The sequence below is a fragment of the Streptomyces sp. NPDC020898 genome (assembly GCF_044333925.1).
GTDB lineage: Bacteria > Actinomycetota > Actinomycetes > Streptomycetales > Streptomycetaceae > Streptomyces.
In genome coordinates, this window is the sequence record NZ_JBIRRV010000017.1 from 115,343 (window position 1) to 155,935 (window position 40,593).

A 40,593-nucleotide genomic window follows, 5' to 3' on the forward strand; every position below is an offset into this window, starting at 1 on the left:
GGCGCGCTCACCGACGGGGAGCTGGATCAGGCTGCGCTTCTCGCGTGGTACGTCACCGAAGGTCTTCTCGGCGTACACGCCGCGCAGTTCCCCCGACAGGTCGTAGGACCAGGAGTGGTACGGGCAGGTGATCCGCTTCGCCACGCCGCAGCCCGGCTCGACGAGCTCGGCGCCGCGGTGCCGGCAGGCGTTGATCATCGCGTGGACCGCACCCTGGCGGTCCCGGGTGATCAGGATGGGGATGCCGAGCACGTCCAGTGCCTTGTAGGTCCCGGGCTTGGGCAGCTCGGACGACATGGCGAGCGGCAGCGGGACGCTCCGGTGGACGGCGTCCATCTCGCGCAGCCAGCGGTCGACGTCGAGGTAGTTGTCGACGGGTTCCGTCCACTGCTCCTCGGCCTCATGCGTCGTGTTGTTCCGGTAGTGCTCGATGACTCGCTCGGCAAGGTCGGCCGCATCCTGCCGCATCGCCTTGCCCGCGGCATCGCTGGAGCGGTCCTGGCCGATCCATGAGTGGTATTCCGGGGCGGGGGGCGGCAAGGGGCGCTCGGCGCCTGCCGCTCGGGTCTCCGGTGAGATCTGGACCACGATGTCCTCAATCCTCCCAGCCGCGAGCTGGTGAAGGGTTCCTGTGCTACAGCTCCACTGCGACGCCACAACAACAGGAGTTAGTGTTGTGTGTCAATAGAAAGTGCTGAAGTTGGCTGTGCCGCATTCCGCAGGTCACCTTCGCTTTCTGCTGCGAGGGTAACCCCGGCTTGGCTCGATCTTTCTGGGGATCGGCTCCAGCTGAGGGACGGGTGCGGGTGACGAGTAGGCGGAAGGAAACCCAGTGGCCGACGAGATGGCCGAGCCGGCTCAGGTGTCCGGGGAAGTGGCGATGACCCAGCCCTTCGAGGTCGGTGTCGTGGTGCGCGACCTGGAGGTGTTGGAGCGCTTCTACCGCGAGGTGCTCGGCTGTGTCCCGGTGCACCGCTCGCACATTCCGCACGAGATCGGCGGCCCGGCCGGACTGGGCGGGTCCCTGTCGGTCGTCTGGCTCCAGGTGCCGTCCGGGGGCCGGATCAAGCTGATACGGCTTCTGGCGGACGCGGCTGCGGACGCGACTGCGCGGCCGCCGGTCGTACCGCTGGCCGCACGCCGCGGCTTGTCCTACGTCACCTTCCACTTCGACGACATCGTGCCGGTCGTCGCCGCACTGCCGGCCGCCGGCGCCCGGCCGCTGTCGTCCCCGGTCGTCGTGGTGGCGCGGGACCGGCGGATCAGCTTCTGGTCGGATCCGGAGGGCAATGTCCTCGAACTGGTGGACCGGCGAGGCGGTGACCAGGAGACCTGTTGAACCCGGCCCATAGTAATTAGAGAACCTCTTCAGTAAGGTGCGCCCTGCTGGTTACTGTAGACCGGCAATAGAAAGTCCGATCGGTTGGAAACCTCGCAACGGGGCGAAGGGGCGGACGATGGTTCAAAAAGCACCGCGGAAGTCGGCCGCGAAGACCACACACCAAGCATCCGCGCAGGTCATCAGGGACCTGCACGAACGCATGGTGCGCATCAGGCTCTTCGAGACCGAGGCGGGCAAACTCATGGAGGCGGGCAAACTGCCCGGCTTCCTGCACCTCTATGTCGGCCAGGAAGCCGTGGCCGCCGGAGTGATGACGGCCCTGCGCGACGACGACCAGATCACCTCCACCCACCGCGGCCACGGGCACGCCGTCGCCAAGGGCGTCGGCTTCCGCGCGATGTACTCCGAGCTGTACGGCCGGGTCACCGGCGCCTGCCTCGGCCGCGGCGGCAGCATGCACATCAACGACCTCACGCGCGGCATGCTCGGCGCCAACGGCATCGTCGGGGCCGGCGTCCCGATCGCCGTGGGCGCCGCCTTCGCCGCCCGCTACAAGGGCGAGGACAGCGTCGCCGTGACCTTCTTCGGCGACGGCGCCACCAACATCGGCGCCTGGCACGAGGGCGCCAACATGGCCGCGATCCTGGGCCTGCCCGTGGTCTTCGTCTGCGAGAACAACGGCTACGCGGAGTTCACCCCGCAGTCCGCGCACATGCTGATCACGGATGTCGCCGACCGGGCCGCCGCCTACGGCATGCCCAGCGTGATCGTCGACGGCATGGACGCGGTCGCCGTCCACCTGGCCGCCACCGAAGCCGTCGAACGGGCCCGGCGCGGCGAGGGTCCGATGATGATCGAGGCCAAGACCTACCGCTTCTTCGACCACCAGGGCGTCAAGGGCCTGCGGCACCCCTACCGTTCGGACGAGGAGGTCGCCGAGTGGAGAACCCGCGACCCCATCGACCTGATCGAGGCCCGCGCGGTCGCCGACGGCACCGTGACCCGCGCTGAGCTGGACGACGTATGGCAGCGCACGCGCGACGAGATCGCCGAGGCCATCGCGTACGCCGAGGCGAGCCCCCTGCCCGACCCCGCCGACCTGCTGCTCAACGTCTACTCGGGATGACCGCCATGACCACGACCACCGAAGCACCGGCCGTCACTCCGGCCACCGCCGCCCGCAAACTCAGCTACGTCAAGGCCTTCAACGAGGGTCTCGCCCAGGCCATGCGCGAGGACGAGAACGTCTTCGTCGCAGGCGAGGACGTCGCCGGATACGGCGGCGTGTTCCGCATGTTCGACAACCTGCTCGACGAGTTCGGGCCCCGCCGCATGATCGACACCCCGATCTCCGAGGCGGCCCTGGTCGGCCTCGGCGTGGGAGCCGCCGCCCGGGGCCTGCGCCCTGTCGTCGACCTGATGTTCATGGACTTCATCGGGGTCTGCCTGGACCAGATCGTCAACCAGGCGGCGAAGATGAAGTACATGTTCGGCGGCGGACTGTCCGTGCCGCTCACCATCACCACGGCCTCCGGCGCGGGCCTCGGCGCCGCCGCGCAGCACAGTCAGAGCCTGGAGGCCTGGCTGGCCCATGTGCCCGGACTCAAGGTGGTGATGCCGAGCGACGCGTACACCGCCAAGGGCCTGACCGTCTCGGCCATCCGGGACAACAACCCGGTCGTCGTCATGCTCAACAAGGTCCTGCTCGGCTCCACCAGTGAGGTGCCCGAGGAGATCTACGGCATCCCGCTGGGCCAGGCGCACACCGCACGGCACGGCTCCGACGTCACCGTGATCGCCCTCGGCCGCATGGTGGGGGAGGCCCTCGCGGCGGCCGACGAACTCGCCGCCGAGGGTGTGGAGATCGAGGTGATCGACCCCCGCACCGTGCAACCCCTGGACACCGAGACGATGTTCGCCTCCGTCCGCCGCACCAACCGGGTGGTCGTGGTGCACGAGGCCGTCACCTTCGGCGGGCTCGGAGCGGAGATCGCCGCCCAGATCCAGGACGTCGTCTTCGACTACCTGGACGCGCCGGTCCTGCGCATCGGCGCCCCCTTCTCACCGGTCCCCTTCTCCCCGGTCCTGGAGAAGGCGTACGTGCCCGATCGCGCCCGTATCGCCCAGGGCTGCCGACGTCTCCTCGAAAGGTCGTGACCGACGTGGCGGTCGAGGTTCTGCTGCCGAAGATCGGCCTGACCATGCAGGAAGGCACGATCGACGAATGGCTGGTGCCCACCGGCGCGGCCGTCGCCGAGGGTGACGCCCTGCTGAGGCTGGCCACCGACAAGGTCGACGTGGACGTCGAGGCGGAGGCCGGGGGCCTGTTCCACCCGGCGGTCCCGGCGGGGGTCACCATGCCGGCCGGGGCCCTCATCGGCTGGCTGCTGGCCGAGGGCGAGCAGGTGCCGGAGGCGGCGGGGGCACCGACGCCCGCAGGGGCGGGTGCGGCTGCCGGTGCCGGTGCCGGTGCCGGTACGGCCACCGGGCCCGCCTTGGACGGCGGCCCTGCGGGTCTGGGCGCGCTGCCCGCTGCCGGCGGGGCGGGTTCGACTTCCGTGCCTGGCGTGGGCGGCGGTGGTGGCGCTGCGGGAGCGGCTGCCGTGTCGGGCCCGGGTGGCGGTGGCGGGGGTACGGCTGCTGTGCCTGGCCTGGGTAACGGCGGTGCGGGTGCGTCTGCCGTGTCTGGCCAGGACGCCGGCCCTACGGGTCTGGGCGTGCTGCCCACCGGCGGCGGTGGTGGGGGTGTGGCCGCCGCTTCTGCTCCCGGCGCCGCTGTGGGTGCGTGCGTCGCGCCGGCCCTCACCGGCACCGGCGCTGCTGCCGCGGCGCCCTACGCCAACGGCACCGGGGGTCGGCTGCTGTCCTCGCCGAACGCCAGGCGCGTCGCCGTGGCCGGCGACGTCGACCTCACCGCCGTACGCGGCACCGGGCCGGGTGGCCGGATCGTCTCGGAGGACGTGGAGGAGTTCCTCGCTGCCGTGCCCGACGACCTCCCCGGCGACTTCGTCGTGCCGCCCCCGCAGGGCGGCACCTCGCCGCTGGTCCGCAAGCTGGCGAAGGAACGGGGCATCGACCTCTCCGGCGTCAACGGCACCGGGCCGGGTGGGCGCATCCGACGCTCCGACCTCGATACCGTCACCGTCACTCCGGCGCCTGTCCGTCGCCACAACGCGGCGGCTCCTCAGCCCGGCGACGTCCTCCCGCTCACCGGGATGCGCGGCACCATCGCCCGCAGGATGCACGCCAGCCTCCAGGAGATGGCCCAGCTGACGCACGGCTACGAGGTGCGACTGGACGCCGTGGTGTCGCTGCGGGACCGGCTCAAGGAGGAGTGGGCCGACAGTGAAGAACTTCCCGTGCCGAGCCTCAACGACTTCCTGCTGAAGGCCGCCGCTCTGGCCCTGCGCGAGCACCCCCTGCTCAACGCGACGGTGCGCGAGGACGGCGTCCATCTGCTCGACGGCATCCACCTGGGCTTCGCGGTGGCCGTTCCGGGCGGCCTCATGGTCCCCGTAATAGAGGACGCGGTGGCGCTGCCGCTGCCCGAGATCGCCCGCCGGTCGAAGGCCCTGGCCCAGGCCGCGCGGGAGGGGCGGATCTCACCGGCCCAGCTGGAAGGCGCCACCTTCACCGTCACCTCGCTCGGCGGCTACGGCGTCGACTTCTTCACCCCGGTGGTCAACCCCGGCAATGTGGCGATCCTCGGGGTGGGCCGGCTCAGGGACGGCGTCGAGTGGGTGGACGACCGGCCGCTGCGGACACGGGTTCTGACGCTGAGCCTCACCTTCGACCACCGTGCCGTCGACGGGGCGCCCGCCGCCGAATACCTGCGCACCGTCGGTGAGTTGCTGAGCAAGCCCCTCCGCCTGCTGGTGTGAACCAGGCTCTACAAGTGCAAGTCCTACGAGGCCGGTGTGGCCGGGTCGGCGATCCGCTGGGCGAGATCGCCGACCTCGCGGACGAACGAGCGGTGCCCCAGCGACCGGTAGACGTCGTCGCCCCGGACCTGCGAGATCGCCGCGGTCTCCAGCAGCGCCAGCAGACCCAGCCCGACCACCGCGGCCTCCGCGTCGGAGGCGGACCCGCGGGCCTTGCGGATCAGCCGCACCAGTTCCTCCAGCAACTCGGTACGGCTCTCCTGCCGCAGTGCCTCCGCGTCCTGGCTCATGCCGGCCGACGACACGAAGAACACGGTGGCGGCGGACCGGTGCTCGCCCATCCACGACAGCAGCGTGGTGACGGACGCTCCGATGTCCGACCCGGGCTCGTGGCCCTCCGTGACCGCCTGCAACTGCTCGCGCAACGCGGCGGCGAACGCCCGCATGGCCTCCGCCAGGACCTGGTCCTTGGAGGAGAAGTGGTAGTACACCGCTGCCGAGGTCATCTCGGCACGCGCGGCGATGTCGGCCACCGTCACCTCGTCCGGCGACTGCGTGGCGAACAACTCCGTGGCCGCCTCGATCACCCACTGCTTGCGCGAGGGGCGGTGAGCGGCACGGGTTCCAGATGTCGTCATACTGTCAAGTATGCCGGGATCCCGGTGCTCCGGATGCCAGTGTGCAGCAGGAATTGTGCAGATCAACGGCCGGAGTTACTGGATACACTGGTCAGTACGCAGGGCCCACGGACACCGGGTTCACGCCAGTCGGCAGGGAGCATGATGGCCACCACGAAGAACGGCAAGCAGCCCGCCCACCGCCCCTCGCGGCGGCTGCACATCATCACCGCCGCCGTACGGGTGTTCGGCCGCAGAGGTTTCGCGGAGACCAGCATCCAGGACATCGCCGACGAGGCCCAGGTGGTCCCCACGGCCGTCTACTACCACTTCGACGGCAAGGAGGAGCTGCTCGAACTCGCCATGCGCCGGGTCTTCGACCAGCTCAACGCGGTCGTCGAGGCGGCCCGGCCCGAGTCCGAGCCGGGTGACGCGGAGGGACTGGTCCGCGTCATCGACGCCGTGTGGGAGTGGGTCGAGCAGAACCCGGACGAGGCCCGGCTCTACCAGGTCCAGGTGGCCTCCGCCAACGGCAACGTCAAGGTGCTGCGGGACGAGTTCGAGCAGCGGCACATCCAGCGTGGCTACGACTATCTGCCCGAGGGCACCACGCGCAGCCCCCGGGCGGCGAAGGCCCGGCACGCGGCGCAGGCCCTCGCGGTCCGCACCCTGATCAGTACGACCATGCTCGTCACCGCGCTGCGCGCCGAGGGAGGACCGCTGTCCCAGCTGCCCTCCCGGTCCGTCCTGGAGGCGGTCAGGGAACTGGCGCTGCGCATCGTCGCCACCGAGCAGGAGCCGACGCAGTCCACGCAGCCGAAGAAGCCGGCCACCTCACGGACCTGAGGACCTGAGGCGGTTCACCAAGGCAGTGGCCTGCGGTCGGCGAACAGCCCGCCCGTCGTCCCGTCGCCCTCGGGCAGGGTCGCCAGCCAGACCGGAGTGTCCGCCCCCTCCTCAGGGCCGCGCGGAGCGGACGGGCCGCCCATGCCGCTGCGGGTCCAGCCGGGATCGGCGGAGTTGACCAGGACGCCTGTGCCGGCCAGTTCGGCCGCGAGCATCCGGGTCAGGGCGTTGAGCGCCGTCTTGGAGATGCGGTAGGCGGGATGCCGGCCGGAGTCCATCAGCGCCAGCGAACCGTACGAGCTGGTGAGGTTCACGACCCGGCCGTAACCGGCGTCCACCATGCCCGGAACGACGGCCTCCACCACGCGCCAGGCGCCTATGAGGTTCGTGTCCAGGGTCGCGCGAAGGATGTCCTCATCGACGTACGGGGGTCGCAGCTCCCCGTCCAGGGACACTCCCGCGTTGTTCACCAGGACGTCGATCCCCCCGGTCAGCTCCCGGGCCTCCCGGACCGCGTCGCCGACGCTCGCCGCGGAGGTCACGTCCAGGGCGAGCGGCAGTGCCGCCGGGCCGATGACGCGGCACGCCTCCTCGGCGGCCTCCAGTTTTCGCGCCCCGACCAGGACCCGCAGTCCCCGGTCCGCGAGCTGCCGGCCGATCTCCAGGCCGATTCCGCGTGCCCCGCCGGTCACCAGTGCGGTTCTGTCACCGTGCCCCATGGACTGCCCACCGCCTCTCATACCGTCAGGACCGAGCACGCGCTGATCCCGGGCGCCCCGTACACATGGGTGAAGCCGACCCGGGGAGCGCCCGGAACCTGCAGACCCGGCGCCCGGCCCTGCAACTGCCGTACGACCTCGTGGAACTGACGCAGCCCGGAGGCGCCGACCGGCTCCCCGCCGGCCAGACAGCCGCCGTCGGTGTTGACCGGGATCCGGCCCGTGGGGTCGGTGGCCCCGGCGGCCAGCAGCTCCTCCTGCTCGCCGTGACCGCACAGTCCGGTCTCCGCCAGGTGGATCAGCTCAGAGCCGCTGTCGGTGTCCTGCAGCTGGGCCACCTGTACGTCGGCGGGCCGCACCCCCGCCGTGCGGAAGGCCGCCTCGGCCGCGTCGACGCTCGGGCTGTGATGCGGTCCCGGCGGCAGCCAGGGCGAGAACACCTCGAACGAACCGAACCGCCGGGTCCGGAAGGCCAACGACGCCAGTTTCACCGGCCGTTCGCACAGGTCGAAGGCACGGTCGCCGAGCGCGAGGACCAGGGCCGCCGCGCCCTGTCCGGGCGAACAGAACATGTACTGGGTGAGCGGGGGACTGACCTCGGCGGAGTCGAGGATCTCCTGCTCCGTGAGCGGCTTGCGCCGCCAGGCCAGCGGGTGGTGCGAACCGTTGCGGAAGGCCCGCGCGGCGACCATCGCCAGCGCCCGCTCCGAGATCCCGTGCTCGTACAGGTACCGCTGGGTCTTCAGCGCGAAGAACTGGGTCGTGAGCATCATGCCGGTCTCGGCGTACCAGTCGCCCAGGCCGTACCGGGCCGCGGAGACGTGGAACGCGCCCCGCTCGTGCTTGTCGAACCCCACCGCCAGTCCCACGGAGGCCTCGCCCGCGCGCAGCGCGTTGGCCACTGCGAGCACCGTCGAGGCGCCGGTCGCGCAGCCGTTCTGCACATTGACGAACGGCACACCGGTCAGGCCCAGCCGGCCCACCAGTGTGTCGGGCTTGCCGGACACGTCGGAGCCGCCGGCCGCGTAGCCGATGTCCTCCCAGGCGACGCCGGCGTCGGCCAGCGCCTCACGGATCGCCAGCTCGGCCATGTCCATGCCGGTGACGCTCTCGTCGCGGCCGAAGGCACTCCTTCCGCAGCCGACCACGTACACCTCGTCGGGCCGGCTCATCGCTCCCCGTCCCGTTCCGGGCGGAACGCGAAGGTCACCACGTCGGTCCCGTCCTCGTCCTGGTACGCGGGCACGGTGGTCAGCCGGACCGGCAGTCCGATCCGGATCTCCGTGCGGGCGACCGCCAGCAGCGACTCGACCAGCACCTCACCGAGGTCCACATAGCCCACGTGGTACGGCCGGTGGCCGTCGGCGGGTGACCGGTACGGCGGTTTCGGCGGGAACGCCTGGAGCGTCCACGACCACACGCGCCCGCTCACCGGCAGTACCTGTGGGGACATCGCCCCGTCCGAACACCTGGGGCACGAGTTCTGCCGGGGAAAGACGACGGTGCCGCACGTGGAGCAGCGGGCGCCCGACAGACGCGGTGGATCCCCGTCGTCGAACTCCAGAGTCTCCCGGTTCTCGAACAGCGACTCGTCGATCAGCCTGGTGGTCATGGTCCCTCCCATCTTCCAAGTCACCAGCCCAGCAGGCCGGCCAGCCGTTCCCGATGGTGTGCGGCGCCGCCCAGCAGCACTGCGTCGGACTGGGCGCGCCGGAAGTACAGATGCGCGTCGTGCTCCCAGGTGAAGCCCATCCCGCCGTGGAGCTGTACGCACTCGGCGGCGACGGAGACGAACGCCTCCCCGCACCACACCTGTGCCACCGTCGCCGCCTCGGCCAGCGCCTGCGGCGAGCCGTCCGTCCGGACCGCGCGCATCACGGCCGAGCGCGCAGCCTCGACCTGGAGCAGCATGTCGGCGCAGGTGTGCTTGATCGCCTGGAAGCCGCCGATCGCCCTGCCGAACTGGGTACGGTCGCGCACATGGGCCACCGTCATGTCCAACGCGGCCTGTGCGCCGCCCAGTTGCTCGGCGGCCAGCGCCACCAGGGCCACGTCCAGGGCGCGGGAGACGATGTCCGCCCCCTCGCCGCCGGCGGTCAGTGCCCGGACCCGGGCACCGGAGAAGGTGACCACCGCCTGTCCCCGGCTGAGGTCCAGGGTGGGCACCCGGCGGACCGTGATCCCCGGCTCGCGCGGGTCGGCCAGGAAGAGGTCGACGCCGTCGGTCCCGGCCGCGGCCACCACCAGCGCGTGGGCGTCGGCGCCGTCGAGGACGAACGGCGCGGTGCCGTCCAGCAACGGGACGCTGCCCTGCCAGGAGACGGCCACCGGCACGGCGCCCGCCCGCCACACCCCGTCGGGCGCGGACACCGCCAGGGCGTGCACGGTGCCCTCGGCCAGTTTGGCCAGCGCCTTGTCGGCCGTACCGCAGGCGGCCAGCACCTGCCCGGCCAGCACGGTGGAGGACAGCAGCGGTACCGGTGCCAGTGTCCGGCCCAACTCCTCGCAGACCACGGCGATCTCGGCGAGGCCGCCGATCCCTCCCGCCGCCTCGGGCAGGCCCAGGCCGGCGAGACCGACCTGCCGGCCGAGGGCGTCCCACAGGCCGGCGTCGATGCCGGGTGCCTCCTCGGACAGCCGGCGGACAGCGGCGGTGCCGCCGGCGTCCGCGCACACCGACCGAACGGTCTCGCGCAGGTCCTCCAGCTCGGTGTCCGACAGAGCCGTGCCGTCGGTGACGGTGCTTGTCATCGTGCGCTCCCGCTCTCGTCAGACCGCTCCTCGTCGTACCGCTCCCGCAGGGCACTGTGGGCGGCCGCCATCCGGGCCACCGGCACGCGGTGCGCGGAACAGGAGACGTAGTCGAGGCCGAGGCCGTCGCAGAACGCGATCGACTCCGGATCCCCGCCGTGCTCACCGCACACGCCCAGCTTGATGCCGGGCCGCACCTCCCGTGCCCGCTCGACCGCCAGGGCGATCAGCGCGCCCACCCCGTGCGGATCGAGCCGCGCGAACGGGCTGGCGGTCAGGAACCCGCGCTCCTGGTAGTTGGCGAGCACCTGGCGCTCGACGTCGTCCCGGGAGAACCCGTAGGTGAGCTGCGTGAGGTCGTTGGTGCCGAAGGAGAAGAACTCGGCGTGCTCGGCCAGTTCGCCGGCCATCAGTGCGGCCCGCGGGGTCTCGATCATCGTGCCGAGCCGGTACGGGACCTCCACTCCGGTTCGGGCGGCGACCGCGTCGGCGGCACCGCGTACGTACGCGGCCGCGGCGGCCAGTTCCTCGGGCAGGCTGACCAGCGGGATCATCACCTCCAGCGTCGGCCGGACGCCAGTGGCGGCGACCTCGGTCCAGGCGGTGAACAGGGCCTCGGCCTGCGCCGGGTAGAGCCGCTCGTGCAGCAGCGCCAGCCGTACCCCGCGCAGCCCGAGCATCGGGTTAGCCTCGCGCAGCGCGTCGGCCCGCTGCTCCTCGGCCGCGTCCAGGGCCTGCCCGGGGGCGGGCAGGAACTCGTGCAGCGGAGCGTCCAGCAGGCGCACGGTCACCGGGCGGTTCCCCACGGCGGTCAGCAGCGCGCGGAAGTCCTCGTGCTGGGCGCGCTCCAGCGCCGACAGCGCCTCGTCGCGGGCGGCCGGGTCGGCGGCCAGGAGCATCCGGCGGATCAGCGGCAGACGGTCGCCGAGGAACTGGTGCTCCGTACGGCACAGTCCGACACCCTCCGCGCCCAGGGCGAGGGCCGTCTCCACCTCGACGGCCGTGTCGGCGTTGACGCGTACGCCCAGCCGGCGCGCGTCGTCCGCCCACTCCAGCAGGGTGGACAGCTCGGGCGGCGGTCCGGCGACGCTGACGCTCAGCGTGCCCGCGTAGACGGCGCCGGTACGGCCGTCCAGCGAGACCGGGTCGCCCTCGCGGACCACCCGGTCCCCGAAGCGGACCGTCCCGGCGGCCACATCCACGCGCAGTCCCTCGGCGCCGCACACCGCGGGCTTGCCGGCGCCCCGGGCCACCACGGCGGCGTGCGAGGCGATGCCGCCGCTGCCGGTCAGTACGGCGACGGAGGCCAGCATTCCGGGGACGTCCGCCGGGTTCGTCTCGGCGGCCACGAGGACGACCCGCGTACCGTCCGCGGCCAGTTCGAGGGCACGTTCACTGGACAGCACGACTGCTCCGGTCGCCGCCCCCGGCGACGCGGGCAGCCCCTTCACCAGGAGCTCCTCCCCGCCGGTCAACCGCAGTTGGGGGTGCAGGAGTTCCTGCACCTGCGCGGGCGTGATCCGCCGGACAGCCTCCTCGCGGCTGATCGCCCCGTCCCGGGCCAGGTCCGCGGCCAGACACACCGACGCCCGAAGCGGCGGGCGGAGCTGTGCCGAGGCGGCGAGCAGGGAGATCTCGTCGTCGCGCACCTCGAAGTCGACCGACACCGGGGCGCGCAGATGCCGCTCCAGGGTGAGCAGGGAGTGCTCGAGGAGGGCGGTGCCGCCCGCGAGCCGGTCCAGCGGTTCACCACCGGTGTGCGGCGGCGGGGCGCTGCGGCGCACCCCCCGGAAGAAGGAGCCCTGGGGGGCGAGGCGCCCGGTCTCCGGATCGCGGCTGACGGCCGTGCCGTAGCCCGAGTGGTCCGCCGGGCCGATGCGCAGGGCCTGCACATGCAGGGCGACGGCCAGGTCAGCGGGGAGCCGCTGGGACCGGCGGGACCTTCGCGCCCGCGGCGAGTCCCACCGGGCCAGGAGGGCACTGGCGGCCAGGGCGAGCTGCTGCGCCGGGTCGTCGGGGAACGGCCGGGAGCCGTGCTCCGCGACCAAGGACAGCAGCACGTCCACGCGTTCCCGAGGTCCGGGCGTGTCCAGGAGGGCGTCGTCGAGCACCGCGCCGGGCACGTCGAGGGCGTACTCGGCGATCATGCGCACGGTGGCGGCCCACACGTCGTACAGCGCGTCCGCGCGCCCGATGACGGCGCACAGGTCGTCGGCACGGGCCGGGGTGAAGCCGAGGCAGGCCAGGTCGGGCGGCAGTCCGGCGATCTCGGTGGGCGCACTCGCCGACAGCCGCAGCAGGAGCGGCCGGGCCGGATCGCTGATGCGGCGCCCCGAGAGTTGTTCGACCAGTTCTACGGCGGCTTCGGCGCTGTCGGACTCGCACAGCGACGCGGCGGAGCCGGCGGGCACGGTGAGCCCCGGCACGACAGGCAGCCCGAGGGCCACCAGCCGGTCCATCGCCGCGCCATGAGCACCCAGCTCGTCGGCGTCGAGGCCCCGGATCCGGCCCTGCCCGTAGGGCACCAGGATCCGGCCAGGGGCTGCGGAGGCCGTCTCGGACTGTGCGAGCGGGCCCGCCTCGCGGTCGGTGACGCTCAACCCCGGCTCCTGTTGACCAGTTCCTCTTCGCGGGCCTCGTCATCGGCCCGGCTGATGCCCAGGACGAGCAGCAGTTCCTGATGCAGCCGCATCCACACGGTGTGGTACGAGTCGCACAGCGGGGAGGCCAGCCAGGTCGGCGCACCCTCGTCGAAGCGGTCGAGGGCTGCCTCCAGGGCCGTCAGGTACTGTCCGCTGCCCGCGAGCACCGGGTCCAGCCGGCGCAGCACGGGCTGGATGGCCTCGTGCACGTCCTCCAGCGACTCGCGCACCCCGGCGTCGTAGACGTCGTCGGAGTGGTCGTTGACAGAGCCGTCGGGGCGGCACTGCCAGGCCGTGCACACATCGCGGATCTTCCGGTTGACCGGCAGGAACGCCTCGTACGCCGCGGTGATCCGCTCCTCCTGCTCGGAACCGGCGGGCACCCGCAGGAACCGCGCGGCTGCGGCCTTGGCACGCTCCGTCGGCAGCACCACCGGCCCCTTCACCATCGCCAGCCCGGCGTCGACCAGCGGACGGTGCTCGGACTCCGGCCGGCCGCGCCACATGCCCCGCAGAACGAGGTCGACGACGGCCTCGGTGAGGGGCTCGTCGGGTGCGTCCGGAAGGTCCACGGCAGCAGATTGCATCGCCACACCTTTTGCTCGGTTCTGTGTTGCCCGGAGGTTACGCCCAGACGGGCAGGTTAGTGAAGAGGGACTCAAGAAACACTTTTTGGAGCGAGGAACGACGCCATGCGGTCCTGGGCCTCCCGGCCGTCCGCCAGAGCGGCGATCGACCGCGCCTCCTCGGCGAGGTGGCGGCGCAGATCGTCACCGTCGCCGGCGCGCAGCAGACTCTTCGCGGCGCGCAGGGCGTCAGTGGCGCCGGCGGCCAGACCGGCGGCCGTCCGGTGTGCCGTTTCGTCCAGCTCCTCGTCATCGACGCACCGGGAGACCAGGCCCCAGCCTTCGGCGTCGTCCCCGGTCAGGAGCCGATTGGTCAGGATCAGGTCGGCCGCCCGACGGGGGCCCACCAGTCGCGGCAGGAACCAGGACGCGCCGCAGTCCGGCGTGAGCCCGATCGCCGTGTACGCCAGTCGGAAGCGGGAGGACCGGGCCGCCAGGACGACGTCCCCCACGAGTGCGAGCCCGATCCCGCCGCCCGCGGCCGCGCCGCGCACCGCGGTCACCAACGGCACCGGCAGGTCGTACAGGGCCTGTATCGCGGAGTGCGCGGCGCTCGCCACGGCGTGCACATAGGCGCCGGTCTCCGCGCCACGGCCGGTGAATGCGCGCAGGTCACCGCCTACGCAGAAGCTGCCGCCCGCCGCCCGCAGCAGCACCGCCCCGCCCGGGTCCGCGGCCACCTCGGAGGCTCGGTCCCGCAGGGCCTCGGCCGTGCTCAGATCCAGCGCGTTGCCCCGCCCGGGGTCGTCCAGCCTCAGCTCGACGACTCCGTCGGGGTGGCGGACGATCCGGACCGGGGCGGTGCTCACAGGCAGGCCCATGGGTGTTTCTCCTGTCGACTTCCCGTCGCCGGGCGCTTCCCGGTGCTTCTCGGTACTTCCCGGCAAGATACTAAAGACGCTATACAGTTTCTAGAACGCGTCGGGAGCCGATACCCGTACGCCCCTCGGCGGGAGGCCCCGTGCCCATCCAGTTCGATGTCGATCCGGCTGTCGCCCAACTCACCGCAACGACGGCCGAGTTCGTGCGCGAGGTGGTCATTCCGGCCGAGCGCGAGTGCGGCGGGTCCGTGCACGACGCCCCGGAGGACCTCCGTCAGACCCTGCAGAAAGCTGCCCGCGAGGCGGGTGTGTTCGCTCCGCACGTACCGACGCGGTGGGGCGGACACGGGCTCGACCTGCGCGGACAGGCGGTGGTGTTCGAAGCGGCGGGCTACTCGCTGCTCGGACCGCTGGCCCTGAACTGCGCGGCCCCGGACGAGGGCAACATGCATCTGCTGGAGAAGGTGGCCACCGAAGAGCAGAAGCAGAGGTACCTGCGTCCGCTCGCCGCGGGCGACACACGCTCCTGCTTCGCCATGACCGAGCCCGCCCCGGGAGCGGGCGCCGACCCCCGTTCCCTGCGGACCACCGCGACCCAGGTACCCGGCGGCTGGCGCATCGACGGCCACAAGTGGTTCATCAGCGGGGCCCGCGGCGCCGGCTTCGCCATCGTCATGGCCCGCACCTCCGGCAGCCCCGGTGACCCGGGCGGCGCCACCATGTTCCTGGTCGACGCTGACACCCCCGGCATGCGCATCGTCCGGGACATCGAGACCCTGGACGAAGGGCTCTTCGCCGGGCACAGCGAGATCGTCTTCGACGAGTGCGTGGTGGGGGACGACCAGGTGCTCGGCGCGGTCGGCCAGGGCTTCGAGGGCGCGCAGGTCCGGCTCGGTCCCGCCCGGATGACCCACTGCATGCGCTGGCTGGGAGCGGCCCGCCGGGCCCAGGTGGTCGCGCTGGAGCGGGCGGGGAGCCGGATGGCGTTCGGCTCGACGCTGGGTGACCTCGGCATGGTCCAGCAGATGCTGGCCGACTCCGAGATCGACATCGAGGCGAGCCGCGCCCTGATCCTGCGTACCGCCTGGGAGCTGGACACCGGCTCCGCCGCCGCCTCGCAGCTCACGTCCGTGTCCAAGACCTTCGTGGCGGAGGCGGTCAACCGGGTGGTCGACCGGGCGGTGCAGATCTGCGGAGCCCTCGGCATCTCGACCGCCGACGCACCGCTGGCCCGTCTGTACCGGGAGGTACGGCCGTTCCGGATCTACGACGGCCCCTCGGAGACCCACCGTTTCGCCATCGCGCGCCGCGCGATACGGCCCTACCGGCAGCCGCCCACGGGTGCCGTCGACGGCTCATGACGGCGGACCCGGCGACGGCCGGCTGATCGCGGGCGCGGAGTCAGTCGGTGGGCCGGGAGTGCACGCTGACGGCGTAGCCGCCGCCTGGAGCGTAGGGATCGCCGCCCCAGGTGGCGTAGCGCCGGCGCAGGACCAGCCCGGCCCGGGTGCACCAGTGATCGAACTCCGTCAGAGTCACCGGCGGTTCCGGCAGCGGCAGGTGCGCCGCGTCCAGTCCCATGCCCGTGACCAGCAGCCCGCCGGGGCGCAGTACGGCGGCCAGTTGCCGTACGACGGCTGCTTCGGTGCCGGAGGCCAGCAGGGGGATGACGTTTCCGGCGGCAAGGACCAGGTCGAAGTCCGGTTCCAGGCCGAGGGTGTCCAGGGACGCCAGGTCGCCGTGGAGCCATTCCAGCGCGGGGGCGGCACGGCGGGCGACCGCGAGCATGGAGAGGTCGACGTCCACGCCGGTGCAGTGGTGGCCCAGCTCGGCGAGCCGGATCGCGATCCGGCCGGTGCCGCAGCCGGCGTCGAGGATCCGGGCGCCAGGCTGCAGCAGTGCGGCGCAGAAGGCGGCCTCCCCGTGGACGTCATGGCCCGATTCGGCGAGCCGCGCGAAACGCTGGGCGTACTCCTCTCCGGCTTGGCCGCCGGTCAGTTCCGCCCAGCGGTCGGGTTGCCTGTTCATGTTCTGCGGTGCCTTCCGGTCGGCCTGAGCAGCGAGGGCGAGGACGCGCCCTCGTGCTTGATCGTAGGCAAGGACTGGGAGACCCGGAGACTCGGACACGGAGATCAGGTCACTGTGAACCCGTCGAACGTGGCGATGCCCCGCGCGCCGTTCCAGCCGTTGGCCGCGGTCATGAAGACACCGACGTCCTGTGCGGCCGCCGCGCCTCCGGGCGTGGCCGTGCCCACCGTCGTCCAGGTGACGCCGTCCGTGCTGGCCTCCCCGATGTACGAGGCGCCGGACCTGGTCAGCCGCAGCCGCACCGGCGCGGTGAAGGAACCCGACAGCGCGATCGAGTCGAAACGGCCGTCACCGTCGGCGTCCCAGCTCAGCGCGCAGCCGTTGGACGGCGTGATCGCCAGGTTCACATAGCCCCCGCTGCCCTGAGTGCCCAGGTCGTTGCGGACGACGAGGCCAGCCCGCGCCCAGCCCCCGGTCGCGTCCTGGGACCTGACCACGACCTCGGCCACGGTTCCGTCGCCGTACCCGCCCGCCCGGTACACCGCCCCGAACTCGTTGGTGGCGCCCCACAGGTCGGCCCCGGCGCCCTCGACGGCGATCTCGTCGCCGGCCTGGCCGAACACAGCATCGTTGTAGGAGACCGTGCGGTACGGGTCACCGACCCCGGCCGCGGCCAGCAGCCGTACCGGCGCGACCGCCTTCCCGCCGCCCGTGTACGCCGCCGCGGCGACTACCTGGCCGACCAGTTCCGTCGGCTCACCCGCGAGGGAGATCTCGAAGCGGGCGGCGAACGTCCCGCCGGACGCCACCGACTCGGTCCGCACGGGATCGAGCGGCTTCACCGCCATGCCGTCGGGGGCGGTGGCGGAGAGGGTCACGTCGCGCGTCGCCGCGAACCCGTTCCTGTTGGTGAAGGCGACGGTCACCGTCGCGGGCGTACCCTCGGCCACCGCTCCCCGGTCGGTCCCCGCGCTGAGGGTCGCCTGATGGGGAGTCGCGGCGAGCAGGTCGCGCACGCGGCGGGCCAGGGCGTACGGGGAGCCGTGGGGCTCGGTCGGGTGCTTGTCGTGCGCGTGCGCCCAGCGGTCCTCCAGCGCGAACCAGTCGATCGTCGCCGGGTCCTTGCCGGCGGTCAGCGCGTCGAAGTACGTCTTCCAGCGGGTGAGGTACAGGCCGCCGACCAGCCCGGACCACTCACGGTTCGCGTAGTCGTGCAGGCCCTCCTCGCTGCTGGCGCGTCCGCCCCAGGTGGTGAGGAGGGAGCGCGCGTCGTACTCCAGGCGGTCCTTCTCGGTCCGGTCGGCGCCCCAGGAGCGGGCGTCGGCGAGCCACCGCCCCAGCAGGTGCGGGCCGGAGGCGGCCAGCAGGTCGTCGAGGAGGTCCATCCAGTGCAGCCAGGTCCCGGTCAACCTGCCGAACAGGGCCCTCTCCCCGGCCTCGTACGCGGCCTTGATCTGCGGCAGCAGGACACGGCTGCGGTTGGACAGGACCTGCCGGGCCACATCGACGACGTCGTAGCGATACGCCGAGCTGTTCCTCAACTCCACACGTACAGACAGGAGTTCGGTGAGGGCGGTGTCGAAGGCCGTGGTGTCGTAGCGGTCCTTCTCCGGGCCCCAGGCGGCGGCCTTGTTCGCCGTCAGGCTGGGCCGGGCGCCGAACAGGCCGTCGGGTGCCTCGCTCCAGGAGTCCGCGCGGGACATGTTGTACGCGGTGTCGCGGATCGTCTGCCAGGCCGCGGCGGCGTGCCGGTCGGGGCCGCCGTAGCGGGCGAGGGCGTACGCGGCGAACCAGTCGTCCAGGTCGATCGTGCCGGGTGTCCAGGCCAGGTCGGTGAGAAGGGCGAGAGCGGGTGCGTTGTTGTCGGCGGCCTCCGGCATCGCCGCGATCCCGGCCAACGAACTGCCCTCCCTGTCACGCCACTTGGGGTACTGCTCCACCCAGTCCGGGGCGTTGGCACCCATCGGGGTGTGGCCGCCGAAGTTCCAGATGCTGCCGAAGGCGTACGGCGTGCCGCCCCAGTCGCTCTCCCGGTCGGTGACGGTGGTGTAGCGGTCCGACAGACCGTCCACGATCAGCATCCGGCTCTTGTCGACGCCGTCGAGCAGCGCCGTGGACGGGTTGGTCTGCCAGCCGAGGATCGCCCAGACGGCTCCCGGATGGGCCTTCTGCAGCGCCCCCTCGACGGCCTGCGCGGCCTCGCCCACCGGCACGTCACCGGGGTTGCCGCCCTCGTGCAGCAGGTCCATCTTGTACATCGTGCTGTCGCCGAACCGCTCCGTCTGGGCCCGGTAGAAGGTGGCGGCCACGTCGTCGAAAGCCGTGGTGCGCGGGTCGAGCCAGTCGGGGCGTTTGAAGGCGCCCCAGCTGCCCTGCGCCACCACCGCCGCGTCGCCGCCGTGCTTGGCGGGGAAGTCGTCCGGGACGCTGCCGTAGTAGCCCGGCAGGACCGGCGTCATGCCCAGGTCCCGTATCCGGTCGACGATCTTCTCGGCGAGCGCGGCACGTCGCTCGATGAGCTGCCGGGAGACCGGTCCGCCGAAGGCCGACATGTTCTGCAGCAGCCACCAGGGCTGGTGGGCGGGGGCCGGGATCCAGGCGCGCATCTCGGCGTCGGAGTAGCCGAAGTGGCGGAAGGTGTCGTAGTACACCGCGTCGCCGCCGATGTAGACGAGGACCCGGTTGACTCCGTGCACGGCCAGCACGTCCAGCTCCTGCTGCCACGCGTCCCAGTGGCGGTAGGCGTTGGTGTAGCCCTCGTTGGTGTCGTTGAACGCGAAGCGGTGCGGCACATCGGCCGTTCCCGTGATCTCCTCGGCGGGTGCGGGGAGGGTGCGCGGCAGGTTCAGCTGCTCGCCGGTCCAGGAGACAGAGGCGTGTGCCGTCCGCCGCAGATAGGTGTGGAGGCCCGCGAGCAGCACGGCGGGGCTGGTGCCCTCCACCGTGATGTGCCCGGCCCGGCCGGTGACCCGGAAGCGGTCGGTCTCGTCGTCGGCTGCCCGCAGGGTGATCTGCCGGTGGTGGCCGGGAAGCAGGCGCTTCAGCGCGGCGGCGGCGGGAGCGACGTCGAACGGGGTGCCGTCGGCCGCGTACGCGCCGTGCGGGCGGGTCAGCAGCGCGGCGCCGCCCAGGGCGACCGTGCCCGTGAGGAGCCATCTGCGGGTGACGCCTGTGACGTCTGTGACGCCGAGGTCGCCTCGGTTGTCGAGCATGAACGTCCTTCCGGCAAGCTTCAGTTGATCGTCATGGCGAAGAGGCGCAGGGCGGGGACGCCCGACGGGAGACCGTCGCGGACAGGCTGACGGGGTTGTCGTCACTCCTCCACGCTGAAGTGGTCGAACACGGCCTGGACCGTCGTGCCGGGGTAGTTGAGGTTCACGGCGCTCGCCACCACACCGGCGTCCATGGCGCCGCTCGCGGACGGGACGTTCACGCTCGCGATCTCGCTCCAGGAAAGGCCGTTGTTGACGCTGGAGTACGCGGTGTACGTGGTGCCGTCGCGGACCAGGCGCAGCCAGGCGGGGTGGGTGGAGCCGCCGCCACCGGCCCAGGTGTCGAGGTGTCCGTCGCCGTCGCTGTCGGTCATGAACTCCAGGCCGAACGACTTCGACATGGTGAGCACGGCATAGCCGCCCTTCTCCGGGGCGGTGAGATCGTTGGCGACGGCGATCCCGTACTTGGCGCTGGGGTTGTCGCTGCCGGTGAGGCTGACTGTCTTGACCTGCACCACGCTCGACTCGGTGGCGGATCCGGGCAGGAGGATGCCGCCCTTCTCGTCGGTGCCGCCGGAGAAGTCGCGGCCGCCCGCCCAGATCACCAACTGGCTGCCGTACTGGCCGAATTCGGCGTCGTCGGTGGTGGCGAACGTCCGGTACGGGTCCCGCACCTCATTCGGCTCGTAGGGCACGGTGAACGTCTTCGCGGACCGCGCGCAGTCGCTGCTGTGCCCGTCGACGTCGAAGACCACGTGCGCGGTGAACGACACGTTCCCGGCGACGTCGGCCGGCATCGCCGTCTCCCAGCGCCGGGTCGTCCTCGCACCGCGCCGCAGGTCGCCGAGCGGGACGGTCTTCGCCGCCGTGGTGGCGCCGGGGTCGATCAGATGGAGCACGGCGTTGCGGAGGGGGAAGGGGCAGTCGTTGATGAGCACCGCGGTGGCGGTGACCGTGTCACCACCGGCCGGCTCGGCGGGTTCCGTGGTGACGGTGAGCGTGGGCCCCAGAGCGTCGAACTGCGTACCGTTGCGGATTCCCATGCTGGTCACCGGGCCCAATCGACGGTGAAGACGTTGGCGATGTCGCTCGGCAGGGAGGGCGGGACGGTGATGTTGATCTTTCCGTCACCGCGGGTCCACCGCAGAGTGCCGCTCGTGCCGAGCAGCCGGATCCGGGACGTCGCGCTGACGGGGATGTCGCCGGGCACCGAGAGGGTGCCGCTGGGTGCGCCCAGCACGATGATGTTGAACTTGCCCGGGGAGACGGTGTAGCGGATGCCGAGCGAACCGCCCTCCTCCTCCGCGCGCACCCAGGGCGTCGACCCGTAGATCGCCGGGCCGTTGACCTTCAGCCAGGCACCGATGTCCTTCAGTCGCTCCTGCATGATCTCGGGGATCGTGCCGTCCGCCCTGGGACCGATGTTGAGCAGCAGGTTGCCGTTCTTGCTGACCACGTCGGCGAGCAGCTGGATCAGGAACTCGGAGGTCTTGTAGTCCTCGTCCGGCTCGTGCTTGTTGTAGCCCCAGGAGTAGCCCATGGTCATGCAGCACTCCCACTTCTGCGGATCCATCGTGGGGTTGGTGCGCTGCTCGTACGTCGCGAAGTCGAAGTGGGTGTCGAACCGGTCGTTGATCACCACACCCTTGGGGTGCCTACGGTTCTTGGCCTGGTTGTAGTAGTGGGCCAGGGGTTCCTCGCTGCGCCACGGCGGGTTGCCGGTGGGCCGGAACCACTGCCCGTCGGCCCACAGCAGCTCCGGGTCGTAGCGGTCGACGATCTCGTGGAGCTGCTTGAGCTCGTAGTCGCCGACGTAGTCCTGGACCGGCTTGTAGCCGGTCATCGGGATTTCCTCGTCGGTGTAGAAGTTGCGCATCGGGCGGCCGATCGCCGGGTTGAAGTACTCGCCGAGCGAGTAGTACAGCCCGGGCCGCACGGTGCCGCGCTTGCGAGCCGCGGTCATCAGCTCGCCGACCAGGTCACGTTTCGGGCCGTACGCCACGGAGTGACGGTCCGTCACCTTGCTGGGGTAGAGGGCGAATCCGTCGTGGTGCTTGCTGGTCAGCGCGAAGTACTCGGCGCCCGCCTGCTCGAACAGCTTCACCCAGGCGTCGGGATCGTACTTCTCGGCGGTGAACTGCGGGATCAGGTCGTCGTAGGTGACGTTCTCGCCGTAGGTGTCGCGGTGGTACTTCCACTCGGCGGTGTCCTTGGTGCTCTGGTACCAGAGGTACCACTCGGAGGCGCTTCTCGGCGTCGCGCCGGCGATCACCGAGTAGACGCCCCAGTGGACGAAGATGCCGAATTTGGCGTCCTTGTACCAGCGCGGCACCGGGTGGGTGTCGAGTGAGGCCTTCGTGGGCTGGTAGTCGGGGATGCCCGAGGCGGCGGGCGTCGCACCTCGGGTGAGGGCCTGGGCGGTGCCGGGCGGGGCGAGCAGCACCGCGCCGCCGAGGGCGGCAGCGGTGGTGATGAGGTGTCTGCGGTTGACTGCCATCAACGGGCCTCTCACTCGTCGGTGGAGAAGGAGTCGAACAGTGCGGTCGTGATCTGGCCGGGGTGGTTGAGGTTGACCGCGCTCGCGACCAGCCCGGCGTCGCCGGTGCCGCTCGCGGACGGCACGGTGGCGGTGGCCACCTGCTGCCAGGCGGCGCCGTCGGAACTGGCGTACGCGGTGTAGGCGGTGCCGTCGCGGACGAGCTTCAGCCAGGCGGGGTGGTACGAACTGCCGCCCCCGGCCCAGGTGTCGAGCCTTCCGTCACCGTCGCTGTCGGTCAGGAACTCCAGGCCGAACTGCGCGGACATGGTGAGCACCGCGTAGCCGCCCGCCGCCGGCGCGGTGAGGTCGTTGGCGACGGCGACCCCCGCCTTGGCGGACGGGCCGCTGCCGGTCTGACCGACAACCCGGGCGGTCACGGTGCCGGACGGCGGCGCCGCGTCGGCGAGGTAGACCGCCGCCTTCTCGTCCTTCCAGCCCGACAGGTCCTGGCCGCCCGCCCAAATCGCGAACTGGCCGCCGTTCTGCGCGAATTGAGCTTCTTCGGTCGTGGTGGCGGTCGTCAGATACGGCGCCCGGACCTCGGACGGAGCGGGGGTCACCGTGGCGTCCACGCTGTCGGAGTCGCGCCGTGCCCGGCCGTCCTGGCGGAAGGAGGTGCGTACGCCGATCTCGTGGGTGCCCCAGACCGCGTCGGCCGCCGGGGTCACCGTCCAGGTGACGGTGGCGCTGGCGCCCGGGGCGAGGGAACGTATCCGCGCGCTGCCGGCCGGCTCGGCGGACCAGCCGTCGGGGAGATCGAGGCGAGTGCCGACCTGAGTGACCGCTCTGGTACCGGAGTTGGTGACGGTCGACGTGATCTCCGTGCCGTCGCCGCCGGCTTGCAGGACCGGCCGGTACGGGGTGAGCCGGACGCGGGCCGACGGGCAGTCGCGGGCCGCCCCGAGGGTGGTGAGGTCGACGGCGTCGGCGAACGCCTTCATCCCGGTGTCGTTGGGGTGCAGATGGTCACCGGAGTCGAACGCGGCGGCGTAGCGGGTGGGGTCGCCCGGGTCCCGTACCGCCTTGTCGAAGTCTGCGTAGTCGTCGAAGACGCCGCCCTCGCGTACGAACGTGTTGACCTTCTGCCGGTCGGCCTCCTTGGCCTCGGTCCACCAGTCGCCCCAGCCGCGATACGGCACGACCGTCGCGCCGATCACGCGCAGCCCGCGGGCGTGGGCGCGGCGCACGATCTCCTTCATGCCGTCGATCAGCTGGTCGCCGGTGGCGCCGCCCCAACTGAGGTCGTTGACGCCCTCGAACAGGACCACCGTCCGGGCGCCCGGCTGCGACAGCACATCGCGTTCCAGCCGGTCCAGTGCCGACGGGTTGCCGTCCACGCCGGCCGTGATCCGGTTGCCGCTGATGCCCTCGTTCAGCACTCCTGCGGCGGACGTACAGGCCGACAGACGCTCCGCCAGATAGTCGGGCCAGCGCCGGTTGGCGTTCGACGTGGAGGACGCCCCGTCGGTGATGGAGTCGCCGAGCGCCACCACGGAGCCCGCCGCGTTGCCGCCCCGGACGTCGACACCGGTCAGGAACGGAAAGGTGGAGTCGGTCCTGGTGAAGGCGTCCCCGGCGGCGTCCGAGGCGTGGTCGCCGCCGCCGTCAGGCGTCCAGTAGACGGTCTGCAGCCCCATCCAGTGCTGGCTGATGTGGGTGAGCCGGCCGGGGAAGTACAGGCTGACGACCAGGTCGCTGCGCGCGGGCACGGAGATCCTGACGGCATCGCTCACCGCCTGCTCCCCGGCGGCGATCGTCACCTCGTCCTTGCCGCCGAACCGGACCTCGTACGGCTTCACGACGGCGGAACCACCGCCCCGGCGCCCCACGGTCGCGTGTCCGATGGTCACCGGCTCGGTGGTGAAGTCGTTGGTCAGGCGGATGCGTACGCTCGACCCGCCTGCGCTCACCCGCACCGGTATCCGAACCGTCACCTCCGAGGTGCCCGGGTCGTACGAGGCGTGCTGCGCGGTCGCCCAGGTCCCGGTCCACCCCGGCCGCATGGTCTCCGCGGCGACCGGCGCCGCCGGAAGCAGGGCTGCGAGGGTGGCCGCCAACGCCGTGGCCAGGACCGCGAGTCTTCGGTGCCCACGCAGGTGTTCGAGCCGTCTGGACACGGTTCCTCCTCAGGAACAGCCGCGGCCGAGGCCGAGCGACGTCAGGTCGATGGAGTCGGCGAACGCCTTCATCCCGGCGTCGTTGGGATGGAGGTGGTCACCGGAGTCGTACGCCACGCCCAGCCGCCGCGGGTCCGCCGGATCCCGGACCGCCCGGTCGAAGTCGGCGTAGGCGTCGAAGACCCCGCCGGAGTCCCGGACGAACGCGTTGACCTGCTGCCGCCGCGCCTCCGTCTCCTCGGTCCAGCCGCCCCAGGTGAAGTCCTTGTACGGGGTGATCGTGGCGCCGACGACCCGCATCCCGCGCCGGTGCGCCCGGTCGGCGATCTCCGTCATCCCGGCGACGATCTGCTCGGCGCTCGCCCCGCCGAGATCGTTGATCCCCTCGAAGAGGATCAGGGTCCGCGCCCCGGGCTGGGAGAGCACGTCCCGGTCGAGCCGGTCCAGGGCCGAGGGATTCGTCTCCGTCCCGGCGGTGATCCGGTTGCTGGTGATGCCCGCGTTGAGCACTCCGGCGCCCGGCAGGCAGGCGTTCAGCCGGGCGGACAGCAGGTCGGGCCAGCGCTGGTTGGTGTCGGCGGTCGAGAAGGACCCGTCGGTGATCGAGTCGCCGAGCGCCACCACCGCCCCGGTCCTCGGCGCGGTCACGTCGACGCCACTGAGGAACGGCCAGCTCGTGGTGGTCCAGGTGTAGGCGTCGCCGGAGGTGTCGGAGACGTGGTCGCCCGCTCCGTAGTCCGTCCAGTACACGGTCTGCTGTGCCCACCAGTGATCGGTGATGTGCGTGACCTGACCGGGCAGATGGAGACTGACGACCAGGTCGGCCAGGGCCGGCACGGCGAGCCGGACCGGATCGCTGACCGCCTCGCCACCCGCCGGAATCGTGACCGCCCGCTTCCCGCCGAACCGCACGTCGTACGGGCGGGCCACGGCGGAACCCCCGTCGCGCAAACCCACGGTCGCGTGCCCGATCGTCACCGGGTCGGTGGCGTAGGCGTTGGTCAGCCGGATGCGCACGGATGAGCCGCCGACGCTGGTGCGCACCGGCATCCGTACCGTCACCTCGGACATCCCCGAGACCTCGTAGTGCTCACTGGCCGCCGTCGCCCACGTCGCCGTCCAGGCGCGCCGATCGCCTCGCTGACCGGCCTCGGCGGGTGCCACCGTCCCGGCCACGAGGGCCGCGACGGCCAGGAGCAGGGCCGCGAGCGTCGGACGGAAGCGGGCGGGTCGTCTCACCGGCGGCATCAGGAACCGTCCCCACAGGCCAGCTTGGCGTCGGCCCAGTCGGCGTGGTCCGTGGACACATCGCCGTCCCCGTCGACCAGCAGGTCCAGCCAGCGGGCGCCGGACACGTCCACGTCGACCGTGGCGCCGCCGTCGGAGCCGTACAGCACCGGGCTGTCGAAGAGGGAGCGGCCGTCGGCGATCACCTCGAACGAGACGCTGCCGTTGTCACCGACCTCGTCGTCCACACCGGCGGTCGCGGTGAACCGGGTGCAGCCGCCGCCGAGATAGACCCTGATCCGGCTGTCGGCGTGCACGCCGAGGCCCTTGGCGTAGGCGGCGCCGCCGATGCTCAGGGGGCGTCCGTCGCCGGCCGCCGACTCCCCGTTGGAGGTGTCCTTCTCCACCGGCCCCCAGCCGTTGACCGCCTTGACCAGGGTCAGGTCGCTCACATACGAGTCGGCGGACAGCCCTGGCGGCGGCACCTGAACGGCCCGTACACCGGTGACGGTGCCCGGACGGCCGGCTTGGGTTAGCGTGGCGGTCGCGGACAGGACAGCGTAGTGGACCGGGTCACCTGGCGGGGTGACGGTGTAGTCGGCTGTCACCGTCTCGCCGGGCCGGACCCGGGCGAAACGCGTGGTGTCGCCGGTGGTCGCGGTCCAGCCGTCCGGGACCTTCAGCGCCAGCTCGACGTTCCGGGCGAGCGGCGCGTCCTTCGGCACGCTGAGGGTGACGGGGACCCCGGCGGCGGTGCCGGTGCCCAGGAACGGCTCGGCATCGATGGTGACCTGGGCGCCCGCGGCCGGCATGGCGTAGGTCCTGGGGTCGTACGAGGGCGCGGCCACCGTCCCGACCCTGATCCCGCCCGCCGAGGCGCCGAGGTCGACGAACTTGGCGGAACCCGGGCCCGCGCCGGCCTCGGTGGACCACACGGCCAGGGCGATGGTGTTGCCGCCCTGCTCGCGCAGGATGCCCTTGGGGATGACGAAGCGTGTCTGCGGTCCGGTGTCCGGCAGATAGCGGCCGATCAGCCAGCCGTTGACGAAGATCTGGGCGCGGTAGCCGGTGCTGCCGCCCTCGGCCTGTGCGAGATCGACGGCGATCGCGTTGTCCTGGCCCTGCGGCAGGTCGAGCCGCGCGGAGGTGCGGTACCAGCGCACGCCGGGCACGGTCTTCCCGGCCTGCCCGGCAAGGGTCGTGCTCTTCCAGCTGCCGTCGGAGTAGCCCGGCAGCGACCAGCCGGCCCGCTCCCCGTACAGCCCGCCGTTGTTGTACGGGCCTCGGGCCGTGTCGACCGGGTCCTCGCCGCCCCGGGAGCCCTGGATCTTCCAGGTGAGGGTGGAGGCCCCGCCGATCACCTCGGCGCCGAGCAGACCGCGCGGCTCCTTGGAGTAGTCGTGGCCCCATTCCTCGTTGTGGCCCGCGTTCTCCACGAGCACGGACAGGACGTTGTCGCCTGCCGCCCTGAGCGTCCCGGCCGGTATGCCGAAGGTGTGCGCGCCGTCTCCGGAGCTGCCGAGGTAACTGCCGTTGAGCCAGACCGCGTACTGGCCGGTCGGACCGGTGTTGGCGTCGAGCGCGAGCGCGGTAGCGGCGCCGGTGGTGCGGAACCGGCCCCGATACCAGACGTTGCCGTGGTGGAAGCCGTACTCGTCCATCGCCAGGACCGGCAACGACCCTGCCAGATCAGGGTTGTTGGCGGTGAGGTGGTCGGCGGTGGTCCAGGCGGAGTCGTCGAAGCCCGGGGTGGCCTCCGGTGCCTCCTCCTTGTACTTCCAGGTCGTCAGCGCGGGCAGCTCGACCGGGCGCGGCGCCTCGGTCTCGGCGACCTTGCGGCCGTTCCAGGTCACCTTCCTGGCGTCCGCGATCACCTCGATCTTCGCGGCCTCGGTGGAGTCCCCGGTCAACTTCAGTGTGCCGCCTGCCAGTTCGGCGGTCCGGACCAGCGACGGGCCGCGCACGAGGACCGGGCCCGACGCGGTGTCCTGCCGCCACCAGTGGGCGGTCTCAGCGGTGTCGGCGATCAGTAGTTCCATGCCGTTCACCAGCACCCGCGCCAGGCCCTTGTGCGTGTAGTTCAGGCGCAGGTCGCCGCGTTCGGCGTCCCAGGTGGTGGTGACCTCGCCGTCGAGGACGGTGACCTCGGGCCGCTCGGCATACCGCAGCACGGTCTCACCCGCCTCGCCCGCACGCCCGTACAGCAGCGCCACGTCCCGGTCGGCGATGCGGGCGTGCGTCATGATCTCCGAGGTGGAGTAGACGAGCCGTTGGCTCCCGCCCAAGTCGTAGCCCGCCACGAGGAGTTTGGCGTCCCGGCCGTCGACGGTGATCGTGCCCTGCTGCGGTACACGCGGGTAGTCGCCGTCCGCACCGGTCAGCGACAGGGTGGTCTCGTCCTTGTCCTTCACCCGGGTGTCGGCGTGCCGGACGGTGAAGAACTGGGTGCCGTCGTCGGGGTTGACGCGCCGGTCGATGCGCAGGGCGTCGTCGGTCGGGACGGGAGCCTCGGCCTTGTCGGTGCGCGCCAGCGACGTCACGGAGTTGACCAGGTAACCGAGGCGCTTGAACTCCTGGTATTTGTCCGTCAGTTGGCGGGACTCGTTGATCGGTGCCCCGTAGTCGTACGACGTGTAGACCGCGTTGGGGTCGGCGAGCCAGCCCCAGTTGGTGCCGCCGTACGTCATGTAGAAGGACTGGCCGCTCACCCCGGCGGCGATGTTCATCTTGCTGAACACCCGGGTGAAGTCGGTGCCGGTGAGTTTCGCGCAGTCCTGGTATCCGGTACCGCCCCAGGGATCGAAGGCGCCGCCCTGTGCCTCCGGGATGATCAGCGGCGACTCGGGCTTCCACTCGTTGACGTACGAATAGTCGGGCAGGTTCCTCCAGGTGTCGGGGTCCTTGCAGTCGAAGCCCTGCGGGTAGGCGTCGAAGCCGTAGATGTCGGGGGCACCCTTGCCGCTGACCCAGTTCTTGTTGGCGCCGCCGTCGTTGACGAACGTCGGGACGTCGATGCCGTCCTGGCGTGCCCAGTCGATGAGGGTCTGCATGTAGTCGGCGTCCTGGCGACCGCCCTGGTACTCGTTCTCGACCTGATAGAGGATCACATTGCCTGTGCCACGCGTGAGTTGATGCCGCGCGATGATCGGGTTGATCCGGCTCATCCACTCCCGGGCGGCCTTCATGTACTCCGGCTCGGAGGTACGGTTCACACCGGCCTGGGTCTTCCGCCAGGCGGGCATGCCGCCGCCGGAGACCTCCGCGTTGATGTACGGGCCCGGGCGGGCGATCACATACAGGCCCGCTCGCTCGGCCTCGTCGAGCAGCCGTTCCACGTCGCGGATGCCGGTGAAGTCGTACGAGCCGGGCTCGGGGGAGTGGTAACCCCAGTCGAAGTAGAGCGAGACCGCGTTGAATCCGCCCGCCTTGATCTTCTGCAGCACATCGCGCCACGCGTCGGGGCTGGGCAGCCGGAAGTAGTGGAACTCGGCGCCCCAGAGGTACAGGGGCTTGCCGTCGACCTGCACGGAGTACTGGTCGTAGGTGACGGTGTGCGGGGCCTTCGGCTCCGCCTGGACAGGTGCCTCAGCGGCATGCGTGCTGGTCAGGGGCATGACACTCAGTGCCGCGGCGAGCAGCAGGGATTTCCACTTCACCCTCATGACGTCAGCCCCTTCACTACGGCCGCGCGCGCGGTCTCGATGTCGTTGACGTTCTTCGTCCGGCCGTCGAGGTCTCGGGTCGCGGTGGTGAGAGCCTCGGTCAGCGCGTCGCTGTCCGCGCCGCCGTCCTTCTTCCGCAGCTGGGCGATGAGTTCGTAGTCCTCGATGCCCTCCTTCAGCTGCTCCCAGCGGATGCTGGACATCGGACCGTCCTTGCCCGGGTAGACCAGGTACTCGTCGCCCTGCGTGAAGACGTGCACCGGCTGCTTGAAGGGGTCGCTGGTCCAGCTGTTGTACGACCAGCGCAGGAAGCCGTCCAGATCCCGCTGGGCGGCGATCCACGGCAGCATCCGCGACTCGACGGCGGGCGAGAAGGACAGCGTGTTGGGGTGGGCCGGCGCCCCGTACACGTAGAAGGTCGTGGTCTTGCCGGCCTCGCGCCGCTCCGCCACCTTCTCCTTCGTCATCGCGTCGATGCCGCCCCAGTCGACGGACAGATTGGAGGCGACACCCTCGGTGCTGATCGAACCCGCCACGGAGATACGGTCGTCGAAGACCGGCGCGACCTCGTGGACGAAGTCCTTGACGACCGTCATCGTGCTGATGGGCCGCTCGTCGAAGGACAGCCAGGTGTCCTCCAGCCGGCCCGTCGCCTTCAGGTGCTTCTCGAAGGCGGGGAGGAACGTTCCCCATGCCTCCCGCCAGCGGTCCCCGCCCAGATCGACGTTCTCGTAGACGGTTTTGCCCGTGGTGGTGTCGGTGTAGGTGAGGTGCTCCTGGTCCTGGAACGCCAGCATGGAGAAGGCGCCGATGTCAGGACCGAGCCCGGCGCGTCTGGCGGTCTCGACGTACTTGTCCCAGCGGGCGAAGTCGAAGGAGAACGTCTTTCCGTTCCACTTCCAGCCCACCATGCTGGTGTACGGCGTGGCGGTCTGCGACTCCCGGGTACCGAGCGACCACTGGTGGTGCCACGGGTTGTCGACGATGGTGGTGTTGACGACCTTCTGACCGCGCGAGGCGAGGTCGCGGTTGTACTTCTCGATCAGTTTCCAGTGCTGGTCGGACCAGAGCCTGACGCCATGGTTCTTGGCGATTGTCTCCGGCTGCGCCCATACGTCGAGGAAGAAGCCGTAGTCCGCCGGGTCGGGCACGCTCGCGTCCGCGACCTCGATGGTCAGCGGATAGGTGGCCTGGGTGCGGCCGTCGGCGTCGACCTTCACCGTGCCGGTGTACGTGCCGGGTCTCGCCTTGTCCGGAATCTTGAAGGTGAACCACAGCGGCTGCGCCGCGTACGCGGGCACGTCCACGGAGGGCCGCTCATCGAGCGCGTCGCCGACCACATCGGGGTTACGGTCCCCTGACACCTCCTTGCCGGAGCTGACCTGGTCGATGGTGGCGGACCAGTCGACCTCGCTCTTCGAGCGCTGCACGGGCACGTACTTGACGAACCGGACCCGGGTGTCGGCGCCGGACAGCTTCGCGCCGCCGGGCCCGGTGAGGTCGCCGACCACGGCCTTGACGTCGTCGAGGTCCTGGCCGGAGGCGATCGCCAGCTGCGCCGACACCTGCTCGTTGCGGACGGCGGAGAGCTTCAGCTCCTTGGTGTCCTTGCCCTGGATGGCGGTCATCGGATAGCGCGGGACGCGTTCCTCCGCGGAGCCCGCGAAGGAGCCGGTGGGAACCCAGGTGATGGTGTCCCTGGTGCCCATGGCGTCGGCGACCTTGACGGTCAGCCAGGTGGTGGTGGGCCGGGAACCGAGGTCGGCGCCGGTGGTGGTGCCGGTGGCGCCGGTGACGGCTATCGCGGTGGTGCTCGCGGCCACGACGACGCCCGCGACGAAGCCGGCGACGACTGAGGACGTACGTGCCATGGGGTGGGTTCCCTCTCTGGTGTCAGGAGGTGACGGAGAATCCGCTGAAGACGGCTTCGATGTTCTCGCCGGGGTAGTTGACGTTCGCCGCGCCGGCGACCATCCCGGCGTCTCCGGTACCGGCGGCCGACGGCACCTGGGCGGTGCCGATCTGCGACCAGGTCTCGCCGTCCTTGCTGGCGTACGCGGTGTAGGTGGCGCCGTCCCGGGTCAGCCTGAGATACGCCGGGTGGTAGGTGGAGCCGCCGCCCGCCCAGGTGTCGAGCTTCCCGTCGCCGTCGCTGTCGGTCATGAACTCCAGTCCGTAACTCTGGGTCATGACCAGCACCGCGTAACCGCCCTTCTCGGGCGCCGTCAGGTCGTTGGCGAGGGCGACGCCGGCTTTGCCGACCGGGGAGGCGCTGTTCTGGGAGACCAACTGGGCCTGCACAGTGGCCTGTTCGCCGGCCGCGTCGTCGCGGTAGATGACGCCTTTCTCGTCCTTCCAGCCGGACAGGTCCTCGCCGCCCGCCCAGATGGCGAACTGATCGCCGGCCTGGGCGTATTGGGGGTCCTCGGACGTGGTGTCGGTCGTCAGGTACGGTGCCTGCACACTGCCCGGGGCGGCCTTCACCTGCGCCCGCACGGTGTCGGACACCTTCTGCGCGCCGTTGGATCCGGTGTAGGTGGCGGCACTGGTGAGGTCGTGGCTGCCCCAGCGGGCGTCGGCGGCCGGAGTCACCGTCCAGGTGGTGGTGAGCGTGGCGCCGTTCCTGAGGGACTTCGCGGTGGTCGGGCCGGTCGCCTCGGCGGTCCAGCCGTCGGGCAGGTCCAGTGACGCCTTGGCGTTCCTGATGGTCCCGGGGCTCCAGTTGGTCACCTCGGTGGTCACCTCGAAGGGCGTACCGGCGTCGGTGGACGGGGCGTCCGGGGTGATCAGGACGGAGGCGGCCGGCGCGTCGTCGCGCTTGAGCGCCTTGACGGCCTTGGCGGCGCCCTTGGCCTTGAGGTTGACGAAGGCCGGCGTGACGCCGAGCGGCGCCGCGTACCCCTTGAGGGTCCTGGGGCCGCGGATCACGGTGCCCTGGTTGACGTCGTACCAAGTACCCGGCGGCAGATGGACGGAGCGGGTGGCGCCGGTGCTCAGCTTGGGCGCGGCCAGCACGGCCGGGCCGAGCATCCACTCGTCGGTGACCGTGTAACTCGCCTCGTCCTTCGGGAAGTCGAAGAACAGCGGCCGCATGATCGGATCGCCGGTCTTCAGGGTGCTCTGCACCTGGTCCCAGATGTACGGGGCGAGCTTCTCGTGGGTCTCGATCGCCTCCCGGTAGAGGTCGACCGTCTCCTGGTCGTAGTCCACCTTCTGGCCGGTGGTGGTGTCGTTGGTGTCCACCGGGGAGGTCGAGGCGTACATCAGTGGCATCAGCGAGGCGGACTGCGCCCACCGCACCAGTACGTCCTTCGTCGGTGCGGGCTGGCCGCCGGAGCCGCCGATCATGTCGGACTCGACGAACGGGTAGCCGATGGTGGAGATGGCCAGGTTCTGGGTGGCGGAGGCGCGCAGGGAGTCCCAGCCGGTGCCCTTGTCGACCTGGCGGGTGACGAAGCCCGCCTCGTGCGCGGTCTGGTTCCAGTGCACCCGGATGCCGGCGCCCTGGAGGTCGAACTCGTCGGCGAGCTGCGTACCCAACTTCTGGTAGTCCGTGGCCTGGTGGCCCTCGCGCGGTGCGCACTTCTCGTCGAAGAAGCGGGTGTCGAACTTCAGCCCGTCGATGTCGTAGGTGTCCATCAGGGCCTTGAGGTTGCCCTCGTACCAGGCCTTGGCGTCGGGGTTGGCCAGGTCGATGATCCCGGCCTGGCCGTTCCACCAGGTCACTTCACACGGCTTGGTCGTGTCCTTGGCGTCCATGAGCAGATAGCCGTTGTCGACCGCGTACTGGTAGTTGTCGGAGTCCAGGTTGATCCACAGGGTGACCCAGATGCCGAAGTCGAACCCCATGTCATGGATCTTCTTGGAGAGACCCTTGGGATCGGGGAAGGTCTTGGGATCCCAGGTCAGATTGCCGTAGTTGGACTCCCACTTGTCGTCGAGCTGGATGGTGTGCCCGTCCAGACCGTTGTCGTGGAGGTCGGTGGCGTAGTCGAGCAGCTTCTCCTGATCGATCTTGGTGTAGAACTGCGCCCACGAATTCCACAGCGGCTTGGCGTACTGCTCGTACGTGGCGTCCGACTTGGTCGGCTTGCCGACGATGCCTATGTAGTCGCGGTAGACCTCCAGCGGCGTCGACTCGACGAACACGGTGGCCTTGTAGGTGTCGGGGGACTCGACGACGAAGGTGCCGAGACCGTCCTTGCCCTTGTCGATCGCCACGTCCATGACGTCCCCGGTGTCGACGCGCAGACCGGTCGACTTCGAGGTGTACCAGAACGGGTCGATCATGTTGTACGACGCCGGGCCGAAGGTCCCGTGGTCGACCTCACCGGCGTCGAGCGGCCAGGGCTGGTTGACCCCGGGACCGCCCTGCGGGGTCTCCGCCTCGCCGTGGCCGTACCAGTGGCCGGCCGACGACAGGTCGTAGGCGAGGCCCAGTTGCTTCGCGCCGCCGCCGAGGACGTCCCAGTCGAGCTGGTAGCGGTCGGCGCCGGGGGTGATCCGGGCCTCCACCGTGGTGCCGTCGAGGGTGCTGTCGGCGGTGACGGTCAGGATGCCGTTCTGCCACGTCCAGTCGGTGACGCCGGTCGCGTGCTGCCACGTACCGTCCGCCGCCGTGAAGCGCAGAGCGCCGGTGTCGCCGGAGGCCGAGGCGAGCACGGTCTTCCCGGCGCGGCGCGTGGTCAGGGCGAGTTCGTCGGTGGCCACGTCGAGGGTGTAGCCGGGGGCTCCGGCGGAGGCCGGCACGGAGACCGTGACGGCGTGCGTGGTGCGAGCCACCTTCGGCCCGCCCGTGGTGGCGGTGGTGGTGTCGGGACGGGCGGTGGCCGTTGCCGCGGTGGAGCCGGTGACGGGCGCCATCAGCATGGCGGCGGTCAGGGCGGCAGCGAGTAACAGGCCGCCGGGACTGCTCAGTCGGACGTGCACTCGTGTCCTCCTGTCGGACAGGACGGTGACGGTGACTCAGGAGTGGTGGTGCGCGGTCCCGGTGGCGTGCGGTCCCAGTGGGGGCGGAGTGCACGGTCACGCGGAAGCGAGACGCTTGCGGGAGTTCGACTTCTGTTTGGTTCTGCGTACAGATGCAAGATTCGAAGCGATTTCGCTCATGTTCTTGCGGCAGCCTCCACCTGTCAACATGCGGGACACCCGCCTTCCCGAGGGCCCTGAGGGTCCCCGGGGAACTGTTGTTGTCCCTGGTGGCAGTCGGTCCCAGGGGCCGCTGAGAGGCCTCGACAGGCCCGGAATCCGTTCGTAACGGACGAGTAAATTCTGCGAATTCCGCCAACTGCCGCCGGTGCCGCGGGTGCCGGCGATCTCGCGGGCGGGACCCGGCGGAGGGGCCGTCGGGTCTCCGCGCCACCACGCGGGCACGACGACACCCGGGCCTATGGGCCGCGGTCGATGGTGCCGGCGTTCAACCTGCCGTTGTGCTGTTCGGGAACGGAGTGCGGGTCAGGCGCGGATGACCTCCACGCCGGCCGCGACGAACGACTGGGTCAGCTCGTCCGGGGCGGCCTTGTCGGTCACCAGGACGTCGATGTCCTCCACCGGGCAGATACGGGCGAAGGCCCGCCGGTCCAGCTTGGAGGAGTCGGCGACCGCGATCACCCGCTGCGCGCGGCGGGCCAGCGCCCGGTTGATGCTGGCCTCGCCCTCGTGGTGGGCGGTCGCCCCGTGGGCCACGTCGATGGCGTCCACCCCGATGAACACCAGGTCCAGTGCGATCTCCGCGAGCAGTTCGGTGGCCAGCGGCCCTATCAGCTCATAGGACGCCGGCCGGGCCACTCCGCCGGTCACCACGAGCTTGACGTGGCGCCGCACGACCAGTTCGTTGGCGATGTTCAGGGCGTTGGTCACTACGGTGACCGCCGTCTCCGTGCCGCCGCCGGAACTCAGATCGGCGCGGGTGGCCAGGGCCCGCGCCACCTCCGTGGTCGTGGTGCCGCCGTTCAACCCCACCACGGCGCCGGCCTTCACCAGCCCGGCCGCCGCCTGCGCGATCCGCTCCTTCTCCGGAGCGTTGCGCGCGGCCTTGTAGCGCAGCGGAAGGTCGTAGGCGATGGCGTTGAGCGCGGCTCCGCCGTGCGTGCGGGTGACCATCTGCTGGCGGGCCAACTCATCGAGGTCGCGCCTGATCGTCGCGGCGGAGACCCGCAACTCCTCGGCAGCCGCCTCGACTTCGAGCCGCCCGTCGCGCGTCAGCATCTCCAGCAGCGCGCTCCACCGGGCCTGCGGTGCCGCCATGTCTCACAACTCTCTCTCGGTGGGGTGCGCCACAAAGTGCGCACCCCAATGAAAGCACGGTGCTTGATCAGACGTTTTATAGTCGCGAAACGAGCAAGACCTTGCACCCCTCGCAAGTCCATGTTGCGACGGCCATGCTCGGCCCGGTCGGCCCGGTCGGCCCGGTCGGCCCGGTCAGGCCGGTTTCCGGCAGTACAGCGCGTCCGGAGTCCGCGCCGAACCCACCCGACTCGTGTACGCGATCCCGGCCGCGTACTCGTCGTCCGCGCACTGGCCCTTGTAGTGGCCCTGCGCGAAGTCGCCGCCCTTGGCCGCCGAGCCCCGGTTGTCGCCCCGGTCGAACCAGACGGTACGGCCGCTCGTGCCGGGCCTGCCGACCGCAGCGGCCGCGCACAAGGCGGCGGAGACGGCGGAGCCGCGGACGCTGTAGCCGGTCAGGAAGTGGCCGTCGGGGCACTGGAGTTTGGTGTATCCGGATGCCCAGTCGCGGCCCGGCTCGACATACCGCTCGTCGACGACGACCACCTGTCCGCCGGCCGGGCCCCAGGGGCCGGGGAACACGTCCGAGCACAGGCCCCGGTTGCCGGTGTGGCTGAGGCCGAGCAGCCGCTGTCCGTCGGGGCACACAGCCTTGCGAGCGCCCACGTCCCAGTCGGGGAGGGCCCGAATCCGCCGAGACTGGACGAAGTCGCCGTGATCGGGACTGAGCATCGACCAGTCCGCCACGGGCGCCACCGGACCGGTGCGCCCCTGGGCCCCGATGAGGCGGGTCCAGGCAGCGGCCCGCCAGTCGTCGCCGTCGTAGAGGCCCATGCGGCGGCCCTCGGCGTCCCAGTGCAGAAGGGCCCAGCCGTTGCCCTTGCGGTCCTCGTGCCAGCCGACGAGCGGCCAGTACGCGAAGTCGGCGTCGGTACGGATCAGGTGGTCGACGAAGTTCCCGAACCAGGCTCGCTGTTTCTGCCCGGTCTCGTCCCGGCCACCGACACCGAACTCGCTGATCCAGACGGGCGCGGTGAAATGTGTGTTGGTCTCCGCGCTCACGAAGAATGCCTGACGGTCCAGCACCCTGGTCAGTTCGGCGGGGCTCAGGTCGCGGTAGCGGGGGTCACTGGTCTCGCCCGTACCGGTGGCGCCGCTGTGGTTCGGTCCGGTGTAGTCGTAGAAGTGCGCCGAGTACACGAGCTTGCCGGAGTCGACGAGGGTGTGCGAGAGGCGGCGTACGGGCTCCAGGGTGGGGCGTTCGTGGGGGAGTCCGTCGACGGGGATGCCGGTCCAGTTGATGCCCTCGACGATGATGAGGAGATCGGGGTCGGCCTCCGTGAGGATGCGGTCACCGACGCGCTGGGAGGCGGCGAACCAGTCGTGGTTGCCGCCGAGGCCCCAGTTGGGGTCGTCAAGGACATTGCGGCGCACCTCGTTGTAGAGGTCCGCGCCGACGACACGCTGGTTGTCCCGGTAGCGGCGGGCCATGAAGAGCCAGACGTTCTCCCAGGTCGCGACGGACTGGCTCGCGTTCCAGCGTTCGTTGCCGTCCACTCCGCAGCACCAGCGGGTGGTGTTGGTGTGGTTGTTGAGGATCACCGCGAGCCCGGCGGCGGTGAGTTCCCGGACCACGACGTCGTACACCTGCAGCGGGGTCCTGCCCCGCAGGGAGGGATTGGCGGCCACGGAATCGTCGGTGACGGGACGGCTGTCGCGGATCATCTCGTTGGAGAAGGGCAGCCGGATGCTGTTGACTCCGATCTCCTGGAAACCGGCGATGATCTCGGCCATGGGGGCACGGTCCAGGCCGAGCGGCATCCTGCCGGAGTTCTCCCCCGCGTGATGGTTGGCGTCGTCGTCCGAACTCCCCGAGCCGTTCCAGGTGCCGCTGGCTCCGTGCCAGTTGCCGGACCGCAGCTTGAAGCGGTCGCCGTCCGCGTCGACGATCCAACGACCCCGCGTGCTGAGCGGAGCCGTCCAGTCCGCCGCGGTCGCGACGGTGCCGGGCTCCCGTCCGACCGCTGCCTCGGCAACCGGCGCCAGGGCCATCAGGAGGAGTACGACGGCCAGTGTGGCCCTGGACCTGATGAGGAATCCGCGCACGGTCACCATCCTGAGGCGGTCATTGTCATGGCGTCGTCATCATGAAGGATCGCGCGGCATTGGTCCAGGCCTGCATACAGAGGCCGTCCTGCGGGTCACCGCCCCGCGCTCACGTTCTGCGCTGGCTCGTTCGTCATGCCGTGGAGGGCGGCGAGCGCGGCGGTGACCGGTCGTCCTGGACGTGAGGTCGCGTCGTAGTCCCGGGCAGGGCGGCAAACACCCGTGATCCCTACGACAGAAGACCATCGGGTTCATCGCAGGGCGATGAGCCCGATGGCGAGCGCCGCACAGGACAGACCGGCTGTCTGACGGCGGTTCAGACGCTCCTTCAGGAGCAATACGGCCAGGAGGACCGGGATGGCCGGGTACAGGGCGGAGAGCACGGTGGCGATGGCCATGAGCTGTTGCCTGGTGGCCTCCAGGTACAGCACGATCGCGAGTGTGCCCAGGGCGCCGGCCGCCACCGTGGCCGCCCACGGCCGTCGCGGCAGTCTCCATCCGGCACCGTAGGTTCCCAGGACCGCGGCGATGACCGCGACGGAGACCACCCGCTCAGCACCACCGGCCACAAACCGCTGTCCTTGCCCACCTGTGCCATGGCCAGGAACTGCAAGCCGAACCCCACGCCGGCGACCAGCGCACCGGTCACCCCTGCGGACACCGTTGCCCGCTGTTTCTCGTCCGGGTCCGGAGAACTCTGCGAGACCAGCCACAGCGCCGGAAGGACAGCGGCGATCCCCACCCATGCGGGGAGTGCGGGGCGTTCCCCGAGGAAACACACCCCGACCAGAACCGGAACAGCCACGGCACCGACGTCGCTGACCGGGACGACCACACTCATCGCCCCCTGCGACATCGCCCGGTAGAGGAAGGCCACTCCCACTCCTGTCCCCACCCCGGACAAGGCCCCCCACCCATAGTCCGCGAGCGTGGCGGATCCAGATCCGAGCAACAGGGCCAGGATCGACCCCAGGACGGCGCCACCCAGTTGGGCGTGGAGCGCCACGGTCAGTCCATTGTGTCTGCGTGCGACCAAGCCGCTGACGAAGTGCGTGATGCCGAAACACAGCGCCGACAACAGCGCGAGCAGTTCACCCATGGTCACGCTCGTTGCTCACGCGGTGCTCCCGGGCAGGTGAGCCGCCCGCGCACCCACCCTCTCCAGTTGGCCTCATCGCGTACCAACCCCTGTTTTCCAGGCCCTCGGCCATGCGGGAGGCCGCGGACTCAGTCAGGCCACTCGTCTCCCCAACTCGGTCACCCTCAAGCAGGAATCCGTGGACAACACCACCAGCGCGGCAGCCCTGTAGAAGAAGCCCAGCTTCTTCGTCTGCTGGTGGTACAGGCGTCACGTGTCGCTGACCTGCGTAAAACGTGGTCACGTATGGCTTGTTGGAGCCGTTGGCCCGGGAACGGGTCGGATTCTGTCGCCAGCGAGACGGGCTTGGTCATCTGTGGACGCCGCACCCCTCGGCTCGTGGACTGCTCCCAGCGGATGTGTTGGCCCGCCCAGTGCTACGGAGAGGTGGGCAGATGCGGGGATCGGAGCACGAGCAGGGTGATCTCGCTGGGGGCGAAGACGCGGAACGGCGGGCCCCAGAAACCGGTACCGCGGCTGGTGTAGAGGAGTGTGCGGGCGCCGTGGCGGCTGAGGCCGGCGACGGCGGGCTGGTCGATGCGGACGAGGTGGTGGAAGGGCCAGATCTGGCCGCCGTGGGTGTGGCCGGAGAGTTGGAGGTCGATGCCGTCGGCTGCCGCCCGGTCGACGAACTTGGGCTGGTGGGCCAGGAGCAGGACGGGCAGGTCGGGGTCGGCGCCGTTCAGGGCTCCGGCGAGGTGGGCACCGTGGCCGGCGAGGCCGGAGGACTCGGCGGTGACGTCGTCCACGCCGGCGACCACAAGGGTGTCGCCGCCGCGTTCGAGCAGCAGATGACGGTTGCGCAGCGGCTCCCAGCCCAGCTCGTCCATCAGGTCGACCCAGCCCTGGGCCTCGGTGTAGTACTCGTGGTTGCCGGTGACGTACACCCGGGCCCGGGTGGCCCGCACGGTGGCGAGTGGGACGGCCTGGGCGCGGCGGCGTTCGGCCGTGCCGTCCGCGATGTCGCCGGTGTGGCAGACCAGGTCGGCTTCCAGCGTGTTCACCGTCTCGCAGACCCGTGCCGACCAGCGGGCGCGATCGAGCGGGCCGTAGTGGGTGTCGGTGATGAGGACGACGCGGGTGCCGTCCAATCCGGCTCCCAGGCGCGGGAGTTGTACGTCGAGCCGGCGCACCCGTGGCACCCGGCGGGCCTCGACGTACCCCCAGGCGAGCAGCACGGCGGCTGTGCCGAGGACCGCCCAGGTGACGATCCGGGCCCGGTCCTGACTGTCGCCTACGCCGGTCACGGTCAGGGCCAGGCGCAGCAGGACGCCGAGCAGGACGGACCAGGTGAACAGGACCCAGCTGGCCCCGAGGAGGGTGTCTCCGACGATCGCCGCCCAGTCCTGCTGCCGTCGGCCGTGGCCGCGCACCATCGCGAGCGGCATACCGGCGAGGCCGAAGGCGAACAGGGCGGTGCCGCCTGTCGCCACGGGCAGCGGCCAGTGCTGGCCGGTGTGCAGGAGCACCCCGCAGGGCACGGTCCACAGCAGGACGGGGGCGATCAGGGGGAGGTAGCGCATCAGGCGGTGCAATCGGCTCTGCCGCGGAGCTTGTACTTCGCTGTCGGCGGGTCGGGTGTTGCTGGTGTCGGTCACGCTTCCCCTCCCTGACCAGGCTGCTGCCGTCCTGCGCACTGTATCCGGTCGCCCTGGGGCCGACCGGACCGGCGTTCAGGGGGCGGCGGCCCCTCGGGACCCCAGAGGCCACTGTCCTCCCTGGACTTGTCCAGGCCCACCACCTGGGCACTCAAAGATCAACCAACTTTGCGATCGGCGTAGGACAAACCCGACACCCATCAGGCGCGGATTCCCTTCACCGGCCGCACCGGGCGACCCGGTGCGCCTGGACCGTTGGCAAGCGCCACCGGCGGCGGCACCGCGTTACGGGATGGCCCTCGGGCTGGCGGGCGTTGCCCGACCCCGCGCTCCGTCGCCGCATGAGCGGTGACGTGGTCGCGTGACCCGGGCGGGGGGGGGCGGGCGCCCCGCCCCCCCCCCCCGCCCCCCGCCGGGGGCGGGCCGGGGGGACGCCCGCCCCGCGGGGGGGTGAGCAGAGCCCGCCCGGGGGGGCCGGGGGCGGACGCGCCCCCCG

The 40,593-nt window shown here is 71.0% G+C and carries 28 protein-coding genes and 1 pseudogene (1 of these 29 running past the window's edge); 6 read left to right on the forward strand and 23 right to left on the reverse strand.

The window, feature by feature from the left end:
- Positions 1–588: the 5' end (the start) of an aromatic ring-hydroxylating dioxygenase subunit alpha gene (locus ACH4TV_RS38195; RefSeq protein WP_398405916.1), read on the reverse strand. The gene continues 678 nt to the left of window position 1, outside the view; the window shows 588 of its 1,266 coding nt (coding positions 1–588); it begins with the start codon at positions 586–588; its stop codon lies beyond the left edge, outside the window.
- 244 nt (positions 589–832) lie between these two features.
- Here ACH4TV_RS38195 and ACH4TV_RS38200 point away from each other — a divergent pair, with 244 nt between their 5' ends.
- The 4 genes from ACH4TV_RS38200 to ACH4TV_RS38215 all read left to right on the forward strand — a co-directional run bounded on the left by ACH4TV_RS38200 (position 833) and on the right by ACH4TV_RS38215 (position 5,223).
- Positions 833–1,339 carry a VOC family protein gene (locus ACH4TV_RS38200; RefSeq protein ID WP_398405917.1) on the forward strand — a complete coding sequence of 169 codons (507 nt, stop codon included), beginning with the start codon at positions 833–835 and terminating at the stop codon, positions 1,337–1,339.
- A gap of 118 nt (positions 1,340–1,457) precedes the next feature.
- Positions 1,458–2,468, forward strand: coding sequence for a thiamine pyrophosphate-dependent dehydrogenase E1 component subunit alpha (locus ACH4TV_RS38205; RefSeq protein WP_398405918.1), 1,011 nt, complete (start codon positions 1,458–1,460; stop codon positions 2,466–2,468).
- Between the two features lie 5 nt (positions 2,469–2,473).
- Positions 2,474–3,499, forward strand: a complete 1,026-nt coding sequence (locus ACH4TV_RS38210; RefSeq protein ID WP_398405919.1) for an alpha-ketoacid dehydrogenase subunit beta — start codon at positions 2,474–2,476, stop codon at positions 3,497–3,499.
- The gene (locus ACH4TV_RS38215; RefSeq protein ID WP_398405920.1) at positions 3,496–5,223 is read left to right on the forward strand and encodes a dihydrolipoamide acetyltransferase family protein; all 1,728 of its coding nucleotides are present in this window, start codon (positions 3,496–3,498) and stop codon (positions 5,221–5,223) included. The genes ACH4TV_RS38210 and ACH4TV_RS38215 overlap by 4 nt, the downstream gene beginning before the upstream one ends.
- Positions 5,224–5,246: 23 nt before the next feature.
- Here the strand turns inward: ACH4TV_RS38215 and ACH4TV_RS38220 are convergent, their stop codons facing one another.
- Positions 5,247–5,861, reverse strand: coding sequence for a TetR/AcrR family transcriptional regulator (locus tag ACH4TV_RS38220; protein WP_398405921.1), 615 nt, complete (start codon positions 5,859–5,861; stop codon positions 5,247–5,249).
- A 141-nt stretch (positions 5,862–6,002) separates the two neighbouring features.
- On the opposite strand from ACH4TV_RS38220, the gene ACH4TV_RS38225 reads away from it, so the two are divergent.
- Positions 6,003–6,686: a TetR/AcrR family transcriptional regulator gene (locus ACH4TV_RS38225; protein WP_398405922.1), complete on the forward strand. Its 684-nt coding sequence runs from the start codon at positions 6,003–6,005 to the stop codon at positions 6,684–6,686.
- 14 nt (positions 6,687–6,700) lie between these two features.
- Here ACH4TV_RS38225 and ACH4TV_RS38230 read toward each other — a convergent pair whose 3' ends face one another.
- The 7 genes from ACH4TV_RS38230 to ACH4TV_RS38260 form a co-directional block, all read right to left on the reverse strand.
- Entirely contained in the window at positions 6,701–7,405 is a 705-nt protein-coding gene (locus tag ACH4TV_RS38230) for an SDR family NAD(P)-dependent oxidoreductase (protein ID WP_398405923.1), read from the reverse strand.
- A gap of 17 nt (positions 7,406–7,422) precedes the next feature.
- On the reverse strand, positions 7,423–8,577 hold the full coding sequence (locus ACH4TV_RS38235; protein WP_398405924.1) for a thiolase family protein: 1,155 nt from the start codon (positions 8,575–8,577) through the stop codon (positions 7,423–7,425).
- A complete protein-coding gene (locus tag ACH4TV_RS38240) occupies positions 8,574–9,017 on the reverse strand; it encodes a Zn-ribbon domain-containing OB-fold protein (RefSeq protein ID WP_398405925.1) in 444 nt (147 codons plus the stop codon). The genes ACH4TV_RS38235 and ACH4TV_RS38240 overlap by 4 nt, the downstream gene beginning before the upstream one ends.
- Positions 9,018–9,037: 20 nt before the next feature.
- On the reverse strand, positions 9,038–10,156 hold the full coding sequence (locus ACH4TV_RS38245) for an acyl-CoA dehydrogenase family protein (RefSeq protein WP_398405926.1): 1,119 nt from the start codon (positions 10,154–10,156) through the stop codon (positions 9,038–9,040).
- Positions 10,153–12,756 carry a putative PEP-binding protein gene (locus ACH4TV_RS38250; protein WP_398405927.1) on the reverse strand — a complete coding sequence of 868 codons (2,604 nt, stop codon included), beginning with the start codon at positions 12,754–12,756 and terminating at the stop codon, positions 10,153–10,155. Before ACH4TV_RS38250 ends, ACH4TV_RS38245 begins: the two co-directional genes overlap by 4 nt.
- Positions 12,753–13,385, reverse strand: coding sequence for a hypothetical protein (locus ACH4TV_RS38255; RefSeq protein WP_398405928.1), 633 nt, complete (start codon positions 13,383–13,385; stop codon positions 12,753–12,755). The genes ACH4TV_RS38250 and ACH4TV_RS38255 overlap by 4 nt, the downstream gene beginning before the upstream one ends.
- Positions 13,386–13,456: 71 nt before the next feature.
- Positions 13,457–14,245 carry an enoyl-CoA hydratase/isomerase family protein gene (locus ACH4TV_RS38260; RefSeq protein WP_398405929.1) on the reverse strand — a complete coding sequence of 263 codons (789 nt, stop codon included), beginning with the start codon at positions 14,243–14,245 and terminating at the stop codon, positions 13,457–13,459.
- 140 nt (positions 14,246–14,385) lie between these two features.
- Between ACH4TV_RS38260 and ACH4TV_RS38265 the strand changes: the two genes are divergently transcribed.
- Entirely contained in the window at positions 14,386–15,606 is a 1,221-nt protein-coding gene (locus ACH4TV_RS38265; RefSeq protein WP_398405930.1) for an acyl-CoA dehydrogenase family protein, read from the forward strand.
- 40 nt (positions 15,607–15,646) lie between these two features.
- On the opposite strand, the gene ACH4TV_RS38270 is transcribed toward ACH4TV_RS38265, so the two are convergent.
- The 14 genes and pseudogenes from ACH4TV_RS38270 to ACH4TV_RS38335 all read right to left on the reverse strand — a co-directional run bounded on the left by ACH4TV_RS38270 (position 15,647) and on the right by ACH4TV_RS38335 (position 40,097).
- Positions 15,647–16,273, reverse strand: a complete 627-nt coding sequence (locus ACH4TV_RS38270) for a class I SAM-dependent methyltransferase (RefSeq protein ID WP_398405931.1) — start codon at positions 16,271–16,273, stop codon at positions 15,647–15,649.
- Between the two features lie 104 nt (positions 16,274–16,377).
- Entirely contained in the window at positions 16,378–19,485 is a 3,108-nt protein-coding gene (locus ACH4TV_RS38275) for an alpha-N-acetylglucosaminidase TIM-barrel domain-containing protein (protein WP_398405932.1), read from the reverse strand.
- A 101-nt stretch (positions 19,486–19,586) separates the two neighbouring features.
- Positions 19,587–20,528 carry a hypothetical protein gene (locus ACH4TV_RS38280; RefSeq protein WP_398405979.1) on the reverse strand — a complete coding sequence of 314 codons (942 nt, stop codon included), beginning with the start codon at positions 20,526–20,528 and terminating at the stop codon, positions 19,587–19,589.
- A 5-nt stretch (positions 20,529–20,533) separates the two neighbouring features.
- Positions 20,534–21,982, reverse strand: a complete 1,449-nt coding sequence (locus tag ACH4TV_RS38285; RefSeq protein ID WP_398405933.1) for an alpha-L-fucosidase — start codon at positions 21,980–21,982, stop codon at positions 20,534–20,536.
- A gap of 11 nt (positions 21,983–21,993) precedes the next feature.
- Positions 21,994–24,141, reverse strand: coding sequence for a GDSL-type esterase/lipase family protein (locus ACH4TV_RS38290; protein ID WP_398405934.1), 2,148 nt, complete (start codon positions 24,139–24,141; stop codon positions 21,994–21,996).
- A gap of 9 nt (positions 24,142–24,150) precedes the next feature.
- Complete coding sequence (locus ACH4TV_RS38295) at positions 24,151–25,380, reverse strand: SGNH/GDSL hydrolase family protein (protein ID WP_398405935.1); 1,230 nt, start codon at positions 25,378–25,380, stop codon at positions 24,151–24,153.
- 8 nt (positions 25,381–25,388) lie between these two features.
- Positions 25,389–29,030, reverse strand: coding sequence for a beta-galactosidase (locus ACH4TV_RS38300; protein WP_398405936.1), 3,642 nt, complete (start codon positions 29,028–29,030; stop codon positions 25,389–25,391).
- On the reverse strand, positions 29,027–30,901 hold the full coding sequence (locus ACH4TV_RS38305) for a glycoside hydrolase domain-containing protein (protein WP_398405937.1): 1,875 nt from the start codon (positions 30,899–30,901) through the stop codon (positions 29,027–29,029). The genes ACH4TV_RS38300 and ACH4TV_RS38305 overlap by 4 nt, the downstream gene beginning before the upstream one ends.
- Positions 30,902–30,923: 22 nt before the next feature.
- On the reverse strand, positions 30,924–33,899 hold the full coding sequence (locus ACH4TV_RS38310) for a TIM-barrel domain-containing protein (protein ID WP_398405980.1): 2,976 nt from the start codon (positions 33,897–33,899) through the stop codon (positions 30,924–30,926).
- 585 nt (positions 33,900–34,484) lie between these two features.
- Positions 34,485–35,276, reverse strand: a complete 792-nt coding sequence (locus tag ACH4TV_RS38315) for a DeoR/GlpR family DNA-binding transcription regulator (RefSeq protein WP_398405938.1) — start codon at positions 35,274–35,276, stop codon at positions 34,485–34,487.
- 174 nt (positions 35,277–35,450) lie between these two features.
- Positions 35,451–37,370: a glycoside hydrolase family 5 protein gene (locus ACH4TV_RS38320; protein ID WP_398405939.1), complete on the reverse strand. Its 1,920-nt coding sequence runs from the start codon at positions 37,368–37,370 to the stop codon at positions 35,451–35,453.
- 242 nt (positions 37,371–37,612) lie between these two features.
- Positions 37,613–37,930 carry an EamA family transporter gene (locus ACH4TV_RS38325; RefSeq protein WP_398405940.1) on the reverse strand — a complete coding sequence of 106 codons (318 nt, stop codon included), beginning with the start codon at positions 37,928–37,930 and terminating at the stop codon, positions 37,613–37,615.
- A 191-nt stretch (positions 37,931–38,121) separates the two neighbouring features.
- A pseudogene (locus tag ACH4TV_RS38330) lies at positions 38,122–38,460 on the reverse strand (EamA family transporter); the annotation flags it as partial.
- A 416-nt stretch (positions 38,461–38,876) separates the two neighbouring features.
- The gene (locus tag ACH4TV_RS38335) at positions 38,877–40,097 is read right to left on the reverse strand and encodes a metallophosphoesterase (RefSeq protein ID WP_398405941.1); all 1,221 of its coding nucleotides are present in this window, start codon (positions 40,095–40,097) and stop codon (positions 38,877–38,879) included.
- Between the last annotated feature and the right edge of the window lie 496 nt (positions 40,098–40,593).

Bases quoted from the DNA above. Each gene is read 5' to 3' on its own strand.
- ACH4TV_RS38205 (WP_398405918.1), top strand. From the start codon at position 1,458: ATGGTTCAAAAAGCACCGCGGAAGTCGGCCGCGAAGACCACACACCAA.
- ACH4TV_RS38210 (WP_398405919.1), top strand. From the start codon at position 2,474: ATGACCACGACCACCGAAGCACCGGCCGTCACTCCGGCCACCGCCGCC.
- ACH4TV_RS38220 (WP_398405921.1), bottom strand. From the start codon at position 5,861: ATGACGACATCTGGAACCCGTGCCGCTCACCGCCCCTCGCGCAAGCAG.
- ACH4TV_RS38225 (WP_398405922.1), top strand. From the start codon at position 6,003: ATGATGGCCACCACGAAGAACGGCAAGCAGCCCGCCCACCGCCCCTCG.
- ACH4TV_RS38230 (WP_398405923.1), bottom strand. From the start codon at position 7,405: ATGGGGCACGGTGACAGAACCGCACTGGTGACCGGCGGGGCACGCGGA.
- ACH4TV_RS38235 (WP_398405924.1), bottom strand. From the start codon at position 8,577: ATGAGCCGGCCCGACGAGGTGTACGTGGTCGGCTGCGGAAGGAGTGCC.
- ACH4TV_RS38240 (WP_398405925.1), bottom strand. From the start codon at position 9,017: ATGACCACCAGGCTGATCGACGAGTCGCTGTTCGAGAACCGGGAGACT.
- ACH4TV_RS38245 (WP_398405926.1), bottom strand. From the start codon at position 10,156: ATGACAAGCACCGTCACCGACGGCACGGCTCTGTCGGACACCGAGCTG.
- ACH4TV_RS38255 (WP_398405928.1), bottom strand. From the start codon at position 13,385: ATGCAATCTGCTGCCGTGGACCTTCCGGACGCACCCGACGAGCCCCTC.
- ACH4TV_RS38260 (WP_398405929.1), bottom strand. From the start codon at position 14,245: ATGGGCCTGCCTGTGAGCACCGCCCCGGTCCGGATCGTCCGCCACCCC.
- ACH4TV_RS38270 (WP_398405931.1), bottom strand. From the start codon at position 16,273: ATGAACAGGCAACCCGACCGCTGGGCGGAACTGACCGGCGGCCAAGCC.
- ACH4TV_RS38275 (WP_398405932.1), bottom strand. From the start codon at position 19,485: ATGCTCGACAACCGAGGCGACCTCGGCGTCACAGACGTCACAGGCGTC.
- ACH4TV_RS38280 (WP_398405979.1), bottom strand. From the start codon at position 20,528: ATGGGAATCCGCAACGGTACGCAGTTCGACGCTCTGGGGCCCACGCTC.
- ACH4TV_RS38285 (WP_398405933.1), bottom strand. From the start codon at position 21,982: ATGGCAGTCAACCGCAGACACCTCATCACCACCGCTGCCGCCCTCGGC.
- ACH4TV_RS38300 (WP_398405936.1), bottom strand. From the start codon at position 29,030: ATGAGGGTGAAGTGGAAATCCCTGCTGCTCGCCGCGGCACTGAGTGTC.
- ACH4TV_RS38305 (WP_398405937.1), bottom strand. From the start codon at position 30,901: ATGGCACGTACGTCCTCAGTCGTCGCCGGCTTCGTCGCGGGCGTCGTC.
- ACH4TV_RS38310 (WP_398405980.1), bottom strand. From the start codon at position 33,899: ATGCTGATGGCGCCCGTCACCGGCTCCACCGCGGCAACGGCCACCGCC.
- ACH4TV_RS38315 (WP_398405938.1), bottom strand. From the start codon at position 35,276: ATGGCGGCACCGCAGGCCCGGTGGAGCGCGCTGCTGGAGATGCTGACG.
- ACH4TV_RS38320 (WP_398405939.1), bottom strand. From the start codon at position 37,370: ATGGTGACCGTGCGCGGATTCCTCATCAGGTCCAGGGCCACACTGGCC.